The following is a 57,671-nucleotide window of genomic DNA, read 5'->3' on the forward strand; positions in this document are numbered from 1 at the left end:
CTTCCCGCAGATCCGGGAAATCATAGAAATAGTTGCCGGTAGCGGTATTGACGGGATCACCGCAAACTGCTGAGACCGTGGGGGTGCCCTTTAACGGTTCCAAGGGTGGCGGCGTTGGATTCTGAACCCGCACGTAGCCGCTTCCATTGCCAATCAAGGCGACCCATTGACCACTATTTTGATCAAAACGTTGCGCCTCAACCTCATACACACCGGGGGTAGCAAAAAAACTGGTCATATCGTAGGTGTAGCGTTCGCCTGGATTCAGCCGAATCTGGCTCGTCTCCATAAAGGAGACACTACTTCCACGCACCAGGGCCCGTAGTCGTCCTTCAGCCGGCAGTGCCCCATCAGTATTGAGAACGGTAAATTGTGCGCGGGCATTGCCCCCATCTGAGGAGAGATCATTCGGGGTGATGCTCAAGGCACCTTCGAGTTGAAGTTGAGCTGGATCAACCAGATTGAGCGTTCGACATGGGCCACCATTATCGGGTGGGAGGCGGTTCCACACGCCGTTGAAAAATTCGGCACAGACGTTGAAGCTGCCATTGGCGTCGAAGCGCACGGTGTTGTTGTAGGCAAAGGTGCCTCCCAACTGCCCAATGCTCGCACTGATCTCGGCAAAGGTTGGTGCGCCACCCGTATTCGCCCGAATGACGCCGTTGTAATTGCCACCACCATCGTTGCGGACGACAAAACTCGCTGTTACATCCGTTCCACGGGCGACGGTTGAACCTGGTGTGAGTTGGATGCCGCCGACTACCTGCAAGACGGGATTCTCACTATAGTCAATGCGTAAGAATGGTCGAGGATTCGTCGCAACACTATTTGCTGACCAGAAGATACTGCCACCAGTCGCCGCTTCATTGCTCGATTGAATCAGCATGCCAAAGTTGGGCGTGCCTGTTTGCCATGCTCGGGCGTAGTTCGTGATATTCCACGCTTTGTAGCCGGCACTCCCATCAACGGTGGTACAGCACTGCTCTTCGGTCACGTTCCGTTGATTATTCCAGGTCAGCGCGTTTTTGGAAGAGACCCATTCGTCAACGACCCGCGAGACGCGTGTCTGGTATGTCCCTGCTTGGGAGAAGTACTGATACAGGTTTGCCGAGGCACTATTGATCACCGACCCTGGGGGCAGCGCCGGAAAGCCAAACTGAATGTAGGTTCGTGTGACTGCCTTCCAGTTGGTGCCATTTGGCCCATTAGGTGGATCATACCCAACATAGAGACGGGCTTGATCCCATGTTGGTACGGTTGGAAAGCGTTGCTGCACAAACGCATCCTCAACGACCCCCTGATCATTGATGGCGGCCAATGAGGCTGCGTCACGGACAAGCTCGCCAACCAATCGCAGGGTTATGGGCAGGTCAGGCGCAAGGGTCTGTAGCCATTCAGGGTCAAGTTGAAATACCAACTGATAGCGATCTTCGCCCACGTGCGTGATCGTCGTCGTGACGATCCCAATCTGATCCTGCCCAGTGGTTGCAATGGGATGCAAATCAAGGCGCGCATCGGTATTGCCGATCTGTACGGCACCGTCAACAAGGCTGACCTGTCCATCTGGTACCTGTAACTCAAAACTGAGCGGGCGTTGGCGCGACTCTTGTGTATGGAGATCGGCCAATACGGTAACACCATTGCTGAGAGCCTCATACGTGATCGACGTATCGGCGAGCAGATCAGCAAATGTGAGTGATGAAGACCTGACCTGTGGCTCACTGGTACGGGCTTGCGCTGGCCTCAGTGTCATACGTAGTGAGCCAAAACGCAAGCCAAGGCTGGCATGGGCAAGCGATCCGGCATCGGCCAAAACCGTCTCACGCGTGGCGATCTGTACGATGAAATCGTTCGCGGCATTGCGATACGTGCCTGGATTGTGCGGGTCAAGAATGAGCGTATTGTCGATCGTTTCCCATTCGTCTATTTCATTGAGGTAGTGTATGGGGGCAGCATAGGCAAGAGCATAGCCACTACGGTCAGGATATTGATAGACTTTTGCATAACGATTGCGGAGATCGCGTCGCTCAACAGCCCGAGGCGCTCCATTGATGATCAGAGGGAGATAGACACGATGCACTGAATGCAGTAGCGGTGGCTGTGTTCCTGCTGAAATCAACTCAGGTTGATCTGGTACGTGGTGAGCTTGGTCAAGGCCTACCTCGCTGAGGTTCCATGCCTCGCTAACTTGCGCAGGCAACGGTGAAGGAGCAAGCAAGACCTCTCCAGGGGATGGATCAGCGGGATGTGCCCAGACAGATTGATAACTTACAAAGGGGGCAGCGAGTTGGAGACTCAACATCACGAGGAGGAACCAGTGGAGGAGGGACTTCTTGTTCATGACACGTCCTCAGTTGCAGGTTTGAGGTGTTGGCAGGTATACCCCAAGCACATAGAGATGCACCCTATTCCACGTAGGCACTCCTGCACGTTCTTATTCTACGTGTTTTCAAATCTTGTGAATAGCTAGTCTTTGGTACTAAAGAGATCTAGTACTCTACGTTCGTTCTATGGTGATCTTGGTGCTGGTTTTGTTGCGAAAGTTTCACTTTTTCGCTTAGAAGATGCGATCCTGATCCTGTAGCTGCACAATGGATCCCGACGGACGAACCTGCGGCCATGATTGCCGCGACGATCGCGGCGCTGCGACGGCAGGGCACGCGCTCGTGGTGGGCGTGTCTGTTGGCCCGCAGGAACACCTGGCGCGGCGGGAGGGGAGTTGCGGCGCATCAGACATGCTGTTGGTTGCTTAGCTGCGCGCATTGCCGTAAGCGCTAGGGCGCGTGCGGCAGCGGACAGTGGACACGCAGCGGCGCGGGCGCTGAAACAAATAGTTACATACCCTGTCGTGATGGTAGTCTTGTGTCTAGGCACCCCCGCTGCGCGTTACACTGCATGGCGTGGTGAGCAGCAGAGGTGTTTTGCTCGGTCTCGCTGCATCAAGTGTAGTGACTGGTTTTACAACTTCTTACGTCGCAGCAGTTTTAGTGCGTTTCGCTTTTTTACCGAGTGAAGGTGTATCGTTTGCTGGAACATCCATCCCTGGGATGCTCATTTGCTCAGCTTTTAGTGCTTCTTCGGGCTTTACTTGGCCCTTAGCTAGCTGCTGTTGACCTGCTGTACTGATTTCAGCACTACCAGTGGTATCCTGTTCTCTGCTTACGGTAGTATCTGGCTTTACGTTATGAGTTTCCTGAAAAAGACTAATGATAGGTTCTAAGTCAAGCATATCGTTAAGATCCGTACATTCAATTTTTCTTCCATTTACCCAATGAAACGATTTCTGTATATCGGAAGATTGAGACTGATAGCTGAGATAAAAGACTTTGGGTAATACAGCATGTCCTTGCGTATGCGCAAGACTTGGCAGCCATTCCGGATTAGGATCTGTAATTAATACTGTTTTCGCTAAAAATAAAGCAGTATTAATTGCTTGCGAATGAAGATTTTTATTCCATGATTTCATCGGTTCGACGAAAGAGATAATGGTGATACGAGTATCATCCCAAAGATCTTGTAAATCTTTCCGTACTCTAAAGTGATTGATACCATCAGCAATATAGATGACAACATCAAGATGTTTTTTAAGAGCAACACGAATAAATGGACGCTCTAGGTCGGGCCCATATCCGGTTAGTAATGTGATACCGGGTCGCGTAAGTTGCTCGATACAAATTTTTGCTACCTCCATTTCACGCTTGTCGGGCTTTGGTGAAGGTAAAATGGCAAGCAACTGTTGATCAAGGCGTGCTATATCACCTTTCACATAGAGCGTTGCGGTACTTCTGCCACGAAGAGCCGCAGGGTAGTTTGGACTCTCAGGAGATATGGTTGTTATTCCTGCGGTGCGAAGCTGTGCTTGGTCTACGTCGCGACCACTTTGGTATGAGTCTAACGGTGTAAAAACCAAAATGTCCGCCTCGAGATCCTTAAGGTGTTTAACAATCATTTGTTTGACACGACTCCAGTCAAGCCCTCCGTTTCCTGCACCGAGTGCGGGAAGGACTACACGTGTTTTGCCACGCGACTCAAGGTGTTCTCGCAGTGCGACCAATCCTGCCTCAAGATCCTCGTACCGGGATGGTTGACGCCAGTGCCGCTTGGTTGGAAAGTTAATAATCTGTTCTCCGTTGCTCTCTTGCCAAACATGGAGGTGCCCAGGCTGGATGTTGCCTGCTCTACATTCCTTTTGATATGCCTTGAACATAGACGGGTATCTCGTCTTGAAGGCTAACGCAAGCCCTGCCCCCATCACACCAACACAATTAACGGTGTTAATACGAATATCAGCAGGGGTGTCGAAAAGGTCGCCAGTAAAAAATGTTAAAGGCATAATGCATTCTCAATTCTACAGAGCAGATCAACTTCTCTGTTTATCAGCCTCACCTTCTGTATTTTACCAAGCATAGTGATCATCTGTATCCGCTTGAAGCCGCTAGATCGTGCTCTATCTCTTCTTCATAGGTCTGGATAAGGCTAGCGAAATCGGAGTCAATGTAGTAGTCTGAAGACCTATGGATGGCTCTTGTCTCATCCAGATCCGAGAAATAGAAATCACCGGAGTCAACCTCAATATCTGGAGGAGTGATACCCAAACGCCAGTATTCTTGGCAAACTTGACTTCGTTCGTGTTCACTCCTGACAACTATCTTTGCAAATAATTCAGAACTTACGCTCTTATGCACGAGTAGCTCGGCCTGCTTAGCTTGACGGACAGGAACGCAGCCGGGTCTATCGTACTTGCTCGCCCATCGCCAGGTATCAACCGCATCCCAGTCTATTTTCATCAAGTCACCAGGTTTATTGTAGAAATTTGGCGGCGAATTAGTATTAGCAGAAGCATCTGTAAAAACACAGAATACTTGTTCAATAATCGTTATATGAACCACAATATAGATGATGTCACGTTGTTCAGCCCATTTGTTTTCAAGAACACGCCATAACATCGGAGAACGCGTGCAAAAATAGAAGGGAACGTAATCATGAACTTTGCCTCCTGGAGGGCAAGAGACGTTCGTTCTTGCGCGACGTTTTTGGATGTTTTGATCAGCAATAGCTGTATGTGGCATCCTTCTGTGAAGTTTTTCATTAGTTGCGAGCAACCCATGCCGCAAGATCGTAGACAAGTTGTCAATAACAGTAAAGTGGTACGCATATCGGTTGCACAGATGATTAGGAATACACATAAAATGCACCTTTCTACGAACTACTCGCTCTAAGAAACGATGTGGCGGAAGGAAAACATCGAATGGTTCGGCTCAGCCACTTGCCAAGTGGATCGAAGTAATTCGGCTGACAGCGCAGGGTTGCACGGCAGTACCTGCCGACGTAACCGATCAGAATGTCTTCCTCCTATCCATCTATCCATCTCTTGTCTCCTCCAAATAAGGCCGTCCTTTGCCTTCGAGTCAAGTTTAGCTCCATTACGTAACCAAAACATTACCAGAAAGCCAAAGTCCAATGAGGAGTTTTCTATCAAGGCATATGAGCAGCGGAGAGGGCGATCGAAATACGGCCTCTATCTCGTCAGGCCCACCTGCGCCCCGGATACGTAGCTGTCGTGCTGGCGCATGGTGGGGCATGGATTCTATATTGATGCGACCCAAGGACAAACTGGTGGTACGGCATTCCTGTCACGACCACGATCGATCTATATACCTAACCTAAGTTTTCCCTGATCCTACAGCGGGCCAAGTTCGGCTCTTTCGCTGCCAACCAGCGCCTCGCTCACATCACCCCCTTTGCTTTGCTTGGTGACGCCTCATGCCAATGAGGTTGGAAGCCAGCGCCTCACCATGCTGAGCAAAGCACGCCTCACTCGACGGTAAGCCCATATCTCAGCAACAGCTTCGGCAGATGGGCATCCACCGCAAGCTGCGAGGCATGCAGCAACGCCATAGCTTGCGGCACAGCCGTAGACGTGTGCTTGGTTGACTCCACGCACCCACACCCCGCACCCATGCCATGCCCGCAAAAGCGGGTATCCAGTGGATAGTCGCGGTTGCTCAGGCCGTTCCGGAGGAGGAGGCTACTGGGAATGCGGGCAGGTTGTCGGCGCCTGCGGCGTCGCGCTACAAGCGGTTGTTAGCCCGCAGGATTGCTGTATGGTGCCGGTTTATGTCATGCACGCTTAAAAAAGATCCAGCGTATTGATCTGTACCACGGGAAGCGTCGTCGCGGTAATGGAATTACCCAACAACACTTTATGCAATTGCGTATATTCATCCTGGAGTGGTTGCGTATACTGCTCTACAACTCGTTTCTGGACATCAATAATCCAGACTTCACTGATAGCCGCACGTGCATAGCGCGGTAATTTTTCGTTACGATCGTACTCCAACGAGCTATCCGCAATTTCAATGATTAAAAACACGTCATCTGGAGTTGCAAGTGCGCTGGAATAAAAATCATCGCGCGGACTCAAGATGGCAATATCGGGTTGCGGTTCACTCGAATCACTGAGTCGGATCGGATTTTGAATACTAATAATCCCGTTCTTTCCGACGGCTCCAGTCAACAACCGATTCAACTTATTGACGATCCCCACATGTAACGGGCCAATCGGACTCATAACGTAGATCTCCCCATCTAGGAGTTCCACCCGATCATCTTCAGTAAGAATACCCGCCTGGCGCATCAGCGTATAGTCGTCTACCGTAAAATGGTGGCGTGTTACCGTGATCGTCATATGGCGTCCTCCTCATCCCGTCCGTTTCTGCCTAGCGATTGGCAGGATATTTTACCATAGTCCACCTGTCATTGCCGCCTCTAGTTCAGACATCTCAGGGCCACCCACGTTACGAGGCGGCATCCAATCGGCTAATCCCTCTGCTTACATTGGCGCATCTACAGGTATCGGCACACCAATTGCCTTGGCCTTGGCAATACCACTCTTCCTCGGGCTAGCCCCAAGACCTTGCAAATAAGGCGGCTATTTTGACGCAAAGGCGCAAAGGCGCAAAGGTTTTTGCGTAGGTGAGCTTAACCCTTCGCGCCTTCGCGCCTTCGCGTGAGCTTCTTTGCAAGGTCTTGGGGCTAGCCCAGGCTTTGATGCGGGCACGTCTGGCGCGTGTAGCGTTCATTGACCAGGCTGGTCACGATGCCTTCGGCTTCCGCCTTCCGCACGTCTCTGAGGGCAATGTGCCCTTGCCCCCACAACGATGACTGCTACAATGTAAACGTGTTTATTGCTTCGCTGTTGTGTTGGAAAGAACTATGTCATCATCAGAATCACTTGTATCTTCACCCAAGCCATTACTGCGGGGGTGGTCACATGCGGTCGGCGCCGTCGCCGCCTTGATTGTCACGGTCATCCTCCTGATCCAGACATTTGGTGATTACCCACGTTTTTTTGCCCTGCTAATCTTTGGGTTGAGCATGATCTTGCTCTATGCTGTCAGCGCCATCTATCATCTCGGCAACTGGCCTGAGCGCCAGCGCATCTTTTGGCGCACCTTTGATCACGCGAATATTTTTGTCTTCATCGCTGGTGCCTATACGCCGATTGCGGTTATCTTGCTTGATGGCACGATGCGCATCGCCCTGCTTGTGGTTATTTGGAGCCTGGCGTTGGTGGGGGTGGCGGCCTCGTTCTTCACCCTGCGCATGCCGCGCTGGGCCTTGATCTTGCTCTACATCGGCATGGGCTGGATCTCGTTGATTCTCCTGCCCCAGATGGTGCAGGCCATCTCATTTCAGCCAGTGCTGCTCTTGATCGCTGGGGGCTTGATGTACACCATTGGCGCACTGATCTACGCCTTCCGCTGGCCCAACCCGCTGCCACGCATCTTTGGCTTTCACGAGATCTTCCACCTGCTGGTCATCGCCGGGACGGTGGCGATTGCGACCACGATCTGGATCTGGGTGGTGCCTTTTGCGTAGTGAGGGTGTCAGCCTCGTTCGCCACCACTATAACATCGGGTCTGTAGTGCCGACTTCCGTCGGCTGAGCCGGACGCCGTCTGATGAAGATGCAATCGTCCAGCGGGTCTGTAGTGCCGACTTCCGTCGGCTGAGCCAGAAGCCGACGGAAGTCGGCACTACCTGCGGGGCGATTGCATCTTCCGTGTATGCACCCCGCGAGGGCACCCGCGAGGGGTGCCCCTACACCGGGCCCGCCCCCGCCCCGGTACGGGCACCCCTCGCGGGTGCCCCGCCCCGGTACGGGCACCCCTCGCGGGTGCCCCGCCCCGGTGTACGGGCACCCCTGGCGGGTGCCCCGCCCCGGTGTACGGGCACCCCTGGCGGGTGCCCCGCCCCGGTGTACGGGCACCCCTGGCGGGTGCCCCGTTGTATCCGATTTCGTATGATGCAATCGCCCTAGCACTCCCTGATGTCATGCGTAAAAGCCATGAGTCGGCTAAAGCCGGCGCTCCGAAGCAAACCGTAGGATCACACAACCACGTTATAGCCGGCTTCCCGCAGCAGCTTGCGCTTATTCAAGAGCCAGAGGCTCAGGCGGTCACGGATAAAGTTACGGGCATTGCGAAAGGCCCGTAGCTGCGTCGCTGCGTCGCCTTCGACTGACGACGGATCTTCAAAGCTCCAGTGAACCAACTCGGGCTCGCCAGGGAAGGTCGGACAGGTTTCACGGGCGCGATCACAGACGGTGATGATGACATCAAACTGTTGATCGGTATACTCGCTGACGTGCTTGCTCCGTTGCCCGGTGAGGTCAATATTCACCTCTTGCATCGCCTTGATGGCAAGGGGGTGAATGCCGCTTGGTTCGTTGCCTGCGCTATGTGCCTCGAAATCACCTTTGCCCATCGTGCGGGTCAGTGCCTCGGCCATCTGTGAGCGTGCGGAATTGTGCGTGCAGAGAAAGAGAATGCGCAACGGGTAGTGCATACCATGCCTCCTGTGAGATTTATATCAACTGATATTGATATTATACAGGCTGCTCGGGCTTTTGTATAGGGAGGAGGTTTGCTTGACCAGGGCGATTGCATCATACGAAACCGGATAAAAAAATACGCTCTCTGTGGCAGCATGTGCATGCAACCAGCGGCGCAAACGGCGGCCCCGGCCCTTGTAGGGGCACCCCTTGCGGGTGCTCTGGTGGGGTACAGGGCCGGGGGCCGGGCCTGGTGTACCCCGGTGTACGGGCACCCCTTGCGGGTGCCCTGGTGGGGTGCATGCACGAAAGATGCAATCGCCCTGTTTGCTTGACTTGCTGGGAGCATCTATAAAATCAACTGGTATTGATATAAAATGATATGAGGGCCTGAAGTTCGGCGAGGTCGCTTGGCGTATTGAGGCTGCGCAGGCTATGTCCAGCGGGGTCATAGCGTTGCCAGACTTCTGGTTCGATGCAGGTAACGTCAAGCCGAGGATAGACATCAATAATGCGGCGATGACCTGCTTCGAGCAGTTGACGCATTGGTTCACGGCAGGTACGGTGATAGATCGCGTGGAGTGGTTCGAAGCCGGCCTGGTTGCGCGTCGTGGACGGGAGGACGTGGCGCGGCACGAGCAGGTCATACTTGCGCGGCCAGGCCAGCATGGCGGCAAGCAGCGCCTGGTTGAGCAAGGGCATATCACAGGCTACGACAAGCGCATAAGGTGTGGTGATGGCCTGCAGGCCACTGTAGATGCCCCCAAGAGCGCCGCCATCGGGATAGACATCGGGGACAGTGCGCACCTTCAGGTCGGGCCAAGCCGAGGCATCATTCAACACCACGACAACCTCGGCACACAACGGTGCCACCACCATGATCGTATGCTCGAGCAGGGTTGGCCCAGCGTCACCCCACAACCGCAAACGCCGCTTGTCCATCCCCAGGCGTCTGCTCGCTCCCCCGGCCAGCACAACTGCCGTTACCGTTGCATCTGATGTGTTCATGTGTGTTCACCAGGTAGCGTAAACATGTACCAGGCATCTGCTAGTTGACAAAACCTGTGCATAGCGTCTACAATCAATAGAGTAACGATGCTTATGAGCTATAGATATAAGGAGCACCTTGATGATCGAGCGCCCCGAAACCTTTAATTTTTTTGGTTTGCAGAGTCTGTTTGGCCCCGAGTTGAAGCCGGGTGATGCCGCGCCTGATTTCACGTTGCTCAATGCCAAACTCAAGCCGGTGACCATGGCCGCTTTTGCTGGCAAGCCCCTTGTCATCAGTGTCGTGCCTTCGCTTGATACCGGTGTGTGCAACAAGCAAACCCTGCGCTTCAACGAAGCAGCGGCCACCCTTGGGGACAAGGTCAGTTTCATTACCGTCAGCGCCGATCTGCCCTTTGCCCAGGCGCGCTGGTGCAGTAATGCTGGTGCTGATACGATCCAGACCCTCTCGGATCACCAGGCGATGAGCTTCGCGCAGAGCTACGGCACCTACCTGCAAGCCTTTCGCCTTGAGAGTCGGGCCGTGTTTGTCGTTGACAGCGCTGGCGTGATCCAGTATGTTGAATATGTGCCTGCTGCCGGCACCGAGCCCGACTACGACGCCGCCCTTGCGGCACTTCACAAGCTCGTCGCGTAATCTTTCAAAGACTCTTGCTTGTTCCGTGTTGACGGCCAAGTCGTCAGCGCGGAACAAAAAACAGGGTTTGGGGCCTGCCCCAACAAAAATATGCCACTGTACATCTACCTCTGCCCCGAATGCGATATCGAGCTCGAAGAACGACGCGCTGCATGGCGCGTCGATGACCCCGTTGAATGTCCTATCTGTCATGGGTTGTGTCTGCGTCAGGTCGCAAACATTGCTTCCCCTGCCCGCCAAGATCCAGCCCCTATCCGCTATGCCTCGCCTGAGCAGGTTGCACGGGCAATGCACGGTCCCGCGTGCAGTTGCTGTCGTCCACGCCGCCGCTCGTAGGCCAGGCATGCGATAAGCGTACCACGATGAGTGATCCTTGCCATGAGGATGGTGCCGTCATTGAGTTGAGTGAGCGCGAGTGGCAGCAGCAGGTGCTGGCAGCGTTGCAGCTTGATGGGCAACGTCTGACTGCGCCGCGTCAGGCGATTGTGCGCTGGATTGCCGCGCAGCATACGCCGTTTAGCGCCGAGGCCCTGACAGCAGCGCTGAGTCCCCAACCGGCCAGCGTTGGACGAGCGACCGCCTATCGCGCCGTCGAATGGCTACGTGACCAGGGCTGGTTGGCGCGCGTTCAGACCGAACGAGGCGATTATACCTACGCCCGCACCCTACCGGGCCACCACCACCATGCCGTCTGTACCCGCTGTGGCGCTCTCTTGATGTTTGAAGGCTGCGCCATGATCGAAAGCTTGACCAGCATGTTGGAAGCCCAGGGGTTCCAGGTGCAAGGGCATATTGTCGAGCTATTTGGCCTCTGTGCAACGTGCAAAGCCAAAACGTAGCGGCGCAGCTGTGCAACATGCCAAGCAAAACGTAGGGGCGCAGCAGCCCCTGCGCATCTGTTGGTCGCAACGTCGTCCCCATCGCTGCTACGCCCAACCTTTATTGACACAAAGGCGCAAAGGCGCAAATATTGACACAAAGGCGCAAAGGCTGTGGATCCACATCCATCAAACCTCTGCGCCTTTGCGCCTTTGCGTCAAATCCCTAATCCAGATACCCGTGGAGCCGCATCCCAACGCTGGGGTGGCGCAGGCGGCGCATTGCTTCGGCTTCGATCTGGCGCGTGCGTTCGCGGGTGATGCCAAAGGCAACCCCGACCTCTTCCAGCGTGCGTCGCTGCCCATCAAGCAGGCCATACCGCAACTGGAGGATCTTGCGCTCGCGTTCGGGCAGGTCGTTCAGCGCTGCATTGAGTTCTGCGTGCAGCATATTTTGCGCCGCAATCTCGATCGGTGTCTCTAGGCTTTCGTCAGCCAGCACTTCACTGACCCGGCCTTCACTCTCGTTGTTCAACGGTTGCTCGAGCGAGACTGGTTGGGTGGAAGCCTGGAGCAGTCGCTTGACCTTGCGCAGGCTCATCCCGAGGGCATGAGCCAGTTCGTCGGCGGTCGGCTCGCGCTCGAGTTGCTGCTCGAGCCGGTAGATCGCCCGCCGCAGATGGACAATCGACTCGCTCAGGTGAACAGGCAGGCGAATGAGCCTGCTCTGCTCGGCGATCGAGCGGGTTACCGCCTGACGGATCCACCAGGTTGCGTAGGTGCTAAAGCGGTTCCCCTTGGTATAATCAAACTTTTCTACGGCCCGCATCAACCCGATGTTGCCCTCCTGGACAAGATCCATAAAGGCCATCGGACTCCCAATATATTTTTTCGCCACACTGACCACGAGGCGCAAATTAGCCTGGATCAGCTTACGGCGGGCATCTTCGCCACGCGCAACGTCTTGCTCAAGTTGAAAACGTTCCCGTCCGTTGCGATAATCTTCATTATTAATGCGCATCCGGGCTTCTTTGCCCCGGGTAATTTGCATGGCAAGCTCACGCTCTTCGACTGCGGTCAAAAGGGCAACCTGCCCGATCTCGTGAAGATAGAGTTGCACCGAGTCTTCGACAGGCTCGTTATCACTACTCTCGACTTCTTCGACTTCAACCTCTTCGAGTTCAACCTCTTCGACCTCAGCGTCCCATGCCCCGCCATCTTCCTGCACATCTTCGGAAAAGTTCTGCTCAAGAACTTCTGTACGCTCATTCATTTTTTGGAAGGTACCCACAGCATCGTCTCCTGAGTCAATGGGCGGAGCTAACACATCCTGTTGCCGTCTACGTTGTTCGCGTTTGTTGTCACCCCTGGTTGGTTGATGTGCGTGATATCGGGGTTTCAACAATTTGTATACCATCTATTCTATACTTTGCACAGGATTTGTCAAGCCTTTGTTTGCCCCAATTTTAATCTTTTTCGGTTTGCCAGGTATGTGCGTCCACGGTTTGCCCCGTCTGGCTACGGGGAGGCAGGCTCGCCAGAGCCACCGCAACCGGGCCAATTTCGTCGGGTGACAGCAGACCAGTACGGACTTCAGGCACGGTTGACCGCACCATCTGGGTATCGGCAAAGCCACCGGGATGGAGCGTATTGACGTTGATCCCGTGACGACGGAGATCTTTCGCCATAATGCGCGTCAGGCCGTCTACCCCGCATTTTGCCGCATAATAGGCCGCAAAACCTGGAGTCACGATCCGTTCGAGGGGCGCACCGACATTGATAATATTGCCGCCGCCAGATGCGATCATCTGCGGTAACACCGCACTGGCTACCAGAAAGGTGCCTTTGAGCAGTGTATCGACGACGAGATCCCACTGCGCCTCACTCGTCTCGGTGATGGGCGCACGCAGACCGACGCCTGCGCTGTTGATCAGGATCTTGATTGGTCCGAGTTGCTCGTAAACCTGTGCAACGAGACCTGAAACCTGTGCAGAGTCGCGCACATCAACGGGTAGGGCCAACGCCCGCCCGCCCTGCTCTTCAATCAACCAGGCGGTCTCGGCAATTTCGTCGGCGGTGCGTGCGGCCACCACGACCGTCGCACCCTCGTGCGCCAGGGCCAGAGCCATCGACCGGCCAAGCCCTCGCCCGCCTCCGGTTACCAACGCTATCTTCTTCGCCAATTGCATCGGTTCGTCCTTCAAGCTGTGCAATAGGTGTGCATCACGCACACTATTTGTACCATATTTGCACAGCTTTGACTAGACCGTTGCGAAAAAATGAGAAGTCTCTCATCTCATGGCGCGTTGCTTGATGAGTTTGAAGATCTCGAGCACGAGCAGGATGCTCAAGGCAATTGCCAGAAGCGCGAAAAACTCGGTCAGGGTCACGGGCGCGATCCCCAGCAGTCCTTGCATAAAGGGAAGGTACATCGAGAGCAGATGCAGACCGAGGGCCGCAAAGATGCCGATGATCAGCAAGGGATTGCGCTGCAACGGGATCCGGAAGGCCGAGACATACTCAGAGCGGCAGTTGAAGATATGCACATTCTGGAAGAGCACCATTAACAGCAGCAAGAGATTGCGCGCGTAATCCTGGTCGACGCCCTGTTCGAGCAGCCAGTACCAGACCGCAATCGTAGCCCCAAACATCACCCCGGCCGAGAGCAGGGTCTGCTGGATCATCAATGGGTTGAAGACTCCCTCACCTGGATCGCGGGGTGGGCGTTGCATCGCCCCAGGCTCACCCTTTTCAAAGGCAAGGGCTACACCCTGAATGCCGTTGGTCACCAGGTTGAGCCACAGGATCTGCACGGCGATCAGCGGCAGGGGCAACCCGACGAGCAACGCGACCAGGAAGAGCGCAATCTCGGCGGCCCCGGTTGAAATGAGCAGGTAGATGACTTTGCGCACATTATCATAGGCGTAGCGCCCCTCTTCGACCCCCTCGACAATCGAGGCAAAGTTGTCATCGGTCACGATGATCGAAGCCGTATCTTTGGCGACATCGGTACCCGAGCCCATCGCGACGCCAATATTGGCGGCCCGCAGCGCTGGCGCGTCATTGACGCCATCGCCAGTCACGGCGACAAAATGCCCAAGGGCACGTTTTGCCTCAACAATGCGCAGTTTTTGCAGTGGCGCTACACGGGCAAAAACTTCGGCTTCGCGGACGGCCTTGACAAAGGCGGGATCGGTGCCTGTTTCAACGTCGGGCAGATCGCGGCCAACCACCACATCGCTGCGATCCCTGGCAATGCCAAGCTCGCGGGCAATCGCCAGTGCTGTCGCCGGGTGATCGCCGGTAATCATCGCCACCTTGATCCCGGCGCGTTGGCAGGTATGCACCGCGTCGATCACCTCGGGTCGCAGCGGGTCGATCATGCCAACGAGACCGAGCAGCGTCAGAGGCGGCATCGTCGCATCATCAATCGTCGTGCCATCAAGATCCTCGGGCACGTGACTCGTCGCTAATGCCAGCACCCGGTAGCCCGCATCCGCCATCCGTGTCACCTGCTGCTCGATGGCCGTATGATCAAGCGGAAGTGCTTCACTATGCAGACCAAGGGCGTGCTGACAGAAGGGCAAGAGCCGTTCGGCGGCTCCTTTGACCGCAATCATCGTCTGGTCGCCCTCGCGATAGATCCGCGCCGCATACTGACGCTCCGACTCAAAGGGAATCTCGTGCAGGGTAGTGACTGAGGCATTGATCTGCTGAGGCTCAAACCCGACCTTATAGCCAAAGGCAAGAAACGCAATATCAACCGCATCGCCCGACGATGTCCAGCCTTGCTCGGTACGTCGCAGATCGCCCTCATTGCAAAGCACCCCGGCGCGGGCGAGACGCTCGATCCAGGTTCGTTGGGCCTCACTCACTGGTTGTTCATCAGCCCGTCGCACCTCGCCTTCGCCACTATAGCCTTCACCGGTCAGCGTGAACTGCTCGCCCGACACCGGCTCAAGCGCTTTGATCGTCTGCTTATTGACGGTCAACGTACCCGTCTTATCGCTTGCAATCAGGGTACAACTACCCAGACCTTCGACGGCGGTCATCTTGCGCACAATGACGCGGCGTTTGGCCATGCGATTCACCGCAATCGACAGGGCCACCGTCAACGCAACCGGCAGACCCTCGGGGATCGCCGAAACCGCAAGCGCGACCGCCAGGAAAAAGATCTCGGTAAAGGGTTCGCCCTGAGCCATCGCAATCACGATCATCGCCACCATCGCCACGAGCACCGCAACGCTAATATAGCGCACAAAACGATCCATCCGGATCACCAGCGGCGCCTTGGTCGCTTCACCGCTGGTGGTTGCCTCAGCGATCCTACCAATCTCGGTCTGGAGACCGGTGGCAACAACGACCCCCTGGGCACGCCCCGAGAGCACCGTTGCACCGGCGTAACCCATATTATCGCGGTCACTCACGGGAAGATCGGCCTCGGTGAGTGGCCCGACGCTTTTATCGGCAGCGATCGATTCGCCTGTCAGGAACGACTCGTCCACCGTCAGATTATTTGCCTTGAGGAAGCGCACATCTGCGGGCACGCGGTCACCCGACTCAAGCACAAGCATATCGCCGGGCACCAGTTCTTCGGCCTCGATGCGTTCCTCTTTGCCATCGCGGCGTACCCGCGCATACATTTTCAAGAGGCTTTGCAGGGCGGCGGCATTCTGTTCAGCACGCCACTCTTGATAGGTACCCAGGGCGGCATTGATCGCCAGCACGACAATAATGAAACCGGCATCGGTATATTCGCCCAGAAAGAGCGAAATCGCTGCGGCTGCGAGCAAAATATAGATCAGCGGACTCAGGAACTGGTGGAGAATAATCTTCCAGAGGGGCATCGGCTCTTGCGAGGGAAAGGTGTTTTTACCATAGCGGGCTTGCAACTCCGCAATGCGTTCACGAGGCAAACCCTGAAGCGACGTTTCAAGACGTTGCAGCACCTGCTCTTCGTCGTCGGCATGCCAGATGATCGCCTCATCACGCTGCTTTAGGGGCAGGTTGACCTCTGTTTGTTGGGTAGACATCGTAGACCATCGCTTTCTATCTTCTCTTTCTGTTGATCCTGCGAGCTATGCGTATAACATTCTTGGCACCACACACCACAGACCCCCAAACCCCAGCCAAAAGGCATCCACGTAAAACAAAAGGCCGCTGGCGCACCGGAGACTCGGCCTACCGGAGGAACCAACAGCCAGCGATCATGCGCCCATGTCATGATCCATCATAGCATATCGCGCAACTTGAATTGACACAGCGCGGGAGAAGAAGCAGGGCGATTGCATCATACGAAATCGGATACAACGGGGCACCCGCAAGGGGTGCCCGTACAGGGCCGGGGGCCGGGCCCGGTGTAGGGGCACCCCTTGCGGGTGCCCTTGCGGGTGCCCTTGCGGGCACCCCTTGCGGGTGCCTTGGCGGGGTGCATACACGAAAGATGCAATCGCCCTAGGAGAAGGAGGGAGCCATGCTAATCATTTCTGAAGGGTTGTGGGTCAACTCGCGGCGTGGCCGCGAGTTGACACGCCAAAACGCGGTACCCCACATGTGGAATACCGCGTTCCAATCTGGTGGAGCGGAGGGGATTCGAACCCCTGACCTCCTGCTTGCAAAGCAGGCGCTCTCCCAACTAAGCTACCGCCCCAGATCAATAGAAAATGCAAAACGCACCTTGATGCGCTTTGCATTTTTTGATGGTGGGCGTAGGTGGACTCGAACCACCGACCTCGATCTTATCAGGATCGCGCTCTAACCAGCTGAGCTATACGCCCGTACAACGCTGGCTATTGTAACATGACCACCTATCCATGTCAAATTGTCGGCAGCGTGCATCACTGCTCATCCTCGGTATGCACAGCCAACCGTCGCGCTTTACCCAGCAACAACGCCTCGGCCGCCTCGCGGTCGCGATCGGGGCCGTTGCAATAACTTGCGCGCAGGTTCACTGGCAGATCCGGGACAATGCCCATCCCTTCGATTGGACGACCATCAGTGCGCCGAAAGTCAGCCGTCGAGAAACGCACAAACGCCCCACCGGTCAGATCAAAGCGAACCGGGTTACCCGACCCGCCACCCGTTGGACGCCCGACGGTAGTGGCTCGCCCTGAGTCAACCAGCGCCACGACAAATTGCTCGGTTGTGCTAAAACTTCGCTCATCAATCAGTACGGCAACTGGCCCATGATAGATCGGTGCCCGCGGCGTCAGGCGAAAACTGATCCCAGGAAGCCAGCCGCGCTGCGGCATACGCCCAGCAAAGTGGTCACGCCCATAGGTAAATGGCGCATCGAGCAAACGCGCCGCCATCTGGTCGGCGAGCAACTGGTTGCCCCCGCCATTGCCCCGCACATCAATGATGAGCCCGGGGGCCGCAAAGAGATCGTTCAACGCTGCATCAAAGGCCGCAACTAAATCGTCGTCACTCCAAAAGGCGTTGATTTTGATCAGGCCAAGGCCTGAAGGCAAGCGCTCGGTCTGAATGGCAGGGGGACGCTCACGTGAACCCGACGCGGCTGAGGCTGCCGTCTCGGGTTGCTGGATCAGCGCGACCGTCTGCGGCTGACCGTTGGCATCAAGCACCGTGACCTCCATCTGCGGCACCGTACTGCTCAACACATTGAACGCGGCCAGCGCACGACGATTGTGCGGGGTACTACTGGCAGTCAGAATAGCGGGCACTGCATCCAAGACCTCTTCAAGCGGGCGGCCATCAACGGCCACCAGCACGGCGCACGGCTCCAGACCCGCTTGCCGGGCCGCCTGGCTCACCTGATCAACCACAACCTCTGCGCCCATCACCCGAGCCGTACCAAAAAAGATCCGTCCCTGCTGGCGCGCCGGCGATTGAAGATTGGTGTGGCCGTCTTGCAACTCAGCCAGCATCTCAGCCACCAATTTCCAGTAGGCCGCGTCATCAGAAGCATCCGCAACCTGCGGCGCATAACGCTGATAGGCCTCGTCCCAGGCGACGCCTTTCAGGGCAAAATACGGGTAGTATGCATCCATCGCCCGCCAGAGCCGGTCGAAATTGGCCTGGCGGTCACTCGTGGCGGGGAACACGATATTCAATCGATAGAGTGGGAGCAGCACCGCAGCGGCCCATCCAAGCACAAGCAATCCGTGCAACAGCCACAAGACCCACCGTTGACGCCGACGCGCCTCAGGTGACTTCGCTTGTTGCCACCAGCGCAACCAGCCAAACATCAATCCGACCACCACCCCAACCAGCACCGCTATCGGCCAACGACCGGCGAACGGCCCCCAGATCAGCATCCCACTTCCGAGACTCGCAAACAAAGGATGGGCGACCAAACCAATCCGCTCGAACAAGCGTAGCTGTTTCATCCTAGACTCTTGAACTCCTTCGCAATGCAGCAAGCGCAGCTTGTAAGCATGTAGCCATATTGTAGTCTGGCTATCGGCAGAATGCATCGGTCAGGTGAACGATGCCGTCCAGGTCAAGAGATCAGGCATCTGGCTAGGACTGGCGTTTGCCCCAGCCCCAGCCAGTTCGTAGGAGCTTACGTGGGTGGATGCGGCTAGACCCAATACCTTGCCCCAAGGCCCAGAGATATGCTATGCTTGCCCGCAGCAATGCCTACTATTGAACCAGAGGCCAAGCAATGCCGACGATGTATGAGATCTACGCCCAGTTCGCCCCCGAGTACGATGCGCTGGTGACCCATGAGGATTATCAGGGTCAGTTGAAGGACACCTTACATAGCCTCTATGATATTACGAACAAAGATGTGGTTGAGTTTGGCGTTGGCACAGGCCGAGTGACGGCCATGTTGGTCGAAAAAGCCAGGCACATCACCTGTTGTGATCGTTCGCCCCATATGCTGGCCTATGCCCAGCAGAAGTTGCAGGCCTATGCCGACAAACTCGCGTTTGTACAGCGCGATAACCTGGAACTGAACCGGGTTGAAGGCCAGGTTGACTGCGTGATCGAGGGGTGGAGCTTTGGGCATACGGTGCTTGATCATCCTGATACGATGGACGACGTGATTGATCACCTCGTGGCAGCGTGCGCTTCGCTTGTGCGTCCCGGTGGCGTGGTAATCCTGATCGAAACAATGGGTACCATGGTCGAAGACCCGGCCCCCCCGCTCGCCGAACTCGCCCACTTCTATGCGCGGCTCCGTGACCAGCACGGCTTTGCCGAACACGTGATCCGCACCGATTATGCCTTTGCTGATGATGAAGAGGCCGCCAAGATCATGGGCTTCTTTTTTGGCGAAGAGATGCGCGAACAGATCCTCACCACCCGTCAAGCCATCATTAAAGAGTATACCGGGGTGTGGATCAAAACGATCACCTGACTAACGCACCAGGACTTTTGCAAAGTCGTTGGGCTTGCGCCCCAAACCCCAGTTTTTGGTTCGTGTTGGCGGCTTCGCCGCCAACACGAACCAAAAAACATCTCCGGGAGTGGCGAAGCCGCTCCACACCCCACCGCCGGAGGCGAACTTTGCAAAAGCCCTGACTGACGCACCGCGTTACTTGCGTAAGCGCCGATTTCCTGCTATGATTCAGCCTATCTATACTTTACCCCATGGAGAGGCTGATGACATACTTCAAAGACGAAGCCGAGTTGCAGCAGGTTCTCGGCCAACTGTACGATCTGGTCAAGACCGATGCCCGCGTTGGGCCACGAATCTGCGAGGGAAAAATCGTGATTCAGTTCCGCTATGAAGAACCATTCGGCATAGCGACGATTGATGCAGCCCATCCACCAACCCAACCAGGGGCTTACTGTGATGTTCACTGGGGCGAGGTTGATCTCAAACCTGACGTGACAATGTCGATGAAGGCGGATATTGCCCATCAGTTCTGGCACGGCAAGATCAACTTGATGGCAGCCCTCACCCGTAAGCAGATCATTGCCAAAGGGCCCATTCCCAAGATTCTGAAGTTGCTCCCAGCAGTTGAACCCGTCTACAAGATGTATCCCAAGATGCTGCGCGAGATCGGCCGTGAGGATATCGCGCTCAAGTAGGCGAGCGTCAATCCTTCTTTACGTCCCGGTGCTGACACACGGATGCAGTGCGGGCGACCTTTCGGGCATATGCCGAGCAATAGCGAGATGTATGAACGCGGCGCCCGCGACGCCGAGTTTGATGAATTAGATCTCTTTTATTACCAACATTACTACTACTATCGCCAGGGGTATAACCAGGCCCGCAAGCAGAGTACGACGCGGGGCACGGTCTCCCCTGCGATGGTAGTAGTCTTTGTTGTGCTGATCGCGCTTAGTCTGGTGGCTGGGGGTGTCTGGTGGTTTTCGGAACGCAGTACGCGCCCTAGTCAGGCTGGCGTTGAAGCAACCCTTATTGCTACCGCAACAGTTGTTGAACGCCCTACCAGTCGCCCTATCCCACAACCGACGGTCCTCCCTCCTGCGGCACTCGTCCCAGAGCCAGAACCTGAACTGGTGCTGGCCGTCGGACGTACGGCACGGATCGTCAATCTCAATGGCACGATGTTGCGCGCACGCGCAAGCCCCGGGTTGACCGAAGTGGTCGCACGGCTCCCTGATGCAAGTGAAGTTACACTGGTCGAAGGCCCGGTTGAGGCCGATGGGTATGTCTGGTGGCGCGTTGAAGCCGCCGCCGGCACCGGATGGGTCGCCCAGGGTTCGCCGGAAGGAACCGTCTTTCTCGAACCTCTGCCGCTCAATTGATCACGAGTGGGTCTATGAAGTTGATTGTGCAAATTCCTGCGCTGAATGAGCGTGAGACCATCGCCGCAGTCATTGCCGATGTGCCGCGCACGATCCCCGGGATCAGTGCGGTCGAGGTGCTCGTCATTGATGATGGCTGTACTGATGATACGGTCACGGTGGCGCTGCGCGCCGGGGCCGACCACGTGGTGCGCCATACGGCCAATAAGGGGCTTGCCAATGCCTATCAGACGGGCATTGATACGGCCCTCCGCCTCGGGGCCGATCTTATTGTCAATACGGATGCCGATCATCAGTACCCGGGCCACGAGATCACCACCCTTGTGCAACCGATTATTCAAGGAAGGGCTGATATTGTCGTCGGCGACCGACAGGTGCAGCATATTGAACATTTTTCGCCACTCAAGAAGACCTTGCAACACCTCGGCAGTTCGGTGGTGCGCTGGGCCTCTGAGACTGATGTGCCCGATACGGTCAGTGGTTTCCGGGCGCTGAGCCGTGAAGCCGCCCTGCGGACGTTTGTCACGACTGACTTCTCTTACACCATCGAAGCGCTGATTCAGGCGGGCAAACGCCGTCTGACGATTGTCGCTGTCCCAATTACGACCAATTATGTCGAGCGCCCCTCGCGTTTGCATCGCGGCAATTGGAATTTCATCAAGCGCCAGGCCGCGATCATTGCCCGTACCTATGCCACGCACGAGCCGCTCAAGGTCTTTAGTTACCTGGCCGCTTTTCTCTTTACCCCTGGTGCCCTGCTGCTGATCTGGGCCTTCTATATCTTCATTGGTCGCCGGATGGAGTGGTTCGTCCAGTCGCGCTCCAACGACCAGTCGCTGCTCGTTGGCGGCATTCTCGTCTTAATGGCGCTCTTTGTCTTCCTGATCGGCCTGCTGGCCGATCTGGTTGGGGGCGTCCGCCGGATTCAACAAGAGGTGCTCTATCGCGTACGTACGATTCAGGTGGATGATGAAGCATGGCGGCGGAACGCGAGCGCCCGCCTCGATGCGCTCGAAACCGCGTTGACCGAAGAGAGTGCCCCGACCGCGCCAAAAACGTAATGACCGGCGTTGTAACGCCGGCCATTCCCTCTAAGCTACTGCTATTACCGATCAAGCTACTGCAACGTCGATGGTGTTGGCCCACAAAAGCCAGTTATCCTGGCCTTTTGTGGGTCAACAGGATCTACGCGGCAGCCTGCGCAGCCTCAACGGCTTTCTGGGCTGCTTCGGCGAGTGACGTGGCTGGGATTAACTGTGACTCGGCCAGGAGACGCAACCCCTCTTCTTGATTGGTACCAGTCAGGCGTGCAATCAGCGGGATAGAGGTGGGGACTTCTTCGAGGGCGGCAATAATGCCACGGGCCACTTCGTCAACACGGGTAATGCCACCAAAGATATTGAACATCACCGCCTTGACATTGGGATCAGCGAGAATGATCGCAAGCGCCGTGCGGACTTTGTTTTTATCGGCGCCACCACCGATATCAAGAAAATTCGCCGGTTCACCGCCATAGAGCTTGACCACATCCATCGTCGCCATCGCGAGACCAGCCCCATTGACCATGCACCCGATCGAACCATCAAGCTTGATAAAGGTAATATCGGCGGCCCGGGCAAGCTGTTCGGCTTCCGGCTCATCAGAGGTGTCACGCATCGCTTCAAGCTCAGGATGCCGGAAGAGTGCGCTATCGTCAATCAACACTTTTGAGTCAAGGGCAAGCAGACTGCCATCATCACGAATCACCAGGGGGTTGATTTCGACCAGTGACGCATCGCTCTTGACAAACGTCTGATAGAGCGCGGTCGCGATCTGGGCAAACTGACGCGCCTGCTTGCCATCAGTCAGGCCAATCGCAAACGCCAGTTCACGCGCCTGATACTCTTGCAAGCCAAGCTGTGGATGTGCCGGAAGCTTGATAATCGCCTCGGGATTCGTACGGGCAACTTCCTCGATCTCCACCCCACCCTCAGCCGAGGCAATCATCACCACGCGCTTGGTCGCACGATCAAGAATCGCACTGAGATAGATCTCTTTCTGATAGCTAATCGCCTCAGCCACCAGCACCTTCTCGACCGTCAAACCTTTGATATCCATACCAAGAATCTGGCTGGCAACCTGTTCGGCGTCAGCAGGTGTATCAGCGAGCTTCACACCCCCGGCCTTGCCACGGCCACCCACAAAGACCTGGGCCTTGATCACCACGCGACGACCGAGTTCTTCGGCGATCGTGCGCGCCTCAGCCGCCGTCGTCGCGACACCACCTCCGGTAACGGGAATGCCATGCTGCGCCAGCAGGGCTCGGGCCTGGTACTCGTGCAATTTCATATGAATTCTCCACGACACTGAGCGAGACCATCGGAAGCACGTGCTTGCGGTTAGCGTATAGATACCGCTTATCTATAATATGCATTCCAGATTGACCGCTTGCACGTGCTATCGTAGCATATACCACAAAGCGATGTCAAACCTTTGCGCCTTTGCGCCTTTGCGTCAAAATAGCCGCCTTATTTGCAAGATATTCGCGCTAAAAGACTTCGGCGGCAATGATAGTCTGTTCGCGGTCAGGGCCAACCGAGACGATACCGAGACGGGCACCGATCAACTGGCAGAGCCGGGACACATAGGCTTGCGCGGCATCGGGGAGGTCGTGGAAGTGCCGTACGTGCGTCGTCGGCGTCATCCAACCCGGCATCTCTTCATAGATCGGCTCGACCTGGCCCAACACAGCCACCGTCGCTGGCGGATAATCGAGTTGTGTCTCGTGCAATTGATAGCCCGTACAGATTCTGATGGTCGGTGCGGTATCGAGCACATCAAGTTTGGTAATCGCGACCGTATCAATGCCATTGATCTGCGTGGCATAGCGCGCCAACACGGCATCAAACCAGCCGACGCGACGCAGACGACCGGTTGTCACACCGATTTCAGCCCACGGTGTACCGATCTGGCGCAGAATATCGGCTTCAGGGCCATCAACTTCGGTTGGAAAGGGACCCTCGCCAACCCGTGTCGTATACGCCTTAAAGACCCCGATCACCGAGTCGAGTTGGGTTGGACCAATGCCAGCGCCCTGGCAGGCCCCGGCGGCCCCTGGGGGCGAAGAGGTGACATAGGGGTACGTGCCGTGATCAATATCGAGCAAGGTTCCCTGCGCACCTTCAAGCAAAACCGGCAGATCTTTTTCGAGCGCACGGTGGATAATCGGATGCACGTCGGTAATATGCTCGACGAGTTGGCGACCAAACTCGAGGTAGCGCAGATACGTATCGTGGAGCGAGATAGGCTTGACATTGTAGAGCCGGGTCAAGATCCGATTCTTTTCTTCAAGCACAGCGGTCAAACGGTTGAGCAGCGTCTCTTCGTGCAACAAATCACCGATGCGAATCCCGGTACGACTCATTTTATCAGCATAGGCGGGGCCAATCCCACGCCCGGTTGTCCCAATCTTCCCGACACCACGGGCATCTTCCTGCAACTGATCAAGCAACATATGGTACGGCATCACCACGTGGGCGCGCTCGCTCACAAAAAGCTTGGCGGTACTGACCCCCGACGCGTCGAGACCGGCGATCTCTTTGATCAGCGCTTCGGGGTCAATGACAACCCCCGAGCCAATGACATTGACAATGCCAGGATCAAAGATACCCGAAGGTACGAGGTGTAGCTTGAAGGTACCCAGATGATTTACGACCGTATGGCCGGCGTTATTCCCCCCACCATAACGGATCACCAGGCGCGCTTTGTTGGCCAGGAGATCGACCAGGTGGCCTTTACCTTCATCGCCCCACTGGGCACCAATGAGCGCTACAACGGGCATATGCGTTCCCTTTCAAGCTGAGCTAGCGTTGGGTAGATTGTACCATATGGTGCTTGACTGGCTTACACAAGCGCCCGTCGCAGGATGGTCAAGGCCTCGTCAATATGGGCTGTTTCGGTAATTAACGGGGGTACCAGACGGAGAATGTCGTCGCCCGCGGTGGCAACGAGCAAGCCCTGTTGCTGGGCTATTTCCCGTACCGGCGCAGCAGGAACATTGAGTTGAACACCGCGCATCAGGCCACGTCCACGGAGTTCACGTACCTGGCCAGGCAGATCGGCCGCGAGATCCTGCAATGACTCGTCAAGGTAGCTTGACACCTCACGGACATGGCTCAGAAAGGCGGGATCGTTGATGCGCTTGAAGACGACGCTGCCAACAGCAGTAGCCAGAGGATTGCCGCCGAAGGTGGTGCCATGATCGCCAACATGGATCGTATCGGCGACCTGCTGACCAAGCAAGATGGCCCCGATCGGCAAGCCACCGGCAAGCGGTTTGGCAAGCGTCATCAGATCAGGCCGTACGCCCGAAGGCTCGTGCGCCCAGAGCGTCCCGGTACGACCCATGCCACACTGGATCTCATCAAAGATCAAGAGGGCGTGGTAGCGGTCACAGAGTTCGCGCACCCCCTGGAGAAACGCAGTATCGGCAACCCGCAGGCCACCTTCGCCCTGTACCGGCTCGAGGATCACGGCACAGACATCGTCGCCCATCACCGCTTCAACCGAGGCCAGGTCATTGTAGGTAGCAAAGCGACCCCCAGGCATCACCGGCATAAAGGGTTCACGATACTTCTCGCGCGCTGTCACCGCAAGCGCACCCATCGTGCGCCCATGAAACGAGCCATCAAAAGCAACAATCGCCGTTTTACCTTCGCCATAATGCTCACGAGCATAACGACGGGCAAATTTGAGGGACCCCTCGATCACCTCGGCCCCGCTATTGCCAAAAAAGACCCGGTCAAGACCCGGGCTATGCTCCACCAGCAACCGGGCCAACTCGCCTGCCGGGGCTGTATGATAGAGATTCGAGACATGGATCAACCTGGCCGCCTGTTCGGCGATAGCACTGGTCACCTCAGGATCGCCATAGCCGAGCGCATTGACCGCAATGCCGGCCACAAAATCGAGATACCGCCGCCCTTCGGTATCAAAAAGATAGACCCCTTCACCACGCTCGAGGACAAAATCAGGCTTGACATAGGTCTGCAAAATGTACTCATGATCGGCCTGAATGACCCCTGCTGTCGCATCAGTTGACATACGCTACTCCTCGCAATAAGGCAGGATGATGTATGACGACGATTATAGCACTCTGTCATGGTATAATGCGCCAGCAATATGTACCATGTGCCGTCCCGCACCGACGGGCGCAGGAGGCTCTGCTTGACCTATGTGCTGACGCTCAAACCGCAAGCCCCGGGCTTGACCCGTCCTCAGCGCATCTTGCTCAAAATCGATGGCGAGCGGATTGTGGATGTCGAATATCGTCCCGATACCGAGACCGAGACCGCGCTGACCCATGCCGCCCAGTTTACCCCGGCCCAACTCATTGCCGCCGCTGCCCAATCAGCCCCGGGCTGTGGGGTCGCCCATGGGATGGCGCTCTGTCAGGCCATCGAACTTTTGGCGGGGATTGAAGTTCCCCCACGGGCGGCTTTTTTACGGGTTGCCGCAGCAGAACTTGAACGGGCCAGTTCGCATGGGGCCGCCGTCGCCGCGATCCTGACGACGCTGGGCCTCGCCAGTCTCGCCGAGCCCTTCACCGCCACGGCAGCACGCCTCCAGGCAACCTTGATCACGCTGACGGCAACTGAACCAGGTGACTGGCTCATCCCCGGTGGCGTAGGCTATGATAGCGATGCCTCGGTGCGCGAAGTGCTTGAGCAGACCTCAGCTGAACTTATTGCGACCCTCTTCCCTCTCGTTGACCACATGCTGAACCAGCGTTCGTTGCTCGCCCGTACGGTGGATGTCGGGGTCATTACCACTCACGCCGCAACGCAGTTTCGGCTCGAAGGCCCCCTCGGGCGGGCCTCTGGGCTCACAAGCGATCTGCGGATCGACAAGCCCTATGCAGCGTATGCGAGCCTACAGCCAGACCGTGTGACCCAGCCGAGTGGCGATGTGTATGCGCGTCTGGTCGTGCTGGTGCTTGAGTTGCTCGAGAGCCTCAAACTGGTTGGGCGGGCTTCGCGTGAGTTGCCCGGCGGCGAGATTTGTGGGGAATTGCCCGAACGCTTGCCGGCAAGTATCACCAATGCAACCGTCGAAGGGGCCCGTGGCCCCATTACGTATCATGTCGAGAGTGATGGCCGTCGTTTGACCAGTGTCAGCTATCGGCTCGCTCCACAGGTTGAACGGTTGTTGACTCGTAGTCTCCTTGTGAATGCACGGATTGATGATGCTGCGCTCGTTTTTGTTTCAACCGATCCATGTGATACCTGTCTGGAGACAGGCTACTGATGTTTTTCCTTGTACCAACCATCATGCTGCTTGCCGCAGCACTAAGCTTTGGGCTTGGACAGCTTGTGCCTGCACGCCAGATCGGGTTTGGCGCGGCGCTCACGATGCTGATCACCCTTGGTATCCTTGGGATAGCACCCTTGGCAACACCTGATGAACCACCTATCGTGGTGTTGATGCTGGGAACGGTAAACGCAAGCCTCACGCCCGGTTTGCTAGCCCATGAACGTGCGCTCGCACTGGCGCTCCTGGGGGGCGGGGGGCTGACAATCCTCACGCTCGCCGCGGCCATTGCCCCGGGGGTGCGTGGATTTGGGACAATTTTTGGCTGGGCGCTGATCTGTTTGACGGCAGCCGTGACGAGCCTGGCCGCCCCCCCGTTTTCGCTTGTCCATCCGTTCGTCTGGACCGTGATGACGCTCGGTGGCTATGCGATGCTTCAGGCCAGTGGGGTCACAACGGGCACGGCGGTTGCGCCAGAAGCAACGGTCTTGTTGCCCCGCGGCTTGATCACAGGTCTGCTGGCGAGTCTGCTGGTCGCCGCCGCCATCCTTGCCCCTGGGACGCTGATTGAAGATGGAACCCTGTCGATGTGGCCGGCCCTCGTGTTGCTGCTTGTCGCGACCTTTGCCTTTACGGGAAGCCCCCCCCTGGCCGGTGGCCGCAACGAGGCCTTTGCCTTTCCTGCGCCCCTGGCAACCCTGGTCTATGGGCTCGCTATGCCGGTGGCGGGCCTCAACTGGTTCATGGATGTCATCAGCGCTTTGCCGATTTTACCCAATCGCTGGGCGATGGCGATTGCGTTGCTCGGGACATTCGGCATGCTCGGATGTGCCGCAGCAGCACTTGCAACCCGGCGTCTACGTCCATTGCTTGCGTTGATGCTGACGTTTCAGGTGGCCGCCATTGTGCTTAGTATCGGCCTGGCCGGGCCGCTTGCGGCGCTGGCAGGACCGGGGCAACTGGTCAGCCTTATGTTGAGTGGGGTCATTGGGGCGACAGCCGTGGCGAGCTTTGAACGCATGACGGGAAGCGACGATGTGACGGTGCCAGGCCTCGCGTTGCCCCGGCTCGTTGGGGTGATGTGGCTCGTTGCAGCAGCACTCACCCTCGGCTTGCCGCCACTGTGGGGGTTCTGGCCGCGTCTGTGGCTTTTACAAGCTATCCAGGAGCAGTACCCCTGGCTCCTTGCCCTGGTGATGGCAAGCATGGTGCTGATGGTGCTGGCCCTCCTCGTGCCCCTCGCCCGGCTCTGGGGGCAGGGCAAGGAACGCACCGGATCGGGGATGGGTTTAGTTGAGCGGCTGCTATTTGCGCTGGCTGGCGTGCCACTGGTGCTGCTCGGGTTGGTACCGACTCTCGTATGGGAACCCTGGCTCGCCACGCTTACCTTTGCACCGGTGGACTTTCCGGTCAGCTTCGGGGCACAGCTTGCGACAGGGATCGCAGGGGGCGTCTTGGTTGTACTGACACTTATGATCGCTCGCCGCCCCAGTGTACGGACGCTCGAACGGAACCTTGATGAAGAACCCATCTTCTTGACTGCCGAAGGGCTAGGAACGTTGTTGCAACCTCTGGCGCACCTGAGTAACCCGATCCAGGGCTGGCAAGCTATCTGGCAAGGGTTGCAAGGAGTCAGTCGGGGGTTACGCTTTCTGCTTGGATTCTTTGAACAGCGCTACTATCTGCTGGGTGTGTTGGCAGCGCTACTTACGATTATGTTGTTGATGGCACAATGAGTATCAACTGGCTTCTGCTTGGAATTGGGATTACAGCCGCAGTCATCCTGCTCTTTCGGGACTGGCGCATTACCGTCGCTGCCCTGTTGCTCAACTATGTGGCCCAGGCCTTCTTCCTCGTCGAGCAGCAGTTTATCAGCGGGGATCTGCCGATCTTTGGGTTCGCGGTGAGTACCCTGCTCGTGATCAAGATTATTACCGGGATCAGTGTCGCGCTGATCCTGGGCATTACTGCGCTCACCTTCTCACGCGAGTATGGCCTCGAGAATCTCGATGAGTTTGGGATGGCCGAGTTGCGCCGGGCCGCTCGCGCCGCGCAACGCCAGCGCGCCAATCAACCGTTTCAGTTCAGCGAGTATGTGTTGCCCTTCTGGGCTGGCGTCCTGGCCCTGCTCGCCAGCCTGATCCTGCCACAAGTCTATGCAATTGCACCTACAGTAGCCAGTGACTTTGCCTGGTACTGGCTGGTGCTGACGGGCATTCTGACGATCGCTACGGCGGTCGATGTGTTGAAGATCGGCCTCGGGTTGCTGCTCTGTGTAAGTGCGGTTGACCTGCTCTATATGGCTGTGGTTAGTACACCTGATGCGAGTGGGCTGAATGTGATTCCACTTGCGCTCTTGAGCCTGTTCCATCTGCTGCTGGCCCTGGCCGTAGCGTATTTGAGCGGGCTCCTCTACGGACGACTCAAGACCCTCGATCTGAGTGAGCTCTATCGGTAGGCCATGCTCTATTTGCTTTTGATCTTTTTTCCGATCACGATGGCGATCAGTACGTTTATCCTGCGACGGAGAAGCGAACTGGTTATTTTTGCGGCGCTCGGCACGGTCCTGACGCAGGTCTGGATCGCGCTGCAATTGCCGATTGACCAGCCAACCCGGTTTCTGGGGGTGACGCTGACGCTCAGTACCCTGGGGCAGGTCTTTTTGCTGGTCTTTCTGGGGATTGGGGTGTTTGCCTTCATTGCCGCCCGCCATTTGCCGCATGGCGAGAATTTTGTGCCGATTACGCTGCTGACGCTCGCCCAGATCAGTGGCGTGCTCTTGCTGCAAGATCCCTTTATTACCACGCTCTTGCTTGCCTCCACCAGCCTGACAACCGTCCTGACGGTCGTTGATCTGCCTGTAGGCGCGAGTGCGCTCGTCAGTACACGGGTCATTGCCGCAGCCCTCAAGTATCTCGTCTTGATGGTCGTGGCTACGGTCTTGATGTATATTGCGTTTGTGCTGACTGATGTCTTCCAGCCTGGGGAACTACCCGGGCGCATTTCGCTTGCCCGTTTCATCCTGGCCCTGCTTGCGACCAGTTTCGCCCTGCGCCTGGCACTGATCCCGTTTCATACGTGGCTCACCGATCTGGTTGATCACGCCGAGGTTCTTGTTTCGGCGGTGACGATTACCCTGCTCAATACGACGAGTCTGCTCGTGCTGATTCTCGTGTTTCAAAGCTATCCAATGCTGCTCGTCGAGAGTGCCGAAGTCCTCTTTGTGATGCGGCTCGGGGCGCTAGTCAGCGTCATCGTCGCGGGTATCCTTGCACTGGCACCGGCATCGTTGCGCCGGACAATCGCCTACCTGATCCTCTACCATTGCGGGATCGTCTTCTATGGCCTGGCCGCCGTCTCGCAACTCGGGCTAGCCGGGGCGATCTTTGGGGCTTTTAATCAGACCCTGGCCGTGATGCTGCTCTTTGTGAGCCTCGGGTTGCTCGAACGCCCCGATGGCCGGACACCAGGGGTGCTCAGGCGGGATCTTTTGCGGCGCTGGCCGGTCGCGGCGAGCGGGTTGATCGTGAGCGGGCTCTCGCTGCTCGGGCTACCACCGCTCGGTGGGGCGATGAGCCATCTGTTGATCTATCAGGCGGCTGCCGAGAAGGGCTGGCTCGAGTTGTCGATTTTGTTGCTCGGCACGCTGCTCGCTGGGCTTGGCCTGGCACGAATCGCCGCTGAACGGTTGCTTGGCCCCGGCGAAGATACGCTTGTGGTCGAACCACTGATGCTCGGTGAAACCGAACTCGACCGCCCGCCCCAGCGTCGCCTGGAACCCGAACCGCAGAGTGCCGCTGTGTTGACGTTGCTCTTGATGCTCATCACCCTCGGCGTGGGCCTCTATCCGCAACCGTTGCTCGCGGTGATTGATGAGGCGATCCGTGGTCTCGCCTTTATCCAGGCTTTGTAGACTTATGAATGCTCTTCTACTAATCATTGGCTCGGCGCTACTTTATCCTGGGGCATTGACCGCCCTTCTTGCGGGGGTGCTCTACCGGATGGTACGCCGGGGGAAACCTGGTGTCGAGGGCATGGCAGCGCTCCAAAGCCAGGAGGGACGGGCAAATCTGGCTGGGCTGGTGCTGGCGAGCCTGGGGTTGGCGTTGTTACCCTGGCCGCTGCATCCGAGCGGCGCCACGGCGAGTTGGCTCTGGGCATGGATCGCCTTTGAACTAGCGTTTCTGGTGCCCCTTGTGCCAGCCTTGCTCACCGGAAGACCGGCGCTCGGGCGGGCGGCAATCCGCGAAGCCCAGCTTGGCACTTTTGCACGGGCCTTGTTGTGGGGTGCCCTCGCGGTGGCCTTGACCTTGCATCAACGCTGGGATACAATCGCTCTACTTGCCCATATGCTCGCCCTGCTCGGGGCGCTGATCGCCTTCCCGGTCGCGATCGGGTGGGGGCCCTTTGGCCCTGAAGAGTTTATCACCCCAGGGGGGGTGGCGGCCGGGCTCGATGCCGATGGGCAGGCTTTGGACAAACTAGCCCGTGATCTGCGTGCCGGAATGTTGCTAGCAGCAGTACTTGTGGCCGTGTTACCCGTCGGCCTGGTTCCAGCTTTCATCAGCTTGCCGCTGATAGTTGGCGGGATCGTGATCGGGGCACTGCTCTTGCGTAACTTTGACGGTCGCCAGGCACGCCTGACCCTGCCTGATGCGCTGCGCTTCTGTTTGATCTGGCCCCTACCGTTGACCCTAGTCGCAACTGTGGTGCTGAGTGTGGTACGCTAAATGCTTGGAGCTTCAGTGACAGCCGTTATTGAAATTGCTAATCTGTACAAGGCCTATGGCGATGTGTCAGTGTTGCAAGGGCTCAATCTGCGGGTCAGAGCAGGCGAGTCTTTCGGCTTGCTGGGCCCCAACGGAGCGGGCAAATCAACGTTGATCCATTTGATGCTGGGCTTTTTGCGACCTGACCGGGGACAGATCGCCCTGCTTGGCACCACCAAGCTTGAGCAGATCCGGCTACAAGTTGGCTATCTGCCCGAACGGCAGCGTTACCATATGGCCTACAGTGCCCGTGAGTACCTGCGCTTTCTCGGAAGTTTCAGCGGGTTGACCGGGGCAGTCATGCACGAGCGGGTTGACCGTGAATTAGCCCTGGTGGGCCTCACCGAGGTAGCTGACCGCCGCCTGGCAACCTTCTCGAAGGGCATGCTGCAACGCCTTGGCATTGCCCAGGCATTGCTGATGGATCCCGATCTCTTGCTGATTGATGAACCTACTAGTGGTCTCGATCCTGCGGGGCAGCGTGAGGTGATCGACCTGCTCAACGAGGTGCGCCAGCGCAACCACACGCTCTTTCTGTGTACCCATTATATGCACGAGATTGATCAACTCTGTGATCGCGTCGGGATCATGGCGAACGGGCGAATTGCGGTCGAAAGAAAGGTCGCTGACCTGCAGGGCATCATGAGTAGTGTACGGATCAAGGTGCAAGGGATGACGGCGCATGTCCATGAAGCGCTGCACAGCCTCGGGCCAGGCATCCATTGTGAAGGCCAGAGTGTGCGCATCAGCCAGAATTCACCGCGTTTGCAAGCAGCGGTCTTGCGTACCCTGCTGGATGCGAATGTGGTCATCCTCATGCTCGAGCCGCTGGAAAACCCCATTGAACGCCTCTACCTTGAGACAATTCAAGCCACCAAGCTACCGAGTGGCCTGCACACGCCCTTGGGCATACTCAATGACCCACAGCGCCCCATCCTCCCCCGCACGCCTCCAGATAATGTGGCGTCACCAGAGCGCCAGGGTGAGCGCGATCCTCTTTTGCATGAACTGTTGCAAGCCGGAAAGACCGAAGACAAATAAGGCACCGTTGAGCCACAGGAGACGAACAGAGGTATGCGGCTGTTACGATTTACCGGCTTTTCGCTACTCGAATATCTACGCTCGGGCAGGGTTGCCATCGAGATCATTGCCGCACTGCTGATCTATGCGATCTTTTTGCGTCGCCCAATGGATGTGACCTACTTTTTCAATGTCGTCGGCATCTTTACGCCCCTGTTGACGCTCTATACGATGGCAATCGTGATCAGCCTCGGGGATCGCCCCCAGGGTTACGTCGTCGTCTCACGGGGCATCGGACGAGCCACGTTTCTCCTCGGGCTCTTTTTGACGGCGTGGACACTTGTCGCCGGAACATATGGGCTTGTCTCGCTCATCGTCGCATTCCTCAATCCTCCCACCGAGCTTGATCTGCTCAACTGGCTGCTCGGCACCCTGCCGTTGCTCCTCAATATTGGCCTGCTCGCCGCCTTGATGCTCTTGCTGTCACCGCTGGTCTTGCCGACAGGCTGGCGGCTCTTTATCTTGAGCCTGATCGCGCTCGCTTTTTCAGGGAATTTTATCGGGGGGCAACTGCTCAATGCGCTTCCCGAAGCGGTGCGATCACTGCTCCGCGCCCTGCAGGCGCTGCTTGGTGGCCCCCTAGTGCCCGCCTTTTATGGCTTTCAACTCGCGGTCACTCGCGATTATAGTTCAGCCACAGCCCTGGCGAATCTCTTCGCCCAGGCGTCGCTCCTCGTTTCACTCCTCGGGCTTGCGATCTATGCGTTTGCCCGACGTGATCTGATCTTTAGTACACAATAAGCGTAGGTGCGACCATGAACGAGGTGATCATTATTGGCGCGGGCGCTGCTGGGCTCGCCGCAGGTCAGCGGCTCCGTGCGGCCGGTTGGAACGTGTTGCTGCTCGAAGCACGTGAACGCATCGGGGGCAGGATCTGGACGGATCACCGCTATGGGCCGGTCGAACTCGGGGCCGAGTTTATTCATGGTGCGCAGGCGACAACCTGGCAGTATGTGCAGGCTGCCGGGCTACGAACCCAAGCCTGGGGAAGTGATCGCCGTTTTGCCCGCCGGGGAACCATGCTTGCCACCGACGATCCGTGCATCGCGCTGACGTATCAATTCTACGAGGCCGTCACCACATATGCGGGCCCCGAGCGAAGTGTGGCCGACGTGATGGCGAGCCTCGCTGACCCTGACGAGCCGGCGGCTCAGATGACCCTGCGCTGGCTGGCAAATCTCGAAGGCGCTGATCCTGCACGCTTGAGCGCGACCGCCCTGGCCCACGAGCGGCGCACCAGCACCAACGGAGAGGCCAATTTCCACCTGCTTGATGGCTACGCAACCCTGGTGGCAGCCATGGCCGCTGGGTTGACCATCAAGACCGGCGCTCCGGTGACCAAGATCGCCTGGCAACGCGGCGAAGTAGTCGTGACCCTGATGGATGGCACCCAGCACGTCGCCCCCCGCGTGGTCATCACCGTGCCGTTGGGAGTGCTCCAGGCGGGAGCAATCACCTTCACCCCTGAACTACCCGCCACCAAACAGGCCGCCCTTGAGCGCATCGCCATGGGCCACGTAACCAAGCTTGTGCTCTGGTTCGACCGACAGTGCTGGGAACCTTTCACCATCATGAGCACCGATGGAAAGATCGTCACCTGGTGGCCGGTGGTGAGCACCACCACACCAGCGCTTATGGGCTATCAGGGCGGGGCGGCGGCGCTTGCGCTCGCGCACATGAGCGAAGATCAAGTCCTCACCTTAGCCCTGAACGAACTGACGAGCTTTTTTGGCAGCGAAGTACGTCAGGCATGGCTGGGAGGCCGAATGAGTGCATGGTCCAACGATCCGTGGAGCAACGGGGCCTATAGTTACAGTCCAGTTGGCATGGGTTCAGCCCGCGCCATGCTCGCCGCACCAGTTGACGACGTGCTCTACTTTGCGGGCGAAGCGTGCGCGACGAACGGCCATCTGGCAACCGTGCATGGGGCCATCGAGAGTGGACATCAGGCAGCACAGGCGATCCTAGAAAACCAGGGCACCGAGTTGATCGCGTAGCCAGGTGATTTGGACAGTATTGACTCGATAGCAGACGGCGGGACCATCTGAATAGGCTTCGAGCAACTCGGCATCACGCAAGACACGCAGATGCTGGGACAACGTTGACTGTGCATGAGGGCCTCCATCGGGGAGGTGAAGCAGGATCTCGTTCCCAATGCAATCGGGATGCCGCAACACATACCGCAAGATCGCCAGACGAACCGGATTGCCAATTGCCTTGCACGTCTGTGAGAGCCGCTGATCCGCACCGTGCAACGGATCGGAGCCATTGCTGTTCCCCATACCCTACCTCCTCGCTGAGGTTGCTTGGTGTAATGCTACGCCGTGCAAGGCACGCTGTCAAGACGATTCTTTACAATTCCGTTCAGGCTGCGCTATAATCTAGCTATGCTTACGCCAACCATCATCGAGGCACTGCCCTCGAGTTACGCTATTCGCGACATCAAGATTGCCCCAAATATCACCCTTGCCCCGATGGCAGGGGTGACTGATAGCATCTTTCGCCGGATGATCCTGCGCCTCGGTGGGTGCGGCCTGGTCAGCACCGAGATGACCAATGCGGCCAGTGTCACCCCCAAGGCCTTGAAACGCCATAAACTGCTCGATTTTTACCCCGAAGAGCGCCCGCTGACGATGCAGATTTCGGGCAATGATCCCGATCTGATTGCCGAAGCGGCCCGTACCGTCGCAGGGTTGGGGGCCGATATTCTCGACATCAACTGCGGCTGTCCATCGCCCAAAGTCACCGGTGGCGGTCACGGGGCCTCATTGCTGCGCGACCTGCCCAAGATGGAACGGGTCTTGCGAGCGGTGACGGCAGCCGTCACGATCCCGGTGACGCTCAAATTTCGGGCCGGGTGGGACGAGCACAATCTCAATTTTCTTGAGACAGCCCGGCTTGCCGAGGATGCGGGCATTGCGGCACTCGCTTTGCACCCACGTACCCGCGAGCAAGGCTACAAAGGGAGTGCCGATTGGAGTCGGATCGCCGCCGTCAAGCAGGTCGTGACCATTCCGGTCATTGGCAGTGGCGACGTAAAAACCGCTGAAGACGCACTGCTCCGTCTCTATGAGAGTGGGGCGGACGGGGTCATGATCGGGCGCGGTGCCATGGAAAACCCCTGGATCTTTGTCCAAATCGCGCAGTTGCGCCGGGGCGAACCGGTCTTTGAGCCGGGGCCGACCGATAAGCTCGATTTTCTGGTGCGCTATATGGGGATGTGTGGCGAAGAGATGCCCAATCGCCTGGCGCTCAACAAAATCAAGCAGTTGATCGGCCAGTTTGCCCTGGGCATGCCCAACAGCAGCCACCTGCGCGTCGCCGTGCATCACTCAACCACACTTGACGAAGCGCGGAGCCATATTGAGACGTTCTTCCACCGCGAGGCCCATCCAGAGCGCTGGGCTGACCAGGTAAGCACAAGGTAAGGACATGCACGACGGCTACATCTTTACCCTCGGCATCTGTGGCAGCACAATGGCAAGTGGCCCGGCACCCGCCAGCCTCGATCTGATGCTTGCGGCCCTTTCGCCCGTCAAACGTGCGGCCTATTTCGGTGAAGTCCTGATCACAACTGATCTTCCTTCGCTCGATGACCCACTGACTACGCCAGTGCTCAACGACATTGTCGACGCCGATATCTTGCTTATTACAACGCCCTTGCCTGGAGGAAAATTGCCAGCGCGCATGCATGCGCTCGTGCGTCTGGTCGAGCAAGCCGCCCCGGTACGCCGACGGCGTTTTGCGGCAATCGTCGCGTTTACCGATGGCACGACTGAAGGGCTATGGCCGCTGCGCCATGCGTTGGAATCTGCGGCAATTGAAATCCTCGGCGAGATCTATGCGCCCGCCGAGGCTGACCTCGACGAACTTGCGCCTGATCTGGTCAGCCTGGCGCACATGGTCTATGGACGTGCGCACGCATTGCACCCCGAGGCCCTGACGTGAGCGATACGCCGCTCCCCAGGTTTCCAGCCGCCAAAAACTGGCTCGGCGACGAACTCCTCTACCGGTTTTTTGCGCGCTGGTCGCTCTGGAGCAGCTTTGACCGGGTCTGGCTGCAGAGTCACGGCCCTCTTCCCGACCCTGAGGACGGGCCGCTTATCCTCTATCTCAACCACAGCGCATGGTGGGATGGCTATCTAATGTATGTCATCCACCGCATCGTCTTGCGGGGACGTTTCGACGCGCACCTGTTGATGGAAGAGAAGCAACTGCGTGCGTACCGCTTCTTCACCTGGTCAGGGGCCTTCGGGCTCAACCGCAGCAACCCCGAAGAGACCGAGCGTGCGCTGGCCTACGCGGTCAATCTGTTGCGCCAGCGCAAGGGGCCGCAAGCGCGCTCAGTCTTTATCTTCCCGCAGGGGCGGATCGTACCGCAGGATCAGCGCCCCCTGGTTACTTATCCGGGGATTGCGCGCATCATTACGGAACTCAACGGCGAAGTTAACCTCTGCCCGGTGGCCCTGCGCTATGAATTTTTAGGAGAACAGCGCCCACACGCCTTTATCCGCATCGGGCCAGTGCATCGAACGCCCGCTCCAGACTCAGCCCGCGCAACGATGCGCGACCTCAACAAGCGCCTGACGCAGGCGTGTGACGCCTTGCGCGACGACGTTGTGGGTGAGGATCGCGACCGCTTTGCCGTCATCTTGCATGGACAACGCGGCATTGACCAGCAATTCGACAGGTTTCTCCACTTCTTCCGGCGCACCCGAAGGTAACGGGTCGGAAAACTTCGTTGACATGCTGGAGTGCTGGCTTTAGCCGGCTGAAGCCGGCACTCCCTTCTTACGCTGACGTTGGGGCGCCTGCGGCCCTTCGTTGCACTCCTAAGCAACAAGACCTCACAGGGCTTGAAGCCCTGTGAGGTCTTGCGCAGCCGCTCACCCTGTTTCGCTCGGTGTCACTGGCCTGCGGGCTTGGGAGCCGTCACGCCCCCGACTCCTGCTCGGTCTCACGCATGCGGCGAGCCAGACGGGGCAAGGCCCAATGAAAAGCAAGTGCCAGCATGATCAAACCACCGACCAACGCAGCGAACTCTTGCCCACGCGACAGATTGACGAGGACAAACATCGTCAAATTGGTCAAATAGAGGGTCACCGGCAACCAGGGCCAGAAGAACTGCGCCGCATCGCGTTGCACATCATCGAGCGCATAGGCCGCATCGCGCCGACGCGCGGCCTTGGCGCGATAGAGTAACAGCACCCAACTCAGCAGCAGACTGGTCACAAACCAGGCAACAAAATTGGAAAGCGGAATGCCATAATAGATATCATCTGGCGTCCCACTCCAGACCCAGTAACCATTGATATGCACCGCAAACGGCTCGATCGTCACATCGAGCAAGAGGGCAAAGACCGCCGCCATCAAGACCTTGGTACTGCTCACCTGCTGATCCTCGGCCATCGGGCGATTTTCACGACCCAGGATCAATTCACCGACACCCATTGCAGTCGTCACCACCAGCAGCCATGCAAATGGGATCGCGAGCGGCACAACGCCAAAAATCTGGGGCTGCAACACCTCGGTATACGAAAATGCCCCAAAGGGAAAGCCCGTTGTAGCCCCGGTATGTTCAACCAGCCACGAAAGAAAGAGGATCCAGAGCGAAGCGAACGCACCCCACCGTCCAAAATTGACAATGAGCCAGAGCCCCATCAACGAACCCTGCAGCAAGAGCAGCACCCCACCCATCCATGTGCCCCAGACAGGCACCCGATCAAGCGCGATAAGGGCAATCGACCAGGGATAGATAAAAAGGTACGAAGCGAAAAGCGCGGCTACTCCCTTACGGAGGCGCGTGGTCTGGTGTAACATACGTGATAACTTCCTATCGACAGAATGAAAACATCGCAAGCACCTGAATTATTATAAATTCGTGTTTTTTGCTTGTCAAAGCCGCATAATTCCATTCCTGTTTTGTATTTTTATTAAATCTTTCCTCTGTTTAGGATGAGCGCCCTAAAACCGATACGTAGGCCAGCGGAAACGACCAGCTGCGCTGGTCGTTTCCGCTAGCCAAGCGAGCTTGCTGACGTACATGCATGCGGTAGCAACGGGCGACCTACGGTCGCCCGTTGCTACCGCAACGTCTTATCCTCGGTAGGCAGAAACTGCTTGATCGTCTCGATCGGCAACGGGAAGATAATCGTACTATTCTTCTCGACAGCGATCTCAGTGAGCGTCTGGAGATAACGCAACTGGAGGGTAACCGGCTCACTAGCAATAACTGCGGCAGCATCGGCGAGGGCCCGACTGGCCTGCAATTCACCCTCTGCGTGGATCAGCTTGGCGCGCTTCTCACGTTCAGCCTCGGCCTGCTTGGCCATCGCCCGTTGCATATTCTGGGGCAACTCGACATCCTTGACCTCAACGATCGTCACTTTGATGCCCCAGGGTTCAGTCTGTTCATCAATGATCTGCTGGAGCTTCTGATTAATCAGTTCACGCTTGGCCAGCAACTCGTCAAGCTCACCCTGGCCAACAACCGAGCGCAGGGTTGTCTGGGCAATCTGCATCGTCGCACGGATATAGTCCATCACTTTGGTGACCGCCCAGTTGGGATTGATCACCTGAAAATAGAGCACCGCATTGACCTTGATGGTGACGTTATCCAGGGTAATAACTTCTTGCGCCGGCACGTCCATCGTAATGACACGAGTATCCACGCGCACCATACGCTCGAAGACCGGAACCACAAAAAAGAGGCCGGGACCACGGGCGCCAACCAGACGGCCAAGGCGAAAGATCACCCCGCGCTCATATTCAGGCACAATCTTGATCGACGAAAGCAAGACCATCAGGGCCACAAAACCGAGCACGCCCAGACAGGCAAGCAAAAAAAGACCACTTCCACCACCCATTATCGCACTCCTTCAGACTAACCTACTTCGTTGGGTTTGGTTCGTGCGGGCGCTCACCCGTGGTCGCCGTCGGCGCAAGACGTTTCACCGTCAAGCGCAGGTCATAGACCCCGGTAACCCGCACCCACTCACCAATTTCGATCTCACCATCTTCGCTGAGCGCACGCCAGAGCGCACCCTCAACAAACACCATCCCCTCGGGTTCGAGGCGTTTACGGACTTCAGCAAGCCGCCCGACCAGGCCCTCCTGGCCAGTTGTAACCGGTGCATTGCGTGCCCGCACTGCAAGCAACACACCCACCGTCGCAAACGCGGCAATCAAGATCGCCACCAGTAAAATCGCCCAGAACGCCACCGCCACACCCGGAGCCTGCGCATTATCAAACATCATCATGGCGCTCACTACAAGTAAGACCAGACCAAGCACCGTAACAGTGCCCTGGGAAGGCAAAAAGAGATCAGCGGCAACGAGCCCGAACGCAAGAAAGAGCCCCAGCACCGCCAACCACCGCACGGGCAACGCAAAGAGGCCAATCAGCGCCATCATGAGCAAGATCAAGGCCAGCCCAGCCAGCACACCGAGCGTCGGTGTCACGAGTTCGGCATAGGCTGCAAACCCCGCCATGATCAGCAACAGAAAGGCCACGGTAGGATTGGCGAGAAGCATCAGGATTATTTCCCACAGCGTCGGCTCGAGGGGCATGGTAGGTTGCCCAAGCGTACGCAGTGTACGAGTCTCGCCATCGACAAGCACAACAACCTGCCCTTCCAGCAGGGTCAACAACTCCTCACGGTCACGTGCAACCAGGTTAATTGCCGGTGGAGTAAGTTCAATTGCCTGAGCATTGCTGAGGACAATGCCCTCACGGACAGCAGGTTCAACCCAGCCATCGTTCCGTCCCCGCTCGCGGCTCCAGGAACCAAGCTGGAGGATCGCCTCGTTGAGCAACAACTCGCGTGCCTGCTCGCCAAGGTTGGCATTGGCTTCGATCAGAGGCACCGGAACCCCAAAAGAGGTATTCGGGGCCATGGCAGCAACATGCGAGGCGGCTAACAGCCACGAACCTGCGGCCCCGCTTGTTATCCCGGGCGGAACAAAAACCACAACAGGCACACTGGCATTCGCAAGATCGGCTGCAACCAGACGTACATCACGTAACACAGCACCCGTCACACCGAGCTCAATCAGCAAGAGCTCGGCGTCATTCGCTTCGGCTTCACGCAACGTGCGCCGGAGATAATCAACCGTGTGGGTACTGACGACACCACTCAACTCGACCGTAAAGAGTGGTCCACGAGCCTGTGCTGCGACAGGCTGCACAAGGGTACTAACAAAATGGAGGAGGAGGACACCAAAAAAACAGAGGCGCCCAAGACGCCCAAGCCTCCACTGACGAAGAATACGCTTCATACGAATCATTGATGCTGTTGCCTCAAATGTACAGACCAACTTCAGTATAATACGTTTTTGGACAAAAAATACCAACTTTGCGGGACTTTCCTGCAAAGAGGAGATTTCTGGGGCTTCGCCCGTGCCGTGGGCGGCAACCCTGGGTGCCCGCGTGCGCGGGCACCCAGGCTGTTGGGCTTGCGCCCCACACCCCAGGTTTTGCTTTGTTTTGGCGGCTTCGCCGCCAAAACAAAGCAAAAATCTCGTAGAGCGGTGCTTTGACCCTACGAATGTGATATACTATATGTATTAGCCACGTTGGGAATTGATGGCGGGCGCACAGGCGTACCGTAGATTCCTTAGCCGGGGCTTTTTTTATGGCCTTGAGATACCAGAAGGAGGGTTGTGATGGCAAAAGAAGAACTGCTACATACGATGGTCGAGCATCTTGATATTAAGCGTGTGAATGTGGTTCCGCTGATCGAGATGATGGGGCAAACAGCATTTCAGGCCCGCAATCTGGCGCGTGCGGCGCAGATTGCCGATGCAATGGTTGCCGATCCAGAGGCGACCGTGATCCTGACGCTCGCCGGGAGCCTGATTTCAGCCGGGCAAAAGGGCGTTATCCTCGATCTGTTGCGCTGCAATGCGGTTGATGCAATTGTTTCGACCGGGGCCAATATTGTTGACCAGGATTTCTTCGAGGCGCTCGGTTTTCGGCATTACCAGGGCAACCCCTTCGCCGATGATAATGCGTTGCGCGAGCAGATGATTGACCGTATCTATGATACCTATATTGATGAGGAAGAGCTGCGTATCTGCGATGAGACGATCCGTGTGATCGCGGACACGCTGGAACCCGGGGTCTATTCGAGCCGCGAGTTCATTCAGGCCATGGGCGCATACCTCGCCGAGCACCATCCCGACGCCGAGAGCATTGTGCTCGAGGCATATCGCCGCGACGTGCCGATCTTTGTACCGGCGTTCTCGGATTGCTCGGCTGGCTTCGGGCTCGTTGCCCACCAGGTTGTCCATCCCGACCGCCATGTGAGCATTGATAGTGTCAAGGATTTCCGTGAACTCACGGCGATCAAGGTCTGGGCTGGCACCACCGGATTGCTGATGATCGGCGGCGGTGTGCCCAAGAATTTTGTCCAGGATATTGTCGTTTCCGCCGAGTTCCTTGGCTATGAGGCCGCAATGCACCAGTATGCGGTACAATTGACGGTGGCCGATGAACGTGATGGGGCGCTCTCGGGGTCGACCCTCAAAGAGGCCAATTCGTGGGGCAAGGTGAGCCTTGCACAAGAGCAGATGGTCTTTGGTGAGGCGACGGTGACCTTCCCGTTGCTCGCCGGGTATGTGTACCACAAGGGCAATTGGCGCGAGCGCCAACCTCGTTCATGGGCACGGGCACTCGCTAGCGGGCGGCTGCTGGACTATGCTGCGGCGACGGCACACGCTCAGAAGTGATACCTTATGTATCAGGTTGCGGTTTTGCTTAGTGGCACAGGCTCGAATCTTCAGGCGCTCTTCGAGGCCGAAGATGCCGGGCAGCTGGGGGCGCAGGTGAGCCTGGTCGTAAGTGACCAGGCTACCGCATATGGGCTGCAACGTGCGCTGCAGCGCGGGGTAGCAACGGCGCATGTGCCGTTGCCCGCCGCGCCGCGTGGCCCGCAACGGGCGATGGTGCGCGCCGCGTGGGAGCAACGCCTCGCGGGGGTAACGGCGACCTTTACCCCCGATCTCGTGGTGCTCGCGGGCTTTATGCGGATTCTTTCGCCAGCCTTTTTGAACTGGTTCCCGCAGCGGGTGATCAATCAGCATCCTGCGCTTTTGCCCGATGATAGCAGCGATACCGTAACAACAAGCACGGGCCTGGTCATACCCGCCCTGCGTGGCGCACACGTGGTTGACGAGGCGGTGCAACGTAGGTTGCCGGTGAGCGGCTGTACGATTCATCGGGTGACGCCCCGGGTGGACGATGGGCCGGTGCTTGCCCGCGCCGAAGTGCCCCTGCGCCCCGATGATACCCCCGCAAGTCTTCACGAACGAATCAAGGTTGAAGAGCGCCGCCTGATTGTCGAGGTGGTGCGAAGTCTGGCCCAACGCTGATGTATGATCTTGCGCCCCACAATCCGTATACACTCAGCCTGGCAACGCCCCTCGTAGCGGGTGCGGGCAGCGTCGGCTATGGCGTTGAAGTCGCCCGCCAACTCGGGTTGACCAGTCAACCAGCGCCCCACGGGCTCGGTGCATTGATCACCCGCACCACGACGCTGCGCCCAATCCGTACACACCCGCAGATCCACGAGACCCCGGCGGGCCTGCTGCTTGCTGATCAACAGGCCAATCCCGGGGTTCGTACGGTACGCGAGCGCTTTGCTCCACTCTGGCGGAACTGGAATCTGCCCGTCATCGTGAGTGTCGCCGCCGAACATCCGGCGGAACTCGAACGCCTGCTGACTGAACTTGAGGCGAGCGAGGCCGTGCGCGGGATCGAGCTCGCCCTTGCTGCCTCTGAAGCCCTGACACCACACGCAGCACAGAGTCTGATCACGGCAGCGCGGGCTACAACACCCTTGCCATTGATCGCCAGATTGTCAGGCGAAATGGCAACGATGCTTGCCATCGCCGAGGCTGTCGTTGCGGCCGGGGCCGACTGCCTGGCCCTGACTGACGGCCTGCCCGCTGCCGTCGCAAGCGCAACTGGCTACCGTGAAGGCTTGCTCTACGGGCCAGCGGTACACCCCATCGTCTTACGCCAGCTCACCGCGCTCGCCGAAGCCGTGACCGTGCCCATCATTGCCGGCGGCGGCGTCACGAACCTTGCCGCCGCACGCGCCTTGCTCGAGGCCGGGGCCACCGCCGTCAGCCTCGACACCGTGCTACTCACCGATCTGCATGCGCCGGCGCGTTGGGAGGTCTGTGGCTAAGGGCAATCGGTTGATACCGTCGGGCAAAACCCTCGGCTATGGGAGGCGAGGCCTGCGTTGGCGGGCTCACTCAAGTCACGCAGGTGGCCTTTGCTCTCCAGAAGCCGAGCGCATCAGGACGCAAATGAACCATACGGATCAGTCTGCGTTTCTTGGATTAAACGAATAAGCCGCAAAGCTTTTTTGCGGTCTTGCTGCACCCACCAGGCGAGATCCTCAAATGCGGCGGGGTCAAAGATTAAGCTTCGCACGTGCGTCCTCAAGCGTGATGCCACCACTCCGCTCTTTTGCCTCAAGCAACCTCTGGCGCATTGTCGGACTGTTCAACAAATAGGCGGTCTCGCGTTCAGGGCACCCGCAAGGGGTGCCCCTACAGGTCGGCCGGGCCGTCGTGGTGGTGTGCGCGGCCCCGGCGCACCCCGGCGGGGGCCGGGCCCGGTGTACGGGCACCCCTTGCGGGTGCCCTGGCGGGTGCATACACGGAAGATGCAATCGCCCAAACCTGTCAAGACTGGCTACGGCGTTGACGAACGCGCCGATGCGGCAGATCCGCGCATGCTCAGCGCTTCCTGGAGCTTGGTGCGTTGTTCGGGTGGGGCGAGCATGTGGAGGCCGAAATGATCCGCGAAGGCCTCGCAGGTCTTGATTCCACGCAGGCTGTGGCCCTGGTCATTCAGCAGCGGCGAAAAGACCGCCAGGCCCAATTGCCCTGGTACCACCAACATGATCGCCCCGGCGCTACTACTCTCGGCGGGCAAACCGACCCGATAGGCCCACATCCCTGCCGTGGTGCGCATCCCGCAGGTATACATCACACTGAGGATATCACGCACATACTGCGGCTCGATCACCTCATCGTTGCTCACCGGATTGCGCCCATGATGCGCCAGGGTAGCCGCCATCATCGCCAGATCACGGCAGGTCACCAGCAATGCCTGCTGCTGAAAGAAGAGATCGAGCGTCGATTCAATGCCGTCAGACAGCATGCCACGGTCGCACATTAAATGAGCCAGCGCACGGTGGCGATGGCCTGCGGCACGGGCTGCCGTAAACATCGTGGCATCCGATACCATCTCGCGGTTGGCTAGGCGGCGAAAAAAGGCAAGATTCTTCTCGAGGCGCTCGGTCACACTGGCCCCCCGTAACAGGGCCAGCAGGCCAAGCGCCCCCGAGGGAACCAGTGGATTGGGCAAAGGGAAGACAGCGTTATCACTCAAGAGAAAACTCTCGTGCGCTGGCTCGACCCCAACATGGGCCAAAAGGCGCTCGCGGCCCTCTTCCATCAACGCCAGACCATAGATAAACGGATGCGCCAGCGCCTGAATGGTAAAAGCCTGCTGGCTATCACCGATTTCATACATCCGCCCTTTGGTATCAACCACACAAATAGCAAACCAATTCGGATCGGCCCGCATCAACTCGGGCAGAGTCGCAGCAAGATGGCCTTCAGACAACGGGGCCAGTTTGCGGTGCAGATCGGCAAGCAACGCCCGCATCGGGGACGTAACCGTTTTCATCCCACGAACGAGAGCCGTCAAATCATCAGAGTCGGTTTCGCTGCTCATGATGTGGTTTCTCCTCTGGCCATCGATCCTGCCGCCACGCCCGCCCCAGAGGCAGCGCCCAGCAGCGACTGAATCGGAATATGTTTGCCCGAACGTGTCTTGGCAATAGACGGCACACATTCAACGCGAACCTGAAAATGGTGGCCGAACGTCTGGCAAAAATGCTGGGCGACAAGGACATTGTCACGCTCAGCCCGATAGTGCTGGCCGGTGACAAGCCGTACCCTGACCGTATGGAGCTCTTCCTGGATGATCTGGAACTCACGAACATCAAGTGCCAGCTTCAGCACCAGATCGTACGACCAGTCGAGGATACGCCCCGACGGGATATCGGGGGCATTGGCTTGCTTGAAGGCCGTATTTTTGCGTCCCGACAATTCAGCCAACACCGGAGCCGTCTTGCCACACGAACAGGCGTCATCATCAGCCGCGATCGCCATATCGCCCTGACGGTAGCGAATAATCGGCATCGCCGCATTGATCAAACAGGTTCCAACAAGCTCGCCAAGTTGACCAGGCGCCACCGGGCCATCACAATCGGGATGCAGCAACTCGATATAGGAACAATCCTGGACAAGATGATAGCGTTTGTGAACACACTGCTGGGCAATGCTGGCGAGTTCTTCGGATGAATACTCATCGAAGACCGGGCAGCCAAAGACTGAAGCAAAATAATCGCGTTCCTCTTGCGTCGCGTGTTCCGAATTGGTGACAATAACCTTGAGGCCCAGGGTGGCACACTGCGCCCCATAGAGCGTAACAAGCTCGCGCAGGATCGAAGGATAGATCGCCAGAATCGCCGGGCGCAGGCGGCGCATCGTAGCGAAGATCTCGGCGGCTGGGCAGAGATTATGGACATAGTAAACCCGGTAAAAGCCACCCAGCGAGCGCACCGGATACGGCGACGTATAGACAAGCAACTCGCGATCGGTTGGGCGATAGGCAGGATAAAACTCTTTGAGCATACGCATAACCTGCAACGCTTGCGTAATAAAATTCTGGCTATCGAGGTAGACAGACACAAACTTCCCCGACGATCCCGAGCTTCGCGAGACGATCAAGCGGTCGCGCCGGATACGCCGATCAATCATCGCCTCGCCATGGGCAATCAACTCGTCCTTGGTCACCGTCGGCAAGGACTTGAAATCCTCAAAGCTCTGGATATCCGAAGGATGCATACCTGCGGCTGCATACTTTTGATGATAAAACCATGTATGATTATAGGCAAGCGTAACCAGTTTTTGAAGTCGTTTCAATTGATATGCTTTCACGATTTCTTGATCAAGAAAAGGAAAGCGTGCCACAGCCGGAGAGAACAGGGCAAACTGAATCATCAAGGCCAGGTGTTCACGCCATGAAAGTGCGCGCATAGACGTTTAGAATTCCAGTTGATCGAGCACACTCCGCCGATGCTGGCGCCGCTTGAGCCGCCAATTGAGCATACTCTGGTCATAACTGAGATAGAGCTGCCGCGCCAGGATGAGCGCAACCAGCGCACTGATCGTCGCAACCCCGAGATAGAGACTACGCCCCACCAGAGGAGCAAGCCAACCCTGCTGCATCAGCAGCACCACCCCTCCTGTCACGAGACAACTCAGGATCGACCCCGCCGGATAGAGATAGCCCTCCATAAAGGTACTGACGCGACCACGGCGTTGATCAGGGATCAGGCCCTGGAAGGCCTGCCGCGCCGGCTGATCAATGCCCGTCAGCACGAGGCGGATGAGGTAGTTGCCAATGATGGCGCCGGTCAACATCAAGCCACCCACGGGCGCAATCCAGAAGAGCATAAGCAGCAACGCCAGGAACATACTGCCGGGCATCACAGCAAAAATCCCTTTGAACCCGGGTTGCTTGAGCAGCCAGGGCGTCAGGAAGGCCTGGATCACGAGCAGCACCGGAACGCTGGCGATTTTGAAAAGCCCATAAAAAGTCTGCAACTGGCCCGGGCCGGTATAGTGCGCCGCCAGGTCAACAAGAAATTGATACTGGATCGTATTGAGTGCAAACCCCATCAAAATCATGATGAGCGCAAGAAAGCGATAGGCCGGCACCTCGCGGACAAACTCGAAGCCCTCTTTGACCATATCTCTCACGTGATCACCGGCCTCCGCAGAGGGTGGGGTCAGCGTCAGACGGGGGCGTATCACCGCGAGCGCCGCTGCCCCGAGCAACAGAAGCCCCCCATTGAGCAGCAGCAGCAGATGCGTCGCCTCACCAAGCCACTGACCAAGAGCGGCGGCCAGCGCATTGCCAACCACGCCACCGATAATCACCGACGCCGACAGGAGCGGGAAGAGCCGCTTGGCGGCAGCGACAGAAAAGAGGTCATTCGCGAGCGCCCAGACCAGCAAGGGCAGCAGTGTCCACTGCTGTTCGGTAAAGATCGCCAACAGGCCATAGGCAAGAAACGAAGGCACATCGGCGACAAAGAGCGCATACAACCCCAGATAGACCAGGCTGGCCCCAAAAAAGAGGGCCACACCGAGCCAGATACGGTCAACGCGATCAACCACGAGCGCATAGAGACTCGACGTCACCATCGCCACCAGCATGACCATTGCCCAGACGACCAGGATCTGATCAACGCCCACCTGGCTCACAAAGCCACTCGTTGCAATCACCTCGCTCGACTCGAGCACCAGCGTATTCGTAAAGAGCAAAAAAGCCAGCAAGCCCACCCGTCCAAATTCACCAGGGAGGAGCAGTTGTCGTTTCAGCATAGGCACCTGGCTTTAGATATGTCATATTCAACTATTCGTTGGTCGAGGCAGGCTGCGCCTTGCCACGTTCACGCATCTCGCGGGCCTTTTGCTTCAGATCACGGAAAAAGTCAGTCTCAACAATCTCCTTGACCTGATCGGTGCGTTTATGTTCGTCAATCATGATCTGGAGTTCCTGCACATGCTTGCGCAGCTCCTGCTCGCGTTGGATCACCTCCTGAGCCATCGTGCCAAAGACCCGGCTCAACTGGGCAATCTCATCGTCACCTGCGGCTGCTTTCAACGTCTCGGCCTGGGCCACCGTGAGCGTATTCTTTTCCATCGCACGAGCGGCCTCGCTCAACTCAATCAGCGGCCTCGTCATACTCTGAGCCATCAACGCCGCATTCGTAATAATAAAGACCGTCGTCATCAGAATGGTAATCACCAACTGAAAGAAAACACCGCCAAAGGCGCCTGCCCAACCTCCATTGAGGCGCGCATTTGCCTCAAGAAGAAAGAGGCTGAGCATAATGATCGGCACAGCCGCCGAGATCACAACGGTCAGCAAGACGCGCTGCATCAAACCAGCACGAAAGATCGCTGGCCCATAGAGGTGACGATACGCATAGTTAAAGAGCAGGATCGGCACAATGACGGCCGCATAGATCCAATTAATCAGCACCAGAGGAAGATTGTCACGCGCCACCGTCTGCCAGATCGTCGTCTGATCCTCATAGACAAAGACAAATGGATCGAGCACCGCCGCAAAGAGACCCGCCGTCACCACGGCAAGCGAGGTCAACCCGAGCGCTTTCAGCAAGCCTTCCCGCGTCTGATAACACCACTGACGCAGCACGGCAAAACCAGGAATCAGGCCCAGCAGACCATTCGCAACTTGCCAGTTGATCTGCAGGCTCGCCGCAAGTGCCTGAGGCGAGGAAGCATCAAGGGGAAACTGGACGAACCCGGTGAGCGTATCAGCCAGCAGATTGCCCCCAAAGCCCACCACAAACCCGACCAGCGGGCCAAAGGCAAACCCGAAGAAGATCGGGATCGCCACGCCAGGGCGCAGATTACCTGCAATCGCACTTGAACTCGTCGTCGCAAAGACGGTCACCCACGAGGTAGCAGCATAGAGGACAGCACCGAGAAGGGCCATCCGCACCAGAAACCACCATCCAGGTTGTATTGCAGGGCGATCCATCACGTCACGTCCCCTTGAAAGTTATCTACGCGATGAGCAACGATGCCAGCCGTTCGAGGCGCGCCGTCATTGGGTGGTCGGGATACTTCAAGACAAAAATGCCTGAACTCGACAAGACCATCATCTCGTCAGAGTGGGGCAGAATTGCGCCGACACGACAGTTATAGGTCTGCTCGATCTTCTGCTGCACATGGTCAAAGTCAAAGACCGGCGGCACTTTGTTGACCACCAAGAGCAGATTGGGCACCTCAAGCTTGCGGGCAACCTCGACTGTCACACTGGTTCCCTGATAATCCTGGTTATCGGGGCGCATAATGATCGCCAGCGCATCCGAGATCGCAATCGAGAGCAACGTCTCTTCATTGAGCCCGGGGTGGGTATCAATCATCAACACATCGAGTTGCAGGTCTTCGAGCAATTGTTGAAACCCATCATTGAGCAAGCCTACATCATAGCCCTCGCGGAGAATCTTGGCGATTTCACCTGCCTTGATACTCGACGGAATCAAGAAGACCTGCCCCTTGAGACCAGGCTTGAACTGTTGCAAAATCGAGGTCACATCCATCGCCGCGTCTTTAATTTCGCACTTCCCCCAGAGATAATCGTTCAGCGAGCGGCTGATATGCTCTTCATCCAGGCCAAAGAGCACATGGATGCCCGGTGACTGAATATCAGTGTCCACCACCCCAACCCGTAGGCCACGCTGGGCCAGGAGTGCGGTGATATTCGCCGTCGTATTCGATTTACCGGTGCCACCACGAAACGAGTGGATCGAGATAATCTTTGACATTGGTTGCCCTTCTCTGTTTCACTATGATCAACCGGGCGGTTGTTCGATGGCCTGGAGCGGATCAACGCGGGTGAGCAAGGCCTCGGCGAGATGTTCAAACACACGGGTGATGGCATGCTCGGGATAGCGCAGCACAAAGAGGTCGGCACTCCCCAGCGCGGCAAGTTCGGGATGATAAGGAAGCAACGCCAGCACAGGATGGTGGTAGGTCTGAGCTAACTCTTGGCTGACCCGTACCGGATCAAAAAGCGTACTAATCTGATTGACCACCTGCACAATCTGCGGTACCCGCAGCGTCTCGGCAATATCAACCGCCACCGCCGTCCCCGCATAATCGGGCTGATCAAGCCCAAGCACCACTACCAGCGTCTGGGCAACGGCCAGCGAATGCATCGCCAGCATGCTCTCTTCTTGAATGCCGGCATGCGTATCAATCAAGAGTGTGTCAAGCTGCAACGCCTCTGCCGTCGCGATCAGATCATCAGTGATCCGCTCGATACGAAAGCCGGTCTGCAACAAGGCTGCCCGATCACGAAGCCGTGGACTGGCCGGCATCAGCCAGATGGAACCTGCCTGAGGCATGATAACAGACGCAGGCGCAAGCTGCCAGTTGGGGGTAACATCATACCAGGCCTCCAGGCCTTCGCAGCGCTCAAGCAAGAAGTCGTTGAGGGTGGAGCCAATGGCTTTCGCCCCGAGTCGAAAAAAGGAGGTCAACCCACCCTCCTGCACATTGGCATCAAGCAGGCCAACCCGTTGACCACGCCGAGCGAGCAGGGCGGCTGTATTGGCGGCGAGCGTCGATTTGCCGATACCCGCACGTGCCGAATGAAAGACGACACACTCAATCATCAATGCACAGTCTCCCTTTGGGGATGGATCATGATCAAGCCTCAGGAAGCGATCCGTTGAATCGCCAGCATGGTAATGTCATCGAACTGGTCAGCACTGGCAATATGGGCCTGGAGATTGCGTTCGAACCGATCGAGCACCTCGGTCGCCGACGCGGCTGGCTGGGCCAGGAGTTGGAGCAGGCGCTTTTCGCCAAAGAACTGGCGCTCGGGGTTACGGGCATCAGTGACCCCGTCACTATAACAGAAGAGGATCTCGCCCGGCTCGATCTGGGCATGGGCAATGTTAAAATCGGCCCCGGGGATCAAGCCTACCGCCGGCCCGGTCATCGCAAGTTTCGTGCGGATCCCATCAGGACCAACGATCAACGGCGGACAATGGCCCCCGTTCGCATAGATCAGCGCACCGGTCACTGGATCAAAGACGCCGAAAAAGAGCGTGACGAACATATTCATATCCAGATGGTTGTCGGTGATATAGTTGTTCGTCAGTACCATCGCATTCTTGAGCGAGGCCGCCCCAATCGTTGGGAGAGCCTGCCGCCCCTTTTCGCGCCGCGAGACAGGAGCAAAGGCATCCCCCGAACCCCCAAGCACGTTGGTCCAGTCACTCAAGCTATAGTGCTGCTGGGCAAAAGCCCGCACCAGGCTGCGCGACAAAGACATAAAGAGCGCGGCTCCAACCCCCTTGTCACACACATCGGCAATCACAAAGCCAACGCGCCGATTCTGGGTGAGCATGAAAGCATCATAAAAATCGCCCGCTACTTCACGCGCCGGATGAAATCGTGCAGCGATCTCCCACCCTGTGAGTTGCGGCAACTGACTCGGCAGAAAACCGAGCTGGATCTGGCGGGCAATCTGGACATCACGCTCGATCTTCAACAAGGTCTCTTGCTGATCATCATTCTGTTGATGTTCAAGCAAGGTGCGTTGTGCCAGCATGCCCTGCACCCGCGCCTTGACGACCGGGGGCAAGCACGAAGCCGGGATATAATCAATGGCCCCCATCTCGAAACAGCGTACAAGGCCAGGGTCACTATCATCAGGCGCAATCATGAGCACCGGTGTCATCATAAGCGCACCAGTGGCACGCATCCGATCCAGAACCTGGTAGCTATTGATCGCCCCCCATAAACCAAGCTCAAGCAGCGCCAGATCAAAACGCTGGGTCTTTAATAAATCAAGCGCTGCGCGTCCATTGTCGAGGGCCGTCACAACATAACCGAGGGTTTCAAGCTGGCCGCGGAGCAGATTGCGTCGCTCGGCTTGTTCGTCAATGATCAGGATCGTCTGGGCCGCCATAGCTCCACCCTTATGCTTGTAGAGGCCGATACATGACAAAAATATTGCGGTTCATCTGATCAACATATTCGTAGTTAAAGTGATCGACTCCTTTGAGCGCGAGATAGACCCCGAGACCACCAATGTTCCGCTCTTCGAGGGGGCGATCCAGATCTTCGGGTTCGGGCCGTTCGCGGGGGTCAAAGGGTCGCGCCCGATCTTCCAGGATGATGGTCAATTTGTCAGCTTCAATCGCCGACCGCACGGTCACGTCACCCGTAAGCCCGACCTCGGTGTGGCCGTAGTTAATAATATTCGTCATAATCTCGTCAACGGCCAGGCGCAGCCGATAGGCCGCTTTGCGGTCAAGCCCGGCCTGAGATGCTGCCTCAACCACATATTTGCCGACATCATCCAGTGAATCAAGATCGGCTGGTACAGTGAGCACGTGCATAGGTTGCTCTCTTGAGCGAGGCTACCCCAGGTGACCACACCGGCGCAGCCTCCACTCGGTATCGCTCACGCAGCAAGCGTCGTCGCATTGCCCTTACGCTTCATCATAGCTTTCGACCATGATCACGCTGTTGTGAAAGCCGGTCATCGTGATTGTTTCGGCGACCGTCTCTTGCACGCTAACCATATAAATATCGACATTCGCACCCATTTTCTGCTTGGCAAAAGCAAGCGAACGAAGTCCCGCACTCGCCATGTATTCTAATTCGCTCATAAAGAGCACAAGGCGCGTGACCTTGGCCGCAGCGGCTTCTTCGATCTTCGCCCGAAATTGCGGGGCGACCGCAGCGTCCAGTTCGCCAGCCAGCGTGATATGGGCAACCTCGTTGTTCAGGGTGAGGGTACAAGTAAAGGCCATGGTTCTTCCTTTCATTCGTGTCCAACCAGAATGACCACACTCCGTCCGCCAACCAGCAGTTCGTGCTGCGGCTCAAGCCGTGGTTCGCTGCCGGGTTCATACGCATCAGGGACAGCCCCCGTATTGGCAAAGAGATGCCAATGCATCCCTTCGGGCAGACCGGGCAACTCAAATGGCAACGCATCCCAATACATATTCGCCGCCACATAGATATAGTTGTCAGTGACCGTCCCGCTCTTCGCATGTTTGCCGCAGAGCATAAAGGCGATGATGCGACTCGTGCCCGACCAGTCGGCCTGCCAGGCGCGGGTCCCGTGCCAGGTAATGTCGGCATACCCGCTGCCAACATAGTCGTAGTTGCGCAGGTGCTCGCGGTTGCGCAGGACAGGATGGGCATGCCGAAAGGCAATGCACCGCTGGACAAAGCGCAACAGTTCGGCATTGCGTTCGACCAATCCCCAGTCAAGCCAGTTTAGCTCGTTGTCCTGGCAATAGGTGTTATTGTTGCCCTGCTGGCTATGCCCAATCTCGTCACCCATGAGGAACATCGGTACCCCATGGCTCACCAGCAGCAGCGCAAAGGCGTTCTTCATCTGACGCATCCGCAGGGCATTGACCTCGGGGTCATCAGTTGGCCCCTCGACCCCACAGTTCCAGCTATGGTCGTCGTTGCCCCCATCGGTATTGCCCCAGCCATTGGCCTCGTTGTGCTTGTCGTTATACGAGACCAGATCGGCAAGGGTGAAACCATCGTGGCAACAGAAGAAATTGACCGACGCGGTCGGCCCACGCCACGCATACAGGTCAGGAGAACCCTGAAGGCGCTGGGCGACGGCGCCGATGAGATCCATATCGCCCTTGAGAAAGCGGCGCATATCGTCGCGATACTTGCCGTTCCACTCGGCCCAGCGCCCATACGCGGGGAAGGAACCGACCTGGTAGAGACCACCGGCGTCCCAGGCTTCGGCGATCAATTCACACTTGGCCAGGATCGGGTCATACGCCAGGCTCTCTAGCAACGGCGGGTTTGAGAGCGGAATGCCAATCGGGTCACGCCCCAGAATGGCTGCCAGGTCAAACCGGAAACCATCAATATGGTATTCCGACGCCCAGTAGCGCAGACAGTCGAGCACCATGTTGCGCACGAGCGGATTGTTGCAGTTCAACGTATTGCCGGTACCACTGAAGTTCCAGTAGTAACCATCGGGCGTGAGCATATAGTAGGTTTTGTTATCAATGCCACGAAACGAGATCATCGGCCCCATTTCGTTGCCCTCGGCGGTGTGGTTAAAGACGACATCAAGCAAGACCTGAATGCCATTGGCGTGCAACTCACGCACAAGCGCTTTGAACTCGTCGACTTGCATGCCCAGCCGCCCGGTTGCCGCATATGCCGCTTTGGGGGCAAAAAAGCCGACCGTGCTATAGCCCCAGTAGTTCAACAGAAGCTTGTCCTCTTCCCAGGGATGAGGACGGCTCCCGTCAAATTCATCAAACTCGTAGATTGGCAGCAATTCGACGCAGTTGACCCCCAGCGCTTTGAGATAGGGGATCTTCTCGCGAATGGCGGCGAAGGTACCAGGGTGCTTGACGCCCGACGAAGCATGACGAGTAAAACCGCGCACATGCATCTCGTAGATCACCATGTCTTCGCTGGGAATCTGCAACGGGCGGTCGCCCTGCCAGTCAAAATCATCAAAGGTGAGTCGGCCCCGATAGTGATAGATATTGTTCCAATCGGGAGGCACACCCCAGACATCACGCCCGCCAATCGCCTTGGCATACGGATCGAGCAGAATCTTGCTCTGGTCAAACCGATGGCCGACCGACGGATCAAACGGGCCATCCATGCGATAGCCATACTCGATATTTTCATAGTCAAGATCAAAGACTACCATCGCATAGACATTGCCAATCCGAAACTCCTCGGCAAAGGGAATCTCGGCATAAGGTTGCGGCTGACCCTTGACAAACAGCACCAGGGTACATGCCGTCGCATGACTCGAATAGATCGAAAAATTGACGCCGCCCGGCACCAGCGTTGCGCCAAACGGCAAGGGCTTGCCGGGACGCAACCTGAAGCCATTGTAGGTATGGGTCGGATTAATATCAATGCGTTGCAGATCTGCATTACTCATGAGCGTCCCTTTGCCTCAAGCGTTACTGACCGAGCGCTGCCTCAGCCGCCTCGACGGTGTCGTAGACCGTAAAGTAGGTCAAAAAACCGGTGGCCGACATCGTATCCTGCAGATCCTCTGAAAGCCCGGCCAGCGCAAGCGTTGCACCCGTGCCGGTGGCCTGACGATAGAGCAAGAGCATCAGCCGTAGACCGGCGCTCGACATATAGGTCACCTGGCTCATATCGAGCAGCACACGACTACCCCCTTGACAGAGCGGCACAATCCGCTCTTGAGCCGTCGGCGCAGTCTTGCCATCAAGTTCGCCCACAAGTGTGGCAAGGGTAAGCTGGTTGCGTGTCGTAATCGTGATTTCCATGAGACTCCTATACATTGAGGGCTGACACCCTGCAATCCGGTGCTTCACCGGTCACACAAGCGAGCCACGCTGACGTGTGCGACCAGTGAACCAAAGGCCTGAGGGCCAACCCCCAGCCGGTCAGAGGCTTAGACAGGTACCACCGTCACCTTCACCCGCAGCGCGGTCTCACTAGCTGGCAAGGTAACCGTCAGGGCAGCCGCATCAAAATTGGCGTACGGCGCATCATCAATCCAGACCTGGTCAAGCCGAATGCTGCCAGGGGGCAGAATGTCGGGCTGCACACGCAAGATATTATCTTTGAAGCCGCCCGGTTGCGGCTTGAAGTAGAGCGTCAAGGGCTGCTTGGTGATCAGCAGATTGGTATAGACCGCCGAGAGGTAACAGAGTTCGGTGGAGTGGTACGCACTCATCGAGTGGCTTCCCTTGAGGCGTTCGGTCCCCGTCAGGTACGGCAGGCCATTGGCAAGCACATTGAAGTAGACGCCGCCATCGTCGTGATCGAGGAAGAAGGCATTGTAGAACGAGGCCGACTCACGGGCGAGGTTCAGGTATTCGTCATCTTTCAGGATGCCGTGGAGAATCAGGTAGGCGAGAATGGCCTGTTCTTGCTGCCACCAGGCTTTGCGGTCGTGCCAAACATGGCGGTAGTGCTCTTCACCCGGGCGGAGCACCCGCTCAACCACGTCATACCAGCCACCACGCTGCTGGTCACTGCCCGCCGCTGGCATCAACTCGGCAATCTTGCGCGCCAGAGCTTCATACTCCTCTTTGGGCTTGAGGCTCTGCATCCGCATCAGGTTCCAAGCGATCTTCAGGTTGTGCCCAACCACCGCACGATTTTGCTGCCAGCCCCAGGCGGTATCGTGGCTCCAATCCTCAAAGAATTTTTCCTGCACAAACGGGCTATGCTCGTAGTCAGGGAAGTAGCGCGCAATTGTATCAAAGGTGTTTTCGAGGAAATCGGCATAGCGCTGCTCACCCGTCGCGAGATAGAGATTGATCAGGTACGCTGGGGCGTGATCGCCGACCGAGTTCCAATTCTTGCGCGCCCGGTTGTGGTTAAGCGTCTCGGCACGTGGGTCAAGCGAAATCGGGTCAATATGTGAGAAGTAACCGCCTTGCTCGCGGTCAATATAGTATTTATCAAAGAGATCAATTGTCTTTTCGGCATCATAGAGGATCCGCGGATCACCCGTGATGCGATAGGTCTGAATAGGTCCGGCCAGCGCGTAGATCTGCTCGTACATCGGAAGCGAGTCGTAGTCGTCGCCAAATTCCGAGGTGAGCAACTTCTGCTCGCGGTTGCCGGTCACCTGAATGCCGTGGTACCAATAGACCAGATCCTCGTCGGGATCATAGAAACGCATATGCTCGCGCAAATAGACGGTACCCTTCTCAGCGGCTTCGAGGAAATGCTCCTGGCCCGTCAACATATAGGCCGAGGCCAGACCATAGACCATCCGCGAGATAGTATCGGTCTCTTGCAAAAAGTCACCCTTTTTGGTACCCCCGAGGTGCAAGAAGGTACGATAGTTGCGGTAGTCAATCGCTTCGTTGGGATAGTTGAATTGCCAGCGCACATAGCTAT

At 57.2% G+C, this 57,671-nt stretch carries 52 protein-coding genes and 2 tRNA genes (1 of these 54 running past the window's edge); 23 read left to right on the forward strand and 31 right to left on the reverse strand.

All coding sequences use genetic code 11. From position 1 onward, the window contains the following. From EYB53_RS14520 to EYB53_RS14535, 4 genes are all read right to left on the reverse strand, one after another. Positions 1-2,341 (reverse strand): DNRLRE domain-containing protein (locus EYB53_RS14520; protein WP_135479154.1); only part of this gene is annotated, 2,341 nt, incomplete at its 3' end. Between the two features lie 627 nt (positions 2,342-2,968). Further along, positions 2,969-4,333, reverse strand: coding sequence for a macro domain-containing protein (locus EYB53_RS14525; protein ID WP_135479156.1), 1,365 nt, complete (start codon positions 4,331-4,333; stop codon positions 2,969-2,971). Positions 4,334-4,412: 79 nt separating this feature from the next. Continuing rightward, positions 4,413-5,186, reverse strand: a complete 774-nt coding sequence (gene darT / locus EYB53_RS14530; RefSeq protein WP_135479158.1) for a type II toxin-antitoxin system toxin DNA ADP-ribosyl transferase DarT — start codon at positions 5,184-5,186, stop codon at positions 4,413-4,415. A 944-nt stretch (positions 5,187-6,130) separates the two neighbouring features. Beyond that, complete coding sequence (locus EYB53_RS14535) at positions 6,131-6,688, reverse strand: Uma2 family endonuclease (protein ID WP_135479160.1); 558 nt, start codon at positions 6,686-6,688, stop codon at positions 6,131-6,133. Between EYB53_RS14535 and EYB53_RS26635 the strand changes: the two genes are divergently transcribed. Further along, the gene (locus EYB53_RS26635; RefSeq protein ID WP_205712663.1) at positions 6,678-6,926 is read left to right on the forward strand and encodes a sodium-dependent bicarbonate transport family permease; all 249 of its coding nucleotides are present in this window, start codon (positions 6,678-6,680) and stop codon (positions 6,924-6,926) included. The genes EYB53_RS14535 and EYB53_RS26635 overlap by 11 nt on opposite strands. A 289-nt stretch (positions 6,927-7,215) precedes the next feature. Continuing rightward, on the forward strand, positions 7,216-7,881 hold the full coding sequence (trhA, locus tag EYB53_RS14545; RefSeq protein WP_135479162.1) for a PAQR family membrane homeostasis protein TrhA: 666 nt from the start codon (positions 7,216-7,218) through the stop codon (positions 7,879-7,881). A gap of 509 nt (positions 7,882-8,390) precedes the next feature. Here trhA and EYB53_RS14550 read toward each other — a convergent pair. Together EYB53_RS14550 and mobA are read right to left on the reverse strand one after the other, a co-directional pair. Continuing rightward, positions 8,391-8,849, reverse strand: a complete 459-nt coding sequence (locus EYB53_RS14550; protein WP_135479164.1) for an arsenate reductase ArsC — start codon at positions 8,847-8,849, stop codon at positions 8,391-8,393. Positions 8,850-9,192: 343 nt separating this feature from the next. Next, the gene (mobA, locus tag EYB53_RS14555; RefSeq protein ID WP_135479166.1) at positions 9,193-9,843 is read right to left on the reverse strand and encodes a molybdenum cofactor guanylyltransferase; all 651 of its coding nucleotides are present in this window, start codon (positions 9,841-9,843) and stop codon (positions 9,193-9,195) included. A 121-nt stretch (positions 9,844-9,964) separates the two neighbouring features. Here mobA and tpx point away from each other — a divergent pair, with 121 nt between their 5' ends. From tpx to EYB53_RS14570, 3 genes are all read left to right on the forward strand, one after another. After that, complete coding sequence (gene tpx, locus EYB53_RS14560; RefSeq protein ID WP_135479168.1) at positions 9,965-10,480, forward strand: thiol peroxidase; 516 nt, start codon at positions 9,965-9,967, stop codon at positions 10,478-10,480. A 90-nt stretch (positions 10,481-10,570) separates the two neighbouring features. Beyond that, positions 10,571-10,816, forward strand: coding sequence for an FmdB family zinc ribbon protein (locus EYB53_RS14565; protein WP_135479170.1), 246 nt, complete (start codon positions 10,571-10,573; stop codon positions 10,814-10,816). Between the two features lie 26 nt (positions 10,817-10,842). Beyond that, positions 10,843-11,319, forward strand: a complete 477-nt coding sequence (locus tag EYB53_RS14570) for a Fur family transcriptional regulator (protein ID WP_135479171.1) — start codon at positions 10,843-10,845, stop codon at positions 11,317-11,319. Between the two features lie 205 nt (positions 11,320-11,524). Here the strand turns inward: EYB53_RS14570 and EYB53_RS14575 are convergent, their stop codons facing one another. From EYB53_RS14575 to EYB53_RS14600, 6 genes are all read right to left on the reverse strand, one after another. Continuing rightward, a complete protein-coding gene (locus EYB53_RS14575; protein WP_371879115.1) occupies positions 11,525-12,589 on the reverse strand; it encodes a sigma-70 family RNA polymerase sigma factor in 1,065 nt (354 codons plus the stop codon). Between the two features lie 175 nt (positions 12,590-12,764). After that, complete coding sequence (locus tag EYB53_RS14580; protein WP_135479172.1) at positions 12,765-13,487, reverse strand: SDR family NAD(P)-dependent oxidoreductase; 723 nt, start codon at positions 13,485-13,487, stop codon at positions 12,765-12,767. A gap of 102 nt (positions 13,488-13,589) precedes the next feature. Further along, positions 13,590-16,331 carry a cation-translocating P-type ATPase gene (locus EYB53_RS14585; RefSeq protein WP_135479173.1) on the reverse strand — a complete coding sequence of 914 codons (2,742 nt, stop codon included), beginning with the start codon at positions 16,329-16,331 and terminating at the stop codon, positions 13,590-13,592. A 541-nt stretch (positions 16,332-16,872) separates the two neighbouring features. Continuing rightward, positions 16,873-16,948 (reverse strand) — tRNA-Ala (locus EYB53_RS14590). A 50-nt stretch (positions 16,949-16,998) separates the two neighbouring features. Then, positions 16,999-17,075, reverse strand: a tRNA-Ile gene (locus EYB53_RS14595). Positions 17,076-17,135: 60 nt separating this feature from the next. Further along, positions 17,136-18,647: a S41 family peptidase gene (locus tag EYB53_RS14600; RefSeq protein WP_167857415.1), complete on the reverse strand. Its 1,512-nt coding sequence runs from the start codon at positions 18,645-18,647 to the stop codon at positions 17,136-17,138. Between the two features lie 287 nt (positions 18,648-18,934). Here EYB53_RS14600 and EYB53_RS14605 point away from each other — a divergent pair, with 287 nt between their 5' ends. From EYB53_RS14605 to EYB53_RS14620, 4 genes are all read left to right on the forward strand, one after another. After that, positions 18,935-19,624, forward strand: a complete 690-nt coding sequence (locus EYB53_RS14605) for a class I SAM-dependent DNA methyltransferase (RefSeq protein ID WP_167857416.1) — start codon at positions 18,935-18,937, stop codon at positions 19,622-19,624. A 245-nt stretch (positions 19,625-19,869) separates the two neighbouring features. Then, complete coding sequence (locus EYB53_RS14610) at positions 19,870-20,301, forward strand: hypothetical protein (RefSeq protein WP_135479176.1); 432 nt, start codon at positions 19,870-19,872, stop codon at positions 20,299-20,301. Positions 20,302-20,388: 87 nt separating this feature from the next. Continuing rightward, positions 20,389-20,985 (forward strand): SH3 domain-containing protein, encoded by a 597-nt coding sequence (locus tag EYB53_RS14615; RefSeq protein WP_135479177.1) that lies wholly within the window; start codon positions 20,389-20,391, stop codon positions 20,983-20,985. A 14-nt stretch (positions 20,986-20,999) separates the two neighbouring features. Then, on the forward strand, positions 21,000-22,046 hold the full coding sequence (locus EYB53_RS14620; protein WP_135479178.1) for a glycosyltransferase family 2 protein: 1,047 nt from the start codon (positions 21,000-21,002) through the stop codon (positions 22,044-22,046). 124 nt (positions 22,047-22,170) lie between these two features. Here EYB53_RS14620 and sucC read toward each other — a convergent pair whose 3' ends face one another. The 3 genes from sucC to EYB53_RS14635 form a co-directional block, all read right to left on the reverse strand. Next, positions 22,171-23,313 carry an ADP-forming succinate--CoA ligase subunit beta gene (sucC, locus tag EYB53_RS14625; protein WP_135479179.1) on the reverse strand — a complete coding sequence of 381 codons (1,143 nt, stop codon included), beginning with the start codon at positions 23,311-23,313 and terminating at the stop codon, positions 22,171-22,173. Positions 23,314-23,512: 199 nt separating this feature from the next. Continuing rightward, positions 23,513-24,805 carry an adenylosuccinate synthase gene (locus EYB53_RS14630; protein ID WP_135479180.1) on the reverse strand — a complete coding sequence of 431 codons (1,293 nt, stop codon included), beginning with the start codon at positions 24,803-24,805 and terminating at the stop codon, positions 23,513-23,515. Positions 24,806-24,867: 62 nt separating this feature from the next. Continuing rightward, complete coding sequence (locus EYB53_RS14635; protein WP_135479181.1) at positions 24,868-26,067, reverse strand: aspartate aminotransferase family protein; 1,200 nt, start codon at positions 26,065-26,067, stop codon at positions 24,868-24,870. Between the two features lie 132 nt (positions 26,068-26,199). Between EYB53_RS14635 and EYB53_RS14640 the strand changes: the two genes are divergently transcribed. The 8 genes from EYB53_RS14640 to EYB53_RS14675 are packed head-to-tail and all read left to right on the forward strand — an operon-like array spanning position 26,200 to position 35,119. Beyond that, positions 26,200-27,270, forward strand: coding sequence for an NADH-quinone oxidoreductase subunit D-related protein (locus tag EYB53_RS14640; RefSeq protein WP_371879116.1), 1,071 nt, complete (start codon positions 26,200-26,202; stop codon positions 27,268-27,270). Next, positions 27,270-29,009 (forward strand): hypothetical protein, encoded by a 1,740-nt coding sequence (locus tag EYB53_RS14645; RefSeq protein ID WP_135479183.1) that lies wholly within the window; start codon positions 27,270-27,272, stop codon positions 29,007-29,009. The genes EYB53_RS14640 and EYB53_RS14645 overlap by 1 nt, the downstream gene beginning before the upstream one ends. Next, entirely contained in the window at positions 29,006-29,731 is a 726-nt protein-coding gene (locus EYB53_RS14650) for a hypothetical protein (protein WP_135479184.1), read from the forward strand. The genes EYB53_RS14645 and EYB53_RS14650 overlap by 4 nt, the downstream gene beginning before the upstream one ends. Before the next feature lie 3 nt (positions 29,732-29,734). Next, positions 29,735-31,186, forward strand: coding sequence for a proton-conducting transporter transmembrane domain-containing protein (locus EYB53_RS14655; RefSeq protein ID WP_135479185.1), 1,452 nt, complete (start codon positions 29,735-29,737; stop codon positions 31,184-31,186). A gap of 4 nt (positions 31,187-31,190) precedes the next feature. Next, entirely contained in the window at positions 31,191-32,003 is an 813-nt protein-coding gene (locus tag EYB53_RS14660; protein WP_135479186.1) for a hypothetical protein, read from the forward strand. Beyond that, the gene (locus EYB53_RS14665) at positions 32,004-33,083 is read left to right on the forward strand and encodes an ABC transporter ATP-binding protein (protein WP_135479187.1); all 1,080 of its coding nucleotides are present in this window, start codon (positions 32,004-32,006) and stop codon (positions 33,081-33,083) included. Between the two features lie 33 nt (positions 33,084-33,116). Further along, positions 33,117-33,863, forward strand: a complete 747-nt coding sequence (locus EYB53_RS14670; protein ID WP_135479188.1) for a hypothetical protein — start codon at positions 33,117-33,119, stop codon at positions 33,861-33,863. Positions 33,864-33,877: 14 nt separating this feature from the next. Further along, complete coding sequence (locus EYB53_RS14675) at positions 33,878-35,119, forward strand: flavin monoamine oxidase family protein (RefSeq protein ID WP_135479189.1); 1,242 nt, start codon at positions 33,878-33,880, stop codon at positions 35,117-35,119. Here EYB53_RS14675 and EYB53_RS14680 read toward each other — a convergent pair. Then, the gene (locus EYB53_RS14680) at positions 35,087-35,404 is read right to left on the reverse strand and encodes an ArsR/SmtB family transcription factor (protein WP_135479190.1); all 318 of its coding nucleotides are present in this window, start codon (positions 35,402-35,404) and stop codon (positions 35,087-35,089) included. The genes EYB53_RS14675 and EYB53_RS14680 overlap by 33 nt on opposite strands. 105 nt (positions 35,405-35,509) lie before the next feature. On the opposite strand from EYB53_RS14680, the gene dusB reads away from it, so the two are divergent. From dusB to EYB53_RS14695, 3 genes are read left to right on the forward strand one after another with little or no spacing between them, the layout of a single operon-like run. Beyond that, a complete protein-coding gene (dusB, locus tag EYB53_RS14685) occupies positions 35,510-36,550 on the forward strand; it encodes a tRNA dihydrouridine synthase DusB (protein WP_135479191.1) in 1,041 nt (346 codons plus the stop codon). Between the two features lie 4 nt (positions 36,551-36,554). After that, positions 36,555-37,070, forward strand: a complete 516-nt coding sequence (locus EYB53_RS14690) for a hypothetical protein (RefSeq protein ID WP_135479192.1) — start codon at positions 36,555-36,557, stop codon at positions 37,068-37,070. After that, positions 37,067-37,846, forward strand: coding sequence for a lysophospholipid acyltransferase family protein (locus EYB53_RS14695; protein WP_135479193.1), 780 nt, complete (start codon positions 37,067-37,069; stop codon positions 37,844-37,846). The genes EYB53_RS14690 and EYB53_RS14695 overlap by 4 nt, the downstream gene beginning before the upstream one ends. A 208-nt stretch (positions 37,847-38,054) precedes the next feature. Here the strand turns inward: EYB53_RS14695 and EYB53_RS14700 are convergent, their stop codons facing one another. The 3 genes from EYB53_RS14700 to EYB53_RS14710 form a co-directional block, all read right to left on the reverse strand. Then, complete coding sequence (locus EYB53_RS14700) at positions 38,055-38,942, reverse strand: carotenoid biosynthesis protein (RefSeq protein ID WP_135479194.1); 888 nt, start codon at positions 38,940-38,942, stop codon at positions 38,055-38,057. A gap of 263 nt (positions 38,943-39,205) precedes the next feature. Beyond that, positions 39,206-39,988, reverse strand: coding sequence for a slipin family protein (locus EYB53_RS14705; RefSeq protein WP_135479195.1), 783 nt, complete (start codon positions 39,986-39,988; stop codon positions 39,206-39,208). Between the two features lie 22 nt (positions 39,989-40,010). Further along, a complete protein-coding gene (locus EYB53_RS14710) occupies positions 40,011-41,399 on the reverse strand; it encodes an NfeD family protein (protein WP_135479196.1) in 1,389 nt (462 codons plus the stop codon). Between the two features lie 387 nt (positions 41,400-41,786). Here EYB53_RS14710 and EYB53_RS14715 point away from each other — a divergent pair, with 387 nt between their 5' ends. Genes EYB53_RS14715 through EYB53_RS14725 form a run of 3 tightly spaced genes read left to right on the forward strand, consistent with a single transcriptional unit; the run spans position 41,787 to position 44,314 of the window. Then, positions 41,787-42,851 carry a 1,9-bis(guanidino)-5-aza-nonane synthase gene (locus EYB53_RS14715; protein ID WP_135479197.1) on the forward strand — a complete coding sequence of 355 codons (1,065 nt, stop codon included), beginning with the start codon at positions 41,787-41,789 and terminating at the stop codon, positions 42,849-42,851. A 6-nt stretch (positions 42,852-42,857) separates the two neighbouring features. After that, complete coding sequence (purN, locus tag EYB53_RS14720; RefSeq protein WP_135479198.1) at positions 42,858-43,493, forward strand: phosphoribosylglycinamide formyltransferase; 636 nt, start codon at positions 42,858-42,860, stop codon at positions 43,491-43,493. Beyond that, the gene (locus EYB53_RS14725) at positions 43,493-44,314 is read left to right on the forward strand and encodes a beta/alpha barrel domain-containing protein (RefSeq protein WP_135479199.1); all 822 of its coding nucleotides are present in this window, start codon (positions 43,493-43,495) and stop codon (positions 44,312-44,314) included. The genes purN and EYB53_RS14725 overlap by 1 nt, the downstream gene beginning before the upstream one ends. 515 nt (positions 44,315-44,829) lie before the next feature. Here the strand turns inward: EYB53_RS14725 and EYB53_RS14735 are convergent. The 12 genes from EYB53_RS14735 to EYB53_RS14790 form a co-directional block, all read right to left on the reverse strand. Then, positions 44,830-45,879: a glutaminase gene (locus EYB53_RS14735; protein ID WP_167857418.1), complete on the reverse strand. Its 1,050-nt coding sequence runs from the start codon at positions 45,877-45,879 to the stop codon at positions 44,830-44,832. Then, positions 45,876-47,249, reverse strand: a complete 1,374-nt coding sequence (locus tag EYB53_RS14740) for a phenylacetate--CoA ligase family protein (RefSeq protein WP_167857419.1) — start codon at positions 47,247-47,249, stop codon at positions 45,876-45,878. Before EYB53_RS14740 ends, EYB53_RS14735 begins: the two co-directional genes overlap by 4 nt. A gap of 6 nt (positions 47,250-47,255) precedes the next feature. Next, positions 47,256-48,602: a hypothetical protein gene (locus EYB53_RS14745; RefSeq protein ID WP_135479202.1), complete on the reverse strand. Its 1,347-nt coding sequence runs from the start codon at positions 48,600-48,602 to the stop codon at positions 47,256-47,258. 31 nt (positions 48,603-48,633) lie between these two features. Then, a complete protein-coding gene (locus EYB53_RS14750) occupies positions 48,634-49,788 on the reverse strand; it encodes an ECF transporter S component (RefSeq protein WP_135479203.1) in 1,155 nt (384 codons plus the stop codon). 25 nt (positions 49,789-49,813) lie between these two features. Next, entirely contained in the window at positions 49,814-50,578 is a 765-nt protein-coding gene (locus EYB53_RS14755; protein WP_097654179.1) for a MinD/ParA family ATP-binding protein, read from the reverse strand. 27 nt (positions 50,579-50,605) lie between these two features. Continuing rightward, positions 50,606-51,430 (reverse strand): MinD/ParA family ATP-binding protein, encoded by an 825-nt coding sequence (locus EYB53_RS14760; protein WP_135479204.1) that lies wholly within the window; start codon positions 51,428-51,430, stop codon positions 50,606-50,608. Positions 51,431-51,471: 41 nt separating this feature from the next. Beyond that, positions 51,472-52,734 (reverse strand): PP2C family protein-serine/threonine phosphatase, encoded by a 1,263-nt coding sequence (locus tag EYB53_RS14765; protein WP_135479205.1) that lies wholly within the window; start codon positions 52,732-52,734, stop codon positions 51,472-51,474. Between the two features lie 10 nt (positions 52,735-52,744). Beyond that, positions 52,745-53,167 (reverse strand): ATP-binding protein, encoded by a 423-nt coding sequence (locus EYB53_RS14770; RefSeq protein WP_135479206.1) that lies wholly within the window; start codon positions 53,165-53,167, stop codon positions 52,745-52,747. 93 nt (positions 53,168-53,260) lie between these two features. Next, positions 53,261-53,584 (reverse strand): STAS domain-containing protein, encoded by a 324-nt coding sequence (locus EYB53_RS14775; protein ID WP_135479207.1) that lies wholly within the window; start codon positions 53,582-53,584, stop codon positions 53,261-53,263. 11 nt (positions 53,585-53,595) lie between these two features. Further along, positions 53,596-55,722 (reverse strand): glycogen debranching protein GlgX, encoded by a 2,127-nt coding sequence (gene glgX, locus EYB53_RS14780; protein WP_205712665.1) that lies wholly within the window; start codon positions 55,720-55,722, stop codon positions 53,596-53,598. Positions 55,723-55,744: 22 nt separating this feature from the next. Further along, positions 55,745-56,080: an STAS domain-containing protein gene (locus tag EYB53_RS14785; RefSeq protein ID WP_135479208.1), complete on the reverse strand. Its 336-nt coding sequence runs from the start codon at positions 56,078-56,080 to the stop codon at positions 55,745-55,747. Between the two features lie 128 nt (positions 56,081-56,208). After that, on the reverse strand, positions 56,209-57,671 hold the 3' portion of the coding sequence (locus EYB53_RS14790; protein ID WP_254151086.1) for an AGE family epimerase/isomerase. The gene runs 349 nt beyond the window's last position; the window shows 1,463 of its 1,812 coding nt (coding positions 350-1,812); its start codon lies beyond the right edge, outside the window; the stop codon is at positions 56,209-56,211.

The organism is Candidatus Chloroploca mongolica (genome assembly GCF_004762035.2).
GTDB lineage: Bacteria > Chloroflexota > Chloroflexia > Chloroflexales > Chloroflexaceae > Chloroploca > Chloroploca mongolica.

What these genes read in the sequence shown, in the direction of transcription:
- EYB53_RS14525 (WP_135479156.1), bottom strand. Translation starts at nt 4,333, where the DNA reads ATGCCTTTAACATTTTTTACTGGCGACCTTTTCGACACCCCTGCTGAT.
- darT (WP_135479158.1), bottom strand. Translation starts at nt 5,186, where the DNA reads ATGTGTATTCCTAATCATCTGTGCAACCGATATGCGTACCACTTTACT.
- EYB53_RS14535 (WP_135479160.1), bottom strand. Translation starts at nt 6,688, where the DNA reads ATGACGATCACGGTAACACGCCACCATTTTACGGTAGACGACTATACG.
- trhA (WP_135479162.1), top strand. Translation starts at nt 7,216, where the DNA reads ATGTCATCATCAGAATCACTTGTATCTTCACCCAAGCCATTACTGCGG.
- EYB53_RS14550 (WP_135479164.1), bottom strand. Translation starts at nt 8,849, where the DNA reads ATGCACTACCCGTTGCGCATTCTCTTTCTCTGCACGCACAATTCCGCA.
- mobA (WP_135479166.1), bottom strand. Translation starts at nt 9,843, where the DNA reads ATGAACACATCAGATGCAACGGTAACGGCAGTTGTGCTGGCCGGGGGA.
- tpx (WP_135479168.1), top strand. Translation starts at nt 9,965, where the DNA reads ATGATCGAGCGCCCCGAAACCTTTAATTTTTTTGGTTTGCAGAGTCTG.
- EYB53_RS14565 (WP_135479170.1), top strand. Translation starts at nt 10,571, where the DNA reads ATGCCACTGTACATCTACCTCTGCCCCGAATGCGATATCGAGCTCGAA.
- EYB53_RS14570 (WP_135479171.1), top strand. Translation starts at nt 10,843, where the DNA reads ATGAGTGATCCTTGCCATGAGGATGGTGCCGTCATTGAGTTGAGTGAG.
- EYB53_RS14580 (WP_135479172.1), bottom strand. Translation starts at nt 13,487, where the DNA reads ATGCAATTGGCGAAGAAGATAGCGTTGGTAACCGGAGGCGGGCGAGGG.
- EYB53_RS14585 (WP_135479173.1), bottom strand. Translation starts at nt 16,331, where the DNA reads ATGTCTACCCAACAAACAGAGGTCAACCTGCCCCTAAAGCAGCGTGAT.
- EYB53_RS14600 (WP_167857415.1), bottom strand. Translation starts at nt 18,647, where the DNA reads ATGAAACAGCTACGCTTGTTCGAGCGGATTGGTTTGGTCGCCCATCCT.
- EYB53_RS14605 (WP_167857416.1), top strand. Translation starts at nt 18,935, where the DNA reads ATGTATGAGATCTACGCCCAGTTCGCCCCCGAGTACGATGCGCTGGTG.
- EYB53_RS14610 (WP_135479176.1), top strand. Translation starts at nt 19,870, where the DNA reads ATGACATACTTCAAAGACGAAGCCGAGTTGCAGCAGGTTCTCGGCCAA.
- EYB53_RS14615 (WP_135479177.1), top strand. Translation starts at nt 20,389, where the DNA reads ATGTATGAACGCGGCGCCCGCGACGCCGAGTTTGATGAATTAGATCTC.
- EYB53_RS14620 (WP_135479178.1), top strand. Translation starts at nt 21,000, where the DNA reads ATGAAGTTGATTGTGCAAATTCCTGCGCTGAATGAGCGTGAGACCATC.
- sucC (WP_135479179.1), bottom strand. Translation starts at nt 23,313, where the DNA reads ATGAAATTGCACGAGTACCAGGCCCGAGCCCTGCTGGCGCAGCATGGC.
- EYB53_RS14630 (WP_135479180.1), bottom strand. Translation starts at nt 24,805, where the DNA reads ATGCCCGTTGTAGCGCTCATTGGTGCCCAGTGGGGCGATGAAGGTAAA.
- EYB53_RS14635 (WP_135479181.1), bottom strand. Translation starts at nt 26,067, where the DNA reads ATGTCAACTGATGCGACAGCAGGGGTCATTCAGGCCGATCATGAGTAC.
- EYB53_RS14645 (WP_135479183.1), top strand. Translation starts at nt 27,270, where the DNA reads ATGTTTTTCCTTGTACCAACCATCATGCTGCTTGCCGCAGCACTAAGC.
- EYB53_RS14650 (WP_135479184.1), top strand. Translation starts at nt 29,006, where the DNA reads ATGAGTATCAACTGGCTTCTGCTTGGAATTGGGATTACAGCCGCAGTC.
- EYB53_RS14655 (WP_135479185.1), top strand. Translation starts at nt 29,735, where the DNA reads ATGCTCTATTTGCTTTTGATCTTTTTTCCGATCACGATGGCGATCAGT.
- EYB53_RS14660 (WP_135479186.1), top strand. Translation starts at nt 31,191, where the DNA reads ATGAATGCTCTTCTACTAATCATTGGCTCGGCGCTACTTTATCCTGGG.
- EYB53_RS14665 (WP_135479187.1), top strand. Translation starts at nt 32,004, where the DNA reads ATGCTTGGAGCTTCAGTGACAGCCGTTATTGAAATTGCTAATCTGTAC.
- EYB53_RS14670 (WP_135479188.1), top strand. Translation starts at nt 33,117, where the DNA reads ATGCGGCTGTTACGATTTACCGGCTTTTCGCTACTCGAATATCTACGC.
- EYB53_RS14675 (WP_135479189.1), top strand. Translation starts at nt 33,878, where the DNA reads ATGAACGAGGTGATCATTATTGGCGCGGGCGCTGCTGGGCTCGCCGCA.
- EYB53_RS14680 (WP_135479190.1), bottom strand. Translation starts at nt 35,404, where the DNA reads ATGGGGAACAGCAATGGCTCCGATCCGTTGCACGGTGCGGATCAGCGG.
- dusB (WP_135479191.1), top strand. Translation starts at nt 35,510, where the DNA reads ATGCTTACGCCAACCATCATCGAGGCACTGCCCTCGAGTTACGCTATT.
- EYB53_RS14690 (WP_135479192.1), top strand. Translation starts at nt 36,555, where the DNA reads ATGCACGACGGCTACATCTTTACCCTCGGCATCTGTGGCAGCACAATG.
- EYB53_RS14700 (WP_135479194.1), bottom strand. Translation starts at nt 38,942, where the DNA reads ATGTTACACCAGACCACGCGCCTCCGTAAGGGAGTAGCCGCGCTTTTC.
- EYB53_RS14705 (WP_135479195.1), bottom strand. Translation starts at nt 39,988, where the DNA reads ATGGGTGGTGGAAGTGGTCTTTTTTTGCTTGCCTGTCTGGGCGTGCTC.
- EYB53_RS14710 (WP_135479196.1), bottom strand. Translation starts at nt 41,399, where the DNA reads ATGAAGCGTATTCTTCGTCAGTGGAGGCTTGGGCGTCTTGGGCGCCTC.
- EYB53_RS14715 (WP_135479197.1), top strand. Translation starts at nt 41,787, where the DNA reads ATGGCAAAAGAAGAACTGCTACATACGATGGTCGAGCATCTTGATATT.
- purN (WP_135479198.1), top strand. Translation starts at nt 42,858, where the DNA reads ATGTATCAGGTTGCGGTTTTGCTTAGTGGCACAGGCTCGAATCTTCAG.
- EYB53_RS14725 (WP_135479199.1), top strand. Translation starts at nt 43,493, where the DNA reads ATGTATGATCTTGCGCCCCACAATCCGTATACACTCAGCCTGGCAACG.
- EYB53_RS14735 (WP_167857418.1), bottom strand. Translation starts at nt 45,879, where the DNA reads ATGAGCAGCGAAACCGACTCTGATGATTTGACGGCTCTCGTTCGTGGG.
- EYB53_RS14740 (WP_167857419.1), bottom strand. Translation starts at nt 47,249, where the DNA reads ATGCGCGCACTTTCATGGCGTGAACACCTGGCCTTGATGATTCAGTTT.
- EYB53_RS14745 (WP_135479202.1), bottom strand. Translation starts at nt 48,602, where the DNA reads ATGCTGAAACGACAACTGCTCCTCCCTGGTGAATTTGGACGGGTGGGC.
- EYB53_RS14750 (WP_135479203.1), bottom strand. Translation starts at nt 49,788, where the DNA reads ATGGATCGCCCTGCAATACAACCTGGATGGTGGTTTCTGGTGCGGATG.
- EYB53_RS14755 (WP_097654179.1), bottom strand. Translation starts at nt 50,578, where the DNA reads ATGTCAAAGATTATCTCGATCCACTCGTTTCGTGGTGGCACCGGTAAA.
- EYB53_RS14760 (WP_135479204.1), bottom strand. Translation starts at nt 51,430, where the DNA reads ATGATTGAGTGTGTCGTCTTTCATTCGGCACGTGCGGGTATCGGCAAA.
- EYB53_RS14765 (WP_135479205.1), bottom strand. Translation starts at nt 52,734, where the DNA reads ATGGCGGCCCAGACGATCCTGATCATTGACGAACAAGCCGAGCGACGC.
- EYB53_RS14770 (WP_135479206.1), bottom strand. Translation starts at nt 53,167, where the DNA reads ATGCACGTGCTCACTGTACCAGCCGATCTTGATTCACTGGATGATGTC.
- EYB53_RS14775 (WP_135479207.1), bottom strand. Translation starts at nt 53,584, where the DNA reads ATGGCCTTTACTTGTACCCTCACCCTGAACAACGAGGTTGCCCATATC.
- glgX (WP_205712665.1), bottom strand. Translation starts at nt 55,722, where the DNA reads ATGAGTAATGCAGATCTGCAACGCATTGATATTAATCCGACCCATACC.
- EYB53_RS14785 (WP_135479208.1), bottom strand. Translation starts at nt 56,080, where the DNA reads ATGGAAATCACGATTACGACACGCAACCAGCTTACCCTTGCCACACTT.